The following is a 57,671-nucleotide window of genomic DNA, read 5'->3' on the forward strand; positions in this document are numbered from 1 at the left end:
TATTTAATTGTACCTTTGTCCTTAAAGTACCGTTGCCGACTTTCGTAAGTCCCGACATTAAACAGATTGTTTGACCACCTCAACAGTTGCTCGACAATGGTTTTGTCGAGTCCTGTTAAATGCCACAGGTCTCTTTGTACTGCGTACATCTTTTTTTACCCTCCTTGATTTATTTTACTAGAATTGGTAAATATTTAACTGGCAGGATAAATCCTGCAATGCCCTTTCATCCCTGGACTTTTGTCGCAGGGTTTTCAGGGTATTTCTTATAATCTCGCTCATTTATAGCATACTAAATCAAAATTGCAAGGCCTATAGATATTTTTAAACTCTGGTATCTTTCGAGCTAAAAATATTAATGATTGCACGTTTTGATGCCTGTTTTGGGTACACTTTTATCTCGCCCTATTTCGATCGCATCTAGAAGTCACACTGCGAGTCAAGCCGGAGTATCTATCCAAAGAGAGAAAAAATGAAAATCTTTGATTCATAATTTTCTTTCCTGCCTGTTGCCCAATGTCTTAAACTGACTGTTCACAAGAAACAGAGCTGTTAATTAGAGGCAGAAGCGGCCCGGTTTGCTCTTGGCCGTTGACGGCTAGTTCGCTGTGGCAAAGGTAAAGCACGGAACAACGACTTAACAAATCTACCAGAATTCGCCGCAGTCGCTGTTGGTCGGCGGCCGTTTCGTCTTCGGTTCCCCAGGGACGCCCCAATTGCGATCGCACAAATAAGGGTGCACCAAACAAAGTCGCCGCACCGCCGCTCAGCCATAGGGGCGAACCGGCATCCAGCCAAAAGTGCCATTTGTGGGCGCGGCGGCTGCTGCGGTACTGGAAGATGTTGGCGAGGGTGACGGCTTGGGCTTCTGGGCCTTGGGAACGGACTGGAAACGGGTTGGCGGTGACGGTTCCTTGGCGCAACAACTGGATGAACCTGGCGATCGTTTCTGAGTCGCCCCCGTTTGTGGGTTCTACACGCTGCATTCGCGCGTGTATTTCCCAGTAGTGGGCGGCGGTTTCCATTAACTCTCGCAGGGCTGCTAGCCGATCGAACGGCAGATATCTGTCGTTGATGAGAAATTTCTGGATCGCTCGATCGATCAGCGCAATGGGACTGGGTAACAGCCGCTCCTGTTGTTGCGATCGCTGTTGTTCGATCCACTCTACAATTTGCTCGTAGGCCAAAGCTGCTCGGTGTCCCACTCTGTCCCACCGGGGAAAGGCTGTAATTTCCAGCAGTTGAGGTCGATCGAGATCGGGACAAAAACAGTGATCGGCAATTAAACCTGCTCTCACTTGGTCGATCGATTTTAGATTTTGGATTTTAGATTTTAGATTGAAAGTGGGGTTATCTTCTGCTGTTTCCGGCAATTCCCGGTGTTTCTGGCTGCCTAAAATTACTAGCATTTCGGCTACGGCGTCTCGATCGACTAAACGGCCTAGTCCAGGATAAACCAACGCTAGCAAAGTCAGCAAAGCTCGAATCTCTGGCGTAGTCGATAGGGGACGCTGATCGTTGAGGGATTCGGCCGCGATACCATCTCGGGCGAGAATTTCCGTTAAGCTGTAACGGGCGATCGCATCCATCCCAGGAGCAACTACGGCGATTTCCTGCGCTTCCACGGCTTTTGACTTCACCGCATCCACGATAATTTCGGCGGTTTCTCGCAGCAGTTGCGCCCGAGAAGTGGTTTCGAGCGATCGAACCGAGCCTGGTAAACTCAAGCCTAAAGGATAAAAACCCTCAGAATTCACTGCCAAACTTACGGCTAAATCCCCAATCTCTGAGGATAAACCGGCTTTTGCGTCCAAATTTTCCACGCTTCCGCAGCGGCTTTCGAGTCGGGCGAGGTATTCCGTGTCAGCCCCCAAACCCAAACGCACTCCTCCATCCCGATTGTAGGAAAAGGCCCCCGCTGCGCCTGTGTCGAGCATTCGATCGAACAAATGACCGCTGATGGCCGGATAATCGTCAACATCATCGGCGATGACAGCTTGATATCTAGAAGCCAACTGCTGCTGGTAAGTGACATTTGGCAACAAATAGCGCCAGTAGAGTTCGCACACAATCCCGTAAGTCAGCAGCCCCCGCGTCAAGCACCATTCCCGCCACCTTTCGAGCAACTCTCCCATGCTAGTCCACAGGCTATTCGAGCCGTCACCAGCGGCAAATCCCTGTTGGAGAATGTGGGGAATTTCTTCTCTGGGCGTACCGCTGACAGCAGCAAGTTGTAATAAGTCTAGAGTTCGACGCACCATGCGATTTGGACTTACCCCTGTTTGTTGCAAAATCCCTTCGTCTAACTCGCGACGCCAGAGTCTGGCTGCAAGTTCCAATTCTGTTTCAGGTTGCAGCCGCAGGGGAAATTGAGCCTTCAAATCTAGCGACTGCAACAGCAGCGGCCAAAATAGCAATACTTCCTGCTCAAAAAAACCGAACGGTGTTGTGGAGTGAAAGGCATATTTTCCTTGGGTAGCTATGGCGATGCGATCGGCCAATTCCAACCGGTTGTCCCCATTAGCTGCTAAGACTAAGATTGCTGGGGCTGTTTGTCCCGCCCGCCAGCGCCCGGAACGCCCGCGGCTTGAAACGTTTGCGGGCAAAGGCTTGACTGTTTTGCTCCACAGGCAGAACTGCTCGACTAAGCGAGCGGTTTTGCCACTGCGGGCGCCTCCTACAATCCAAATAGAATCTGCGGAAACGGTTCCTAATTTATCTAAATTTGTTACCATAGTTACAGGTTTTCTAGGCAAATATTACAATTGCCTCGGGCAACCATTTTGTAAGGTGTGACCCTTACCGGACGTACTACTACGCCCTGTATTCCCTCAGCTTCATCGTTGGGAAATGCTTTTTTGACAATGTTAGCGCTGCCATTCACATCCGCATTGATCAGTCTGCCATCACCAGCACGAAACAAACCTCGCTTAATTCGCTTACCTTTGTACTCTGAATGCTTAACACAAGGTTCATTATCTAAAAAAGAACACTTTGAAGTGTAACTTTCTTCAATAACTTTCACAACTATTCCTACTAACTGCGCTTTGTAAGTTAGCATTTCAATAAACCTTGCATGAGGTATTGCTGCGAAATTCTGATTGTTCCGCTTTCCGAGATTTATTCCCTGTTTCCAATTCTCGTTTTTACCAATCACCAGTGTCCCGATTCGGTTAGCTGCCAGATGATTGATGATGAATCGACTAGCGTTGTGCAGGTAATTATCTACTTTTACATTCCGCTTGTGAGTTAATTGTTCAATTTTGATTGATGTTTGTCTCTCCCCCTTCAAGTCTGACTGCAACACAGCCTTTTTTTTGTGATAGTAGGCATTGATTGATTTGAGAGGTTTGCCATTTATTATCAGCGGAACAAACCCGTTTTGATTGGATGTAATTGTCGCTAAATTATTCAGACCAATATCAATTCCTGCTATTCCTTCAACACCTGATGATGAAACAGTTACAGCCTTGGGTTCATAAACTACCTCTATCGAGTAATGGTAAGTTTTTGGAACGATTCTGACTTGATTTACTTGGCTGACTTTAGTCGTTAGAAATATCTGAGTCAAAGACAGATTGATGATTCCTTTTTTGAGCCATTCTTGACTGATAGCTTGAGCGGTGTAAGTCAGGACATTTCTGCCTAATATTTTGTGTTTGTATCTGGGTATTTTGGGTCGGGCTTTGAATTTATCTGGATGTAACTTATATTCCTGGGTAGCTGCAAAAAAAGATTTCCAGCTTTCATGCAATCTCAATAATACTTGCTGAGATACTTTGGCTGGTAATGCTAGATAGTCAGTCTTTCCCTGACATATTTTCTGTATTTTGTAATAATCGAGGTATTCTCCCGAACTAATAAACTTTTGTCGGACTATATAGTTAGCGTAGTTGAAAATATTCTTAGAAAGAAAGCACAAATTATCTAGCTGCTTGTATAGCCAGTGGTTTTGATCGATAATGTGCTTTTCAACGAGCTGCATAGTTTTGCCGTATTTTTTGACTATACTATACTATACACGGCTATTAATGGCTATAAAGTCAATGAAGTTTTACCATACCGTGAGATTGCTAGGACTATCCCCAGCGCATACTTCCTGTAAAGCCGTCAAGCGAAGGACGGGGTTTCTACCCAAATTTTCGATGACTAATATCTGCTACTAACTAATGGACTCCAGCTATGAATACTTCTCTGTGGAACAGGTTTGTAAAATATCTCTACAGCGCTCACCAGTGGTATAGAGAAACGCCTGAAAGGGCACTAGAACAGGCCTATGATGCTGCGCTAGCAATTAAGGCGATCGAAGATGAGCATTTTGGCGGCCAAGGCATCTCCGAGCGATCGTCCGATTACGGACACAGCACCCTGTCTTACTTTAAATCCGAACTGCAAAAATACCTCAAGGTCATCCAAACGAGAATGGTTGAGTTTAATGCTAGCCGTTCTTTTTTGGAATTGCCCGATCGCGTGGGGGCAAAACCGCAGGCGGGTAACAGCGCCCCGCGCCACCAACAAGGATTGGGTTTAGAGAATAAAGATCGATCGTCCCTGGTATTCGAGAAGCTAGAGTTTATTGATGGAGTCATTGACAAGTATATTAATAATAGTAAATCAACGGCGATCGTCCCACTTGTCAGTTCAGTAAACGTGCAGGTGAAATCTACAAGCAGTTCTCAACTTGACGCCAATAAAGGATTAGCTAATCTCAATCAAACTCATGGGGAGGTTGATACTAGCTCTGAAGAGGTGAATTTATTACCCAGATCGCTTTTGGGAACTTTGAATCGAATCACTAAAGAGTTAGATCCCGAAGCAGAAAAAGACGTAGTTAGAAATTTCCGAAATTCTAAAGTAAAAACAGTTATTTCTCTAAGATTTATTTTGCTTTTGATTTTGGTTCCCCTGCTGACAAATCAAATTTCCAAAAACTTTGTAGTCGGGCCAGTAGTTGACCACTTTCGAGTCAAGCAAAATGCTCCCTTATTCATAAACGTTGACTTGGAAGAAGAAGCCTTAAAAGAACTGGAAACATTTGAGCAGCACCTCAAATTTGACACGTTAATTGGCATAGCGCCGCCACTTGCTCCAGAGGAAAAGGAAAAGAAGATTGCTGAAAAAGCATTTGAATTAGCGGAGGAATATCGCAAAGAAAGCGGTGGAGCCATTAAAAATATTTTTGCTGATTTGATTTCTGTGATTGCCTTTGCCGCGATTCTCATCACTAACAAGAAAGAGATTGAGGTTTTAAAATCTTTCATGGATGATGTGGTTTATGGACTCAGCGACAGTGCAAAGGCTTTTGTAATTATTTTGTTTACCGATGTGTTTGTGGGATTCCACTCGCCGCACGGTTGGGAAATAATTCTCGAAGGTTTATCGAGGCACTTGGGACTGCCAGAAAATAGGCAGTTTATCTTTCTGTTTATTGCCACGTTTCCGGTGATCTTGGATACGGTATTTAAGTATTGGATATTCCGTTATTTAAACCGGAGTTCGCCTTCGGCGGTTGCTACTTACAAGAATATGAACGAGTAATCTGCTCATATCTAATTTTTTTGTTAAATAACCCTTATTAGGTTCGTAGTGAGGACTTCAGTCCTCAAAAAATATCAGGACTGAAGTCCTCACTACAAACCTATTATTCCGTTTGTAGTGAGGACTTCAGTCCTCAAAAAATATAATCCGCTAATTCCAACGCTTCTTGCGTTGTCGCTGGTTCGCCACCGCCTCCACCAGTCCCAATCCGAGAAAATTACTCAGCAGCGACGCATTCCCGTAACTAAGGAAAGGTAGCGGAATTCCTGTAACCGGGGCTAAGCCGATGTTCATCCCAATATTTACGAATACCTGAAAAATTAACATTGACAGTACGCCGATCGCCAGCAAGGAACCAAAATTGTCGTTTGCAGTTTGTGCGATCGTCACCAAGCGGAAACAAATGATCCAGAACACCAACAGCACTGCAATGCAGCCAATAAAGCCCAATTCTTCGCCGATCGCAGAAAAGATAAAGTCCGTATGCTGTTCGGGAATAAAGTTAAGCTGAGTTTGGGTTCCGTGAAACAAACCTCTGCCTTTGAGTTCCCCGGCCCCGATCGCAATCCGAGATTGAATCAAGTGATATCCGCTGCCTAAAGGGTCTTTCTCGGGGTTCAAAAACCCTGTCAGGCGCATTTTTTGATAATCCTTCAGCACGCCCCAAAATACGTGTCCGACGTGTCCCGACACCACATTCACCAACACAGCACCGAAAGTCCCCAGCCAAGGCCAAGGTAGGCTTCGCCAAGCAATAATACCCGCCACGACTACCCAGGCTACCCAAATCGGTGTGGACACGTTATTGAGGAGAACTGAGAAGAGAGGAGAGAACAACAATATTAACCATCCGGGATTGACATTTCCCCAGTAAAACATCCCCATTGTGATCGCGCCAAACACCAGCGAAGTACCTAAATTTGGTTCAGCAAAGATCAATCCCCAGGGCACAGCCATAATCGCCAGCATTCTCAACATATCGCGCACCGTAGGGACAGTCTTCTCGTGCAGGAGGGCTGCTAAGGTGATAATCATCCCTACTTTGGCAAATTCTGAGGGTTGCAGGTAGAAGCCGCCGATATTGATCCACCGCTGGGCACCGAGCCCTGTAGTACCAATAAACCGCACTGCAATCAGGGACAAATTAATGAATATGTAAATCGGCCATTTCCACTCAATCAGTATTTGGTAGCGACAGCGGGAAATGATGATGGCGAGGAACAAACCGACTCCGCCAGTTACCCAGTGCCGCCACCAGTCGATCGAGCCCTGGTTGATTTCGACGCTGCGGATCATGATTCCGCCGAAGATGGTGAGGCTGATGCAAGCGGCAAACAGCCAAGGATCTGCTTCTTCCCAGGGTTTGAAGATCGATGTCCAGCGGTTTCTGACTTGTATTCTTTGGAACATGAGGATTTTAGATTTTAGATTTTAGATTTTAGATTATCGAGCCGATTTTCGGAAGTTGTGGATATATAGCAGTTGACAGTTGACAGTTGACAGTTGACAGTTGACAGCAATCAAACCGTTTATGCTGTGGGTTCTCGTCTCCATTCATGGAAGTCATTTATGCCCTCACGCCATGTGGCGGTTGCTATATTTTGGATGCTGAGCCTGCACTGTAACTTTAGAAGATTTGGTGTCAGTACGTCACTTTATTCGGCGAGTTGTACGGAGGTTCCGGGCAGTCTGCAACTGGCCGAGGTGCGCAGTGTGCACAAATCTGTAGGGTGCGCAGTGTGCACAAATCTTGTAGGGTGCGCAGTGCGCACCTTACGCGGATTTAGCTCGCTCCGCAAGTCCTAGAATCGGTCAAGTCGGCTCGTAAAGGTACTCAAAACCGTTACCGTCGGGGTCTCTGCCGTAAAAAGACGCTGTACCGTCGCGGTGTTCGTGAATCTGGGTGACGGAAACACCTTCAGTTTTGAGTTGTTCGTAGGCGGATTCCATTTCGGTGCGATCGTCAAATACAAACCCAAAATGCGGCCCTGCTTGGTCGTAAGTCGGACTCAACAGCGCCAGTCCATCATCTCCTGCTTTTAAATAAGCCCAGTCTGCATCTTTCCAAACTAACTCCATTCCCAATTTGCTGTAGAACTCAGCAGCTTTCTCTATGTCTTGCACGCAGACGGCTACGTGTCCCAATCGTTTTAGTTTCATGTCTAGAAATTTTATTGTTGTGCTTTACTTTATTGTATCTTTTTTCCTTTGTTTCTCAGTTAATTAGGGATTTTTTCGGGATTTTTGGTAGCGGCAAACTGTACTTTTTCTACTTGTTTGCTGGCGTCCATTTCGCTGAACAGTTGAATGGCGCGATCGAAGTTTTCTTGGGCTTTCTCGATGTTGCCGAGTTTTTGTTCTGTCAGTGCGAGCTGATAGCAAGCTTCGGCTCGGTCTAATTTAGCGCTGGGCAGATCGAGTATTTCTATTGCTTCTGCATGGTGCTGCATGGCTTGGTCAAATTCTCCTCGTTCTCGGTACAGGGCAGCTATACCGCTAAGAGCTTTGGCTTTGACGGTGCTGTAAAGGTTTTCGTCGGCCTGGGCGATCGCCTGACTGTACAAGCTCAAAGCTTTTTCTGGATCTCCGAGGTTTTTATAGGTGGTGGCTAGAAACACTAACTTGTATCCCGTACCCACTAACTGGCTCTCTTCGCGATCGGCATATAGTTTGTCGGCGAGTTCCTTGGCAGCTTTTTTGACTCCCACACAGGAGTTGAGAAAAGCTAACCCGACCTCGATCGAATAACTGTTAATCCCGATAATCCCGATTTCCTCCCGCGAATTTTTCATTTTGACAAATATCTCCAGAGCTGGTTCTAATTCCAGCATTTCTATTTTGCAAAACCCTATATTGATTGCAGCGTTAAGTTTCCAAAATTCTAGATTAGCTTTTTGGCCGTTTTCCGGTTCGCTATTTTTTGCTATATTTTGCAGACATTTAGTGGCTTTTCTTTCGGATATTTGGTGACATTCTATGGCTTGATTGATGTCGCCCAATATTCTGTAAGAAACGCCTAAAATACTGTAAAGACCGCTCAAATAATAGTCAGAAGTCACATTGTTGACGATGCGAGTAGTTGCTGAAATTATTGGCTGCAAGAAACCTAGTTTATAGAGCGCTCGTCCGAGTTTGTAATCTTTGGCAAACTGGATATTGATTTTTTTGAGGATGACGCTAGCGGCCTGCTCGAAACAGCTAATTGCCACGTAATGATAGTAAGCTTCAAAAGCTTTCAGCGCATCTTCTACGGTTTCAATAATCTCGACGCTATCCGTCCAAAACTCGGCTGCTTTGCGGTTGGCGGTGTCCCAGTCTGCGGGCGAAAGCCGATCGACTGCTTCTTCCCGAATTGCTGGATGCACCCAGTATTCGCCTTTTTGGGACTCGACTAGCGATCGGTGCAACAGCGATTTAATGATTTGTCTGCGTCCGGCTTCGGGCACGTCCCACAGCAGGCACAAAAGTGCATCACTAGGGACTGTCGGCACGTCTTGATAGCGGTAACAGCCCAAGCGGCAAAGGAGTTGATAGGCTTCGGGATCGAGTTCTTGCAGGCGGTTGAATTGACTGGTAACTAAATTTTTTAAGTCGGTTTCCACCAGCGGATCGTCGCTGTTTTCCAGCCAGTAGGCTGCCATATCTCCGTCAAAATCTTCTCGGATTGTCCCCCAAAGAATGCCCATGGCTTTGGCATTACCGCCGTAAACTTTGTGCATTTCCTGGAGTGCGACAGGATCTATTTTGATGTTGCGATCGCCAAAATACTGCTGCCAAGTTTCCACGTCCAATCCCGGAAGCAGGTAGTGTTCGACGGTTACGTCAGAATCGCAAAGTCGATCGCGACTGGTAATCAGCGTTACCGACTGCACCGCGGCATCAGCCAAAACTCGCAAGAGTTCGACGTACAGCCGGTGGGGTTCAATAAACTTACCTTGTCCGTCGAGGGCGGCTTCCAAATTGTCAATCAATACGCCGACTTTGAGAGTCTGAAGTTGCCGCTTCAGCCGCCCGAGGGTGACACCAAAGTCTGGCCCTGGTTCTTCTTGGAAGTCTTGCTTGAGCCATTCTTCGATCGCACTTTCTAAGGCTGTGAGGTTTTCTGTCTCTTTTGCCATCAGCAGTTCAATTACGCGATCGAACCCTTGAGATTTCAGGTACTGTCTGGCTAAAGTCGTTTTGCCCATACCGCCGGCACTTTGGATCACAATCACTTTAGCGCCTTGGGCTACCAGAGTATTCAGATCCTCGATCGCCTCAAACCTGCCCAAAAAGTTCGGATTTTCGATTTCCAAGTCCGAATCTAGCCCCAGGGACGATCGGGGCGGAACAATTTGCCCCGACTGCGGTTCTAGTTTCGAGTAGCTGCGCCAATATCGATCTATTACCGCTTGCAGGTTATCTCTTTTAACTTTTTCACCTTCTCCAAACAAAGCTGAAAGGCGCTTCCACAAATTAGAGGCAGCATCCTTAACAGTCCCTACTCCATATCCTTCACTCTCTGCAACCTGTTGGTACGTCCTGCCTTGCACCCCCATCCATGCTTCGCGAAAGATCGCGCTGTCAAGGTTGTCGAGAGTTTTCAGGTTTCGAGCCACAAGTAACGAGTTAGTAAAATCCAGTGCTTGATCCGCTTCCATTGAGTCACCAGGTTTAGCGTTACCTATTATCAAACAACTCTAACAGACTTTTTCCGACTCGCTTACGGGCTCAAACAGCCGACTTATAAGGACTTTTGCCGACTGACACAGCCATGGTTGACCTGCGAGACTGTTGAGTGTGGAGGGGAAGTTGACCGACAAGCTTCTGACATCCGCACCAATCAAGTCGAACTTACATTCAGGAGCCAGCAGCTATGTCTATTAACACTGATGAAAAGGCGATCGTCGATGAAGCAATTCGCCCTCAAGAATGCGGCCGGGTGCGCTTTCAAAGCACTTGGTGGCCTGCAAAATGCGATCGAGACATAACTTTTCACCCCGGGGATGTGGTTCGAGTTGTGGGAATTGACAACATTACCCTGATTGTCACAGCCTAGCTTTGACAGTTGACAGTTGACAGTTGACAGTTGACAGCAAGAGGGCGACCTCTACCTGGAAATTGGTAACGAGTCGAGCAATCAGTTTTTCGCATCTCAAACTTCAGCCAAACTTATAATCAGGAGCCAGCAATCATGACTTTTGACAATTCCGAAAAAGCGATCGTCGATGAAGCAATTCGCCCTCAAGAGTCCGGCCGCGTGCGCTTCCAAAACAGTTGGTGGCCTGCAAAATGCGAGCAAGAGATGACTTTTCAACCGGGTGACGTGGTTCGCGTCATCGGAATTGACAACATTACTCTGATTGTGGCAGCCTAGCTGCCGATCGAGCCAGTGAATCGAGTCCTACAAGTTTTTACCTCTCAAGAATCCGACGAATCTGCACTCAGGAGTCCTAAAGTTATGAGTCTCAACCATTTGAAAAAAGCCGTCGTAGAAGAAGAAATCCGTCCAGGCGAGTCCGGTCGCGTCCGATTCCAGAGCACTTGGTGGCCTGCGAAGTGCGACGATCTACAAATAACTTTGAAACCCGGTGCTGTGGTTCGTGTCCTGGCACTTGAGAACGTGACTCTGATCGTTGAAGCGTAGTTGGGAATTAAGGATTTACCGAGTCTGGTTATAAGTTTATCGCCTTTGAAGGTTACGAAAAATTGGAAATTGGGAGCCAAAAATATGACTGTTAGCTATTTGGAAAAAGCGATCGTAGATGAAGAAATTCGACCCAATCAGCCCGGTCGCGTCAGCTTCCAAAACAGTTGGTGGCCTGCGAAGTGCGACGATCTACAAATAACTTTGAAACCCGGTGCTGTGGTTCGAGTCCTGAGACTTGAAAACATTACTCTAATAGTTGAAGCTTAGTTCGGGAAAACTCTGAGGTGGGGAGTAGTCAGTTGATTTTAGATTTTAGATTTTAGATTTTAGATTTACACTCTCATTAAATCTGAGAGTTTGAAAGTCAGTCTAAAATCAGGGGATCTGCCAGACTCAAGTTGAGGATTTGTATCGGTTTGTAGAAGGCAGAATTTAACTTCCCGCTTGCAATTGTTGGGATAAGAAATCTGACCATTTAATCAAACTTAAAAAGCGCGAGCTTTTCGCATCCAAAAGTCAAACATAACCTATCTTCAGGAGCCATCCACCATGTCTACTAACTATGTCGAAGAAGCAAGCTTTATTGAAGAAGAAGGAATCTTAGCCTTCGCTGATGAGGAAAAAGTAGGCAGTGTTAATCAAGCAAAATCAGCCGTCTCCGGTGCGGAAAAGTCCAGCACCGATGTAGCAGAAGAGACGGCGGTCGGTGAGGAAAAACCCGCTGTCGGCGATGCAGAAACAGTCCATACTCATCTAGCGCCAAAAGATATCGCCCCAGACCAAAAAGCGATCGTCGAAGAAGAAATTCGTCCGGGAGAATCTGGTCGCGTCCGTTTCCAAAGCAGTTGGTGGCCTGCAACATCTGACCAAGAAATTACTTTTAAACCCGGAGAAGCGGTTCGAGTCATCGCCATTGACAATGTGACTCTGATTGTTGAAGGGTAATTGCAAAGCATCTTCCGATTTTAGATTTTGGATTTTAGATTTTAGATTGGAGGATTTGGGGATTGGGAGATTGATGAATGGTTTATTAATTGGTAAATACCTCGGAAACTGTTCGCCTTCAAAACAATTCCAACCAATTTTTAGGAGTAGCAATCATGTTTTTTGACTATTTTGAAGAAGCAATCGTTGCAGAAGAAATTCGACCGGGTGAATGCGGCCGCGTCCGCTTTCAATGTAGTTGGTGGCCCGCTAAGTGCGATAAAGGCATAACTTTTAAACCCGGGGAACTGGTTTATGTGGTAGGAATTGACAAGATTACTTTATTGGTGGAGGGTATAGCTTGAAATGCGGGAATTTGCGATCGCGCTGCCGCCTAGGCGGATCTCTCTTCAAATCTCTTCAAAAGCGCGATCGAAGTTCTCACCTCTGTTAATTGCAATATTCTAGAGTTTAACCTCAACAACTACTCACCGCTGACAGTCTTGTCGGCGGTTTTTTTTCAGTAGGAAGACGGTACCGTGCCTATTGGTGAAAACTTAAGCCTGAAAGCCTTGATAAATCTCGTTTTTACCTGAGTCCAGATCCCCCTCGCATCCCCCGCATCGTTGCGGGGACTTTGAGACAACTCCTGTCCCCCCCGACTATCCGGGGGGCTAGACAGGGTTAATTAAAGGTACGTAGTTGCGCTTCAGCGCTCTTTCCTAATATTATAAAGAGCGCTTTCATCGCAACTACGTACCTAATTTGTATGACGACAATAAATTTGATGTTAAGTTGACACTCCGAAAGGCTCTTGGAGTGTCCCTAATTACCCACAGCCTATGTATCATGCTGAGTGAAACGAAGCATCTCCCTCGATGCTTCGCCCAAGTGCGTTTAGGACTTTTCATAACGAACTAGAAGATGCCAGAGAAAAATATCCGGATCGTCATGCTGGATCATCTCTTTAAACATCGAAACAAAAGGCTCATAGTCCAAAATCTCCATCTGCAAACAAAGTTGTTTTAATCCCGCTTCTTTAAAGATGCGATTCAAACGCAAGGGAGTGTAATAAATCTGGGGATCTTGCCACTCAGCATCCCAAACTTTATTGCCGTAGACATCGATAAATCCTTCTGTAACGCAGTGAGCGTGTTTGCGACTAAAATAGGCAATTTCCAAGAAGCATAAGGTAGTTGGAAAATATCCGTATATCTTGCCACCGGGCTTGAGAACTTTACCAAATTCCCGAATCATCTGGCGGTTGGTTTTATCCTCACTGGAAACCACAGAATTTGCGAGGAGGACGCAATCAAATTTATCGTTCCACTCCGGTTTTTGTTCGATGATTCGCGTGGAGTCTACTTCCTCAAACACAATTTGCTGGTTGTTGAGTCGGGCATCTCCATCTGCTTTTTCCCAATCTGTGCGTGCTTTTTCAATCGCTGTTTTGGAAAAATCGGTACAGTAGATTTGTCCAATTTGGGGGCAAAATTCTAGTAAGGTTTTCTGAAGATAAATTTCCGAGCCACAACCGGGAATTAGGACTTTGATGTCAGGCGAGTTGGGAATATCATAGCCGGGAGAACGCTCTGGACGGATTAAGTTTTTGCAGATTTTGGGGTCTTGGGTGATACTGAAAGCGTTGTTGGTATAATCTTCGTGGTGTTTATCCCAGATTTCTTTCTCTTCTTCAAGTGATTTCGAGCCAAGGCCATGAGAAGAGGGGATTAGCCATTTGTAATCATTTGTATCGGTCATAATTTTCAACTCCAAAATGTTCAGTACAAGTTAAATCTGCGTGTCAATCACTCACCACCAAGCTGCCGTTTTCCATCACATACGTGACATCCGCACGCAAGGCATTAGCCATGCGGTGGGTGATGAAAATCACCGTGCGTTCTTTGGTAATGCGCTCGATGGTGGTGAGGATTTTGGCTTCCGTGGCGGGGTCGAGGGCTGATGTGGCTTCATCCAGAATCAGAATTGCTGGATTTCTTACCAACGCTCTCGCCAGGGCGATTCTTTGGCGTTGTCCCCCTGATAACTGTCCGCCCCTGTCACCAACAGGTGTGTCGTAGCCTTGGGGTAAGGACAAAATAAATTCGTGAATCTCGGTGGCTTTGGCTGCGGCTTCGACTTGTTCGTCAGTGGCTTGTAGATAGCCCATGCGGATGTTTTCTCGCACCGAGCAATTAAACAGAATTACATCCTGAGAAACCAGTGCAATTTGAGAACGGAGGGAGCGTACTGTGGCATGACGTAAATCAATGCCATCAAACAGAATGCGTCCTTTATCTGGATCGTAAAATCGCGTTAGCAAGTTGACAATTGTACTTTTGCCTGCTCCACTTTGACCGACAAATACCACAAAGTCTCCTTGGCGAATCTTCAGGGAGAGATTTTTAACTCCACCTCTATCTTGGGAATAGCTAAAGGTAACATCGTCAAAGTAAAGATCGCTGTAAAAGTGAGGTAAATCAATCGCACCCGGTGCATCCTGAATCGCCGGAGTTTCTGATAAGATATCGCTGATGCGTTGCAGCCCTGCCACTCCATCAATAAATGCCGGTATTGACGAAGTTAAGCCGAGGATATTGAGATTCAATCCTAGCATTAAAACTTGAAATGAGGTAAGAGTTCCTACAGAAATTGTATTCCTGTAGGTCATGACTGCACCAATACTTAAAACCACCAACTGCGTCATGACAAAACCAATCATGGGGACTTTCTGCACTAAGTAGGAGAGAAAGGTTGCCCGGACATAAACCTGTTTTAAGTCATTCAAATCGGTGGAAAAATCCTCAGTCATTTGGTTCTCCAGCCCGAATATCTTGACAACGGTTTGCGAGAGGATATTCTCTTCGATAACGCTGGCAATCTGTCCTTCTTTTTGCAGCAACTTATAGCCGACTTCGGTGGCAAGGCTGGCAATTTTTGCTGGAGCAATGGTACAGATAGTTAAACCGATTAAACTGAGCAGGGCTAATTGCCAGTTGAGGAGGAAGAGGAAAACCATAGAAAATAGGAAGTTAGACAGTTCTAAAACAACGACTGTCAGCCCCATTGTAATTACGCCATTTTCCACCTTTTGGACATCGGCGATCAGACAATTGACAATATCCCCGGCTGAACGTCGCCCAAAAAACTCCATTGAAAGGCTTTGGAGATGCTCGAATAGAGAGTATCGGATATTGTTAGTGATTAAAATGCCCAAACGCGCTCCGAGGAAAATTCCTAGCAAGCCGATGCAAGCATATAGAATTGCTCCGACAACTAGCAATGACAGGATTAGAACCAGAAGACTATAGTTTTGGGGAACGATGGCGGCATCGATGATAAATTTTAAGCTGGCTCGGAAGACTGAATCAAATGCTGCGTCGCATATCAGGCAGATAAAGAGTAAAATGAATTGCCATTTGTAGGAGGCAATGTATTTGTTGAGGGTTTTAAAGAACCAAATAAGTTCCATGAGTTATGGGAGTTTGTCTACAGGCAAGATTTATACTTTGACTTGTGCAATTTCAATTGGATAGCCTTCTTATTAAGCAGGGTGGGCATTGTTCACCCTACAGGGATTTTCAGTTGTAATTTCTCAGCACCATCACTAGGATTTTACTGATTAACTTTTAAGTTAAAAATAACGGAATCGCACAACTTCTCTCCTTTTTGTTGTTAGCTTACTTGTTGTCTTGATTGAGTTTTTGTCCTCAACTTTCTCAATATTAGTCGAGATTTAATAGGTTTGTCAAGCTTAAGAAACAGAGTTTACACAAACTTTATCTTACCGAAAAACACAAATAAATCAACAGGAAATAATCCGATGCTATTATTTTAAGCTCGGATTATTTCTCTTTATTCTGCTGTTTTAAATAGCAGATGTGAGGCAAGTAAATGGAAGGTGGTTAAAGAAGCAATGCTCTCTTGACTCCTGAATTAGAGTGTGTTGAGGCGCGATCGCCTTTAAGGGTTGCGTCAGACTTTTACTCCTAAAAATGCTTTACACTCTGAAGACGATTACCAGCGATAATTTCTGAATTTCTAGAGTTAACAAAAGCCTCGACTAACGATTCCTAACTGAAAAAATCATTTTGGGATAGGTGGAGTGCGATTGCACTTCCTTATCAAAGGTTAAAATATCAAACAGAAGACACTCTACGCGATCTCCCAGGAATCGATTGGCTCACAAGCCCTTAAATTAAGGCTGTTACTGTATATCCAGGTGAACATTGTGAAATATATTGCTCAGCTAAATCGTGTATTCGACCGTTAATCACGCTACAGGGAACATACCAAGGGCTATCTATACATTGAATTTGAAGTGTTTCATTCGATGGATTATAATTCCATGTGACCGTGAATCCATCCTGAGTATATGAACCACTCTTGCCCGAAATATTATATCCTTGGGATCTAGCTGCTGCCTCTAAACAATCCAGAAGGTTTTGAGTAATGTTACTGAATGTTTGTAATGCACAAGCGCTCATAAAGTATCCTTTTTTTTGTTGTTCATCCTTAAGACGAATCCAGAGATCGATTTCTGAATTTTTCGAGTTAGGCGCTGTTTTTTCCTAACTCAATGCACCCCATGAAACCACCTCAAACACAAGAACTATAATTTCCACCCATTGCACTAGATTTTGTCATTGAATTAACATCAGCAACAAAAGATGTAGGGTAGGCGCTGACGGCAGTACCCACCCTACATCTATTTTCAATTACCGAGCGATTTTCGCTCAGAACTGATTTTTACTTTTAATACGAACGAAATCTAAATAGCATTATTTTTCTCCTTTTTTAGATGAATTTGATGTGCTTTCTGTGGAGACAAAATTTTATTTTTGTCTCTACACCTATAAGACGAATCCAGAGGTCAATTTCTGAATTTTTCGAGTTAGAGGCTGTTTTTTCCTAACTTAATGCACTCTGAGAGGTTCAGATCCCCGACTTTCCGAAGAAGTCAAGGATCTACGCTTTAGAACGAGATCCCTTTCGCCTCTTACCTTTCAACCGTTTCACAGCCTCCTCAACCTCACCGCGAAAAGGGTAGAGCAACCGCCGACTCAGCGCACTTCGATAGGCCTCCACAGCCTCCCTCACATCCCCCAAGCCCAACAACGCCCTCCCTCGCCAGTAACCAGCCATAGCCGGGTCAAACTCCATCAATTCCTGAGCAAACTGACAAGCCTTTTCCAAGCATTTCCGGCTCGCCACCTCATCCCCCAACACTCCATAACTCTCCCCCAGCCACACCGCAGCAGACACAGATTGCAGATAACCCGCATCTTTTGGTAACAACTGCCATCCCTGCGCCAAAGCCTCCACCGCCTCCGGGTGTTTAAGAGCCAGCGCCAACACCCGCCCGTGACTAAACCAAGCATCAGGTAACTGCGGCTCAAGTTGCGTCCCCTTCGCAGAGACACTACACCCCCGATCGATTTCCTGAAAACTTTCCACCAACACCCGCCCCGCCGTCGTCCAAACACTCCAGCGATCGGGAAAACGATCGAGCATCTCTTCTACTATTGATGTCAGGGTTACTTCACGGTTCGATCGCCCTAAATCCCCCAGGGCTGTTTGATTTTCCGTAGGGGCCGTGCCCCCGTGCCGGCCCTCTTGGTCTGACCTGCCGATCGAATCGTCTGGGTCGGGGGTAGGCACGGGGGCACTACCCCTACAAAATTCACGTTTTTGGTGAGAATGAAACTGCGCTGTGGGCTGGGGGCGATCGAGAGAGGCTGGGGAAGAAGTCATCCTCGCAGCGGGCAAAATCTCGCACAACGCCCGATAAATTTCACAATCCAGGGGATACAGACGATAAGCTTTCAGCATCGCCGCCGCCGCCCTCTGATATTCCCCCGTGTGGAACAAGTAACGCCCGTAGGAATACCAACCCCTCGGATGATTCGGGTGTTCCTCGGTAAAACCTTCCAACACCGCAACCCCGTTAGCCGACTCCCCCCGGAAAAAGTGATAATATGCCAGCAACTCATGACCGTCCGCCGCATCAGGAGCCAGTTGCAGCACAGAAGCGATCGTCTTTTTAGTCTGCTTCCCCTCCTCACCCGATACCAATCTCATCCGGCAACGAGTATCCGCCAGTCGTTTGAGTACCCCAAAATCACCCGGAGCCACCTCTAGCGCTTTGCTCAACCGCTGCTGCGCTTGGCGCACGTTCCCCACCGCCACCAGAGCGTCATAGCTGCCGATCGACGCGACAATATCCTCTGGGTGCAGTGACAAAACGGCATCAAAGGCTCGCAAAGCTGCAACCGCATCGCCTCTCCCCACCTGCACCTGGGCCAACGCCAGCCAGTGAGCGGCATTGTGAGGTTCAAGGGAAGCCGCCGACTCAAAAGCGAGTATCCCTGCCTGAGTATCACCTCTACAGAGTGCGATCGATCCGCTGATATGCTGTCGAGTCGCCTCATTGCGCGCATTCGCCGAGGCACTTTCATAAACCGCTGCTGCCTCAACCTCTTGTCCCATAAGCTGCAAGAGTTTTGCCAATTGCAAGCGGACGCCGATCGATGGTGGTTGCTGCCGATCGATTACTTGGCGATATTCCTCAACCGCCTGCTCGATCTGACCCATTTCAGACAGCAGATTCGCCAATTCCAACCGTTTCTTCCACCCAGAGGGAAACTGCTGCACGTACTCACTTAATGTTTTCAGCTTCTGCTCTTGTCTGGTTGGCTTCGAGTCTGCAACCAGGTAAGCATTCAACTCCACCCCAGAGGACTGAGTGAGGGATACCACCCGGAGTGTAGTGTTTCTAGACATGATGCTGTTACCTGATAATTAATTGTCTCGCCAATGTTCTGAGGGATGGGGGCGATCGCGGGTGGGGCGATCGTTTCATCGGATTGTAGGGGCAATCCCCCCGCCCCAAAATCTTGACGGGGTAGGCACTCTTGCGCTACCCCTACAGTAAATTCATCTGCGATCGGGGCAACTTCCCCCTTTTGAGAAGACTCGGAGAAATCTAACAGAGCATCATCCAACCCTGACAAATACCTGCTCAAACGCTTTTGCAGAATCTCTCGCGCCTGTTGGATGCGCTTGTAAACGTTATTGAGCGAGAGAGCAAGTTTTTGGGCAATATCTTGATAGGCAATTTGGTGGCAGTAACGCAGGATAAACGGATTGCGTAATCGAGAAGGAAGAGTATCAATAGCGCGGCGAATGTAATGTCCCAACTCATGATGTAGAAGTGCCTCTTCAGGAGAGTCCAAACCAGAAATAACTGCTGAATTTCCTGTAGCAGCTAATTCTTCAATATCCTCCATCTGCATTGCTTTCCGGCGGCGTTCTCGGTGTATATCTATACATAGATTATGGGTTAAGCGAATCAGCCAAGCTCGGAGGTTGGTGATTTTTTCGGCATGGTTTGGCAATTTATCCCAAGCTTTAAGCATGGCGCGACTGAGCACCTCTTCGGCATCAGTAGGATTCCCCCCCATCCACTTGACACAGCAACGGTAAAGATAATCTCGATTCTGTTCCCATAGCTGCCAAAATGCTTTCTCCATATCTTCTGGAGAACCCCAAATGTCTTTTGCACTAACTGATTGAGAATTTGACATGATTTTAAAAGTGGTGAAAGATAGATGTGAAGGAACATTCCTCTATTCCTTTTTTCGTTGCACCCCAATCCGGCAAAAATCTAGCTCAGTGCGATCTGAGTATTTATACTAAATCCGGGTTATCCATCCCCTTTATAAATCCTCCGTTATTAGCAGAGTCTTTGCGATTGCTTCGCTGTCGCTCGCAATGACAATAACGGGGGTGGTAAACCCGGATTTGGTATTATCCGGCTAAAGATTCGATTCAGTATCGTTAGCCAATATTCAAGGTTGATTGTTGTCAGGGTGATTCATCAATCACCCCGACTCAGCAAAATCAAGCAAAAGGAACTGAGAAAACGATACCGCCCTCGGTATAAGGCGCTATCATCAAACTAATACCTGGGAAGTTGCGATCGGTCATCTCTTGATAGTTCCCCACTGCGGAAATCGCATTCAAAGCGAAATTATTCGACAAACCCAGACTTTCACCCACAGTTCCTTCCACTCCCAAAAAGCGGCGGACAACTGGATCGGAACTATTGATTTGCTGGCGCACATTTTCAGAAGTTAAACCCAGCTCTAACGCTTCATAAACAGAATAAGTAACGCCTGTTACCACATCCTTCCACTGGGATTGATTCTCGTCCACCACCATTGCTAAAGGCTCCTCTCCCAAAACATCGGGAAATGGCTGATGTTTGTCTCGCTGGTCGGGGGGTAAGGTGAGAAGACTAGAGATAATCAGATTCCCATTGCCGGTGAGCGCATCCAATTCGCCCTTGATATAACGATCGAATAGGGCCTCCAAGCTATTTAAGGCTACGACTTCCGCATTAATGCCCGCAGCTTTCAGCTTTTCTCGCAGAGTTACCTCAGAATTGGTATTTGCACTCACGCCAATTCGGCGACCGGCAAGCTGTTCAAAAGAGGTAATTCCGCTGGCGGTTGGTGTTACCACAAATTGAGCATCGTAACTATTAATGGGGGCAAAATCTACCCCCAGCAAAGCATCCCGCTTGAGGTTGTGGCTGGCATTGCGGCTAGTTACATCAACGATGCCATTGGCGACATCGCTGAAGCGCTGAGGACCAGTTTTCTGAATCACGAATTCCACTGCGTTGGGGTTGCCAAATAGGGAAGCTGCTAGTGCCCGACCAAAATCCACATCAAATCCGCTGAAGTTGCCCTTGGAGTCAGCAAAACCAACTCCTGGCGCGTCATTTCTCACCCCGACACGCACGAAACCCCGGTCTAACACTTCCTGTAAAACGTTGCGGTTGTCGTTATTTACCAAGGGCACGGTTAATTGGTCAGTCCCCGAAAAGGGTAGATAATAAAGCAGTCCCCCAGGCTTGACAAACATTAGCTCATTGAGCCCGCGCGGCAGCACTTTGGGATTGAAATTGCGATTGTAAATTTCTTCGTAATTACCAATTTGTTTGATAACTTTCAACGCAAAATCATTTTTGAGTCCCAGGGATTCTCCTAACTTTCCTTCCACGCCTAAGAAGCTCTTGGTGGCGGAATTTTTATTAAGAAATTCATTCACATTCTGGGAGTTAATACCAAAGAATTCGGCTTGGATGGGAGCGCTGACCACCCAGCGCACCACATCAGCCCATTCAGACTGATTTTCCGGCACGACGAGTGCTAAAGGCTCTTTAGAAATGGCTTCATCCAGGATGACTTGATTTCCCGGATTGGATAAGGTGGGAATGCGATTGCTCAGCACCCCGCGATTAATGGAAACAGCGCCCAATTTCCCCGCATCGTAGGCAGCAAATAAGGTATCTTGAGAAGGAAAAGTTTGGATGTTGAGGGCGATTCCGGCACGTTTGGCGACATCTATTAAATTTTGCTGAGAGCGCGTTCCTGCTAATACGCCGATGGTTGTTCCTGGTAACTGCTTAACAGAACTAATTCCACTATTACCGCGCACCAATACCGCTTGAGTGTCGAAGAAAACCGTAGGCGAAAAATCTACTCCTAAACTGCCATCGCGGAGCATAGATTGAGTGGGCAAAGTGGCGGCAATATCGACTGCGCCACTGGCTACGCTGTTAAAGTCTTTGCCCGCCTCGACGACTACGAATTCTACTGCTTTCGGGTTATCGAACAAAGCGGTGGCTAAGGCGCGACTAAAATCAATGCCAATCCCACTAAATGAACCGTCGGATTCCCGCTTGCTAAATCCGATCGCATCGTCGTTAACTGCAACCCGCACAAACCCGCGCTTTAAGATTTCTTGAAGTTTAGGGCCTGTGGGTGTGGTACTGGCAACTGGTTTTCGACCTTCAGCCGCTCCAAACCGCGCATAATGTTCAAATCCGCTTGATAAACTACCCTTGGCAACTGCTGCTGCTACCTCGGGGTTAGCATCTAGATAAAATTGCTCGTTGAATGAAATTTGTGGCTTTCTTTTTTCAGTAAAACCAAACTTTACCCAATGCTCAAACCCGTTGGGAATAAGGCCAGAAGCTACGGCTTTTGCCACTTCTGGATTTTCTTGCAGATAGGTGGTCTCGTTGTAGTTAGGAATGGTCATAATGCTGGTAATTAGATAATTTGTGTGTTCAATTGGCAGGGTTTTTGATAAAGGCTCATTACTGCTCCAACCGCAGCCGATTCCCGCAGGTTTCTGTTGTTGGATGGTTTGGAATTTTATCAGAGCTGAAAACCCTTATTTTTCCGGCGGGTTGTTCGATCGCGGTAAAAAACCCGGTTATGAAGGTCGGAGTGCGTCCAGGACTAATTTAATTAGGATGTGCTGGGAAATTTTCGTCGTACAGCTAGCAAAGTAATGTCTCTGTTTCAGGTAATAACCCACAGTTTTACTGCTATTTTGATAGATAGCTAGCTCAACAAGCAGTAGACTTTCCCTAGTTTTAAATTATGTCGGTCGCATCCTCTGGAGATCTTGTCCTAACTGTGACTTGTACGATGGACAGTAAATATATTGCGATTGCGATTTTCTAGCCACTCGTAAGCAAATTCATCTACATTTTGAATAGCTAAATAAACTCCGAGTCCTCCAATCTTTTTTTCGTGCGGGTGTTTGTCTAAGTCATCAGGTAGCGCTCGATCGAGGGGATCGTAGGTGACTGCTGTATCCTCAATCATAATTGTCAAGTTGCGATCGCTAATTTCGGCACGCAACTCCAAATCCCCTTCTCTACCAGATTCTTGATAACCGTGAATGATGATATTTGTGGCAATTTCATCGACTGCAAGGCGCAGCCCGTAAGATGCTTTTTGATCCAGATCTGCCTCTGCTTCTGCTACGAGGACATACTCAGCTATCTGACTTAAAGAATCTAATTTTCCCGGCACTATTAACCGGTGCATAAATGATACAATGCCTCCTGCAAAAGGCGATAAGGGGTATAGCCGGGATACTGGCAAAATAGAACAGTGCGATTTGTTGAATTTTTCGCAGTTCATAGTCGCTATCCAAAGCTCTGATTGCGTATCCATTTCTATACCTTAAGGACGATGACACTAATCAGTTTCTGAATTTTGACTCAAAAGAAACGAAGCCTAATCTTGATTCCTGAGAGACTCTTGACAAGGGAGTGAAAATATGAAATACATTACACAGGAGGAGAGAGGGACGATCGCACAAATTCTCCAGTAATTTGCCCCGCCTGATGCCTCCTAAACAATTCAGCCACGGGGGGAATGCTCCTACTATCTGTTTGCCGATAAAATTAAATTGGTATAATACTAAATCCGGGTTACTCACCCCCTTTTTTAGTTCGCGAGCTAATTTCTCCCCATTCCCCGATCTCGCCCTCTCCCCATCTTCAAAAATCAAGGGGTTTTTAACCCGGATTTGGTATAGCCTCCCGTCAGCAGTCGCTACAACAGAATCCGACTTCGACTGCTGCTGCGATCGCACTACCTCAATTAATTCCTCACTCACCACAGTCTCCACTTTCTGCACTGCAACTGAAACTACCGTCTCACCTGCGATCGCTTCAACTGCTGCATTCCCTTGGGACATTTCCCCAATTGCCGATTCCGTTGCTGTCGGTGGAACAGATTTATCCGTATCCGCCCTCTCCTCTCCGATAAAATATCCCCTCAATACCTCTCGCAAAATCTTCCGCGCCTGGGAAATCCGCTTGCAGACATTCTGGTAGGAAATCTCTTGCTGTTGGGCAATCTCTTGATGAGAAAGTTCCCCATAAAAGTGCAGGATAAACGTCTCGCGCAGCCTAATCGATAAGTTATCAATTGCACGGCGAATCACAATCTTTTGCTCGTGGGCCTCCAATGCCATTTCTGGCGTATGCTCAAAGGAAACCAGTCCTTGTTTCTGTGGAATCGCTTCTATATCCTCAACTCGATTCGCACCCCGACTGCGTTCTCTATAAATATCCATGCAGAGGTTATGAGTCAGTTTTGTCAACCAAGCCTTAAAATTAGCAATTTCGCCCGCTGCATACTTTTGCACCTTTTCCCAAGCTTTCAGCATCGCCCGACTAAGTGCATCTTCAGCATCAATAAAGTTCCCACCCATCCACTTGATACAGCAACGGTAAAGAGAGTTTCGATACTGTTGCCATTGCTGCCAAAAAGTTGTGATTAGATCTAACGAGCAATCGCGCTGCTTTGAAATCGTAAATGATTGAGAACAGGATGTCATTTCTAATACCTAAAGTTAGTAAAAGCTTCGCAATAATTCAACTGCCTGACAGTTTTTGCCCAGGACAATCGGAGCCTTTCTACTGAGGAAAGACAGAGCGATGAGTCACAATTATTCTGGTTGTAAGCTTCAAGTGTTCTTTGAGTATGCGGTTAGTCGTCACCACCGCGATCGTTCCATCAAAGCTGCTTAACACCAGGGTTTAGTAAAGCACCCTAAATATTCGGTAAAACTACACGCTAAATTTTCATAGGCCGGATGTAGAAGCAGTTTTACCTGCTTTACCCGATCGCAGTTTAATTCAGGCTTACCAATAATATTGGCTAGCCAGACAGTATCATTTTGCACTGCCGAGACCGATCGCACCACTCAAATTTAGCTATTTAAGATCGCAACTTAAGATTTGCGATCGGCAATTAACCAAACTCCCCCGGAGCTAGGGTTTGGCGCATTTGTAAGTTTTTCTATCTAACTGCTAAGTTGCTTAACTTGATAAAATTTTTATAATCTTGGGAAATCAATCATCATCACATGATAGTGTTACAAGCTCAACACAAAGAAAAAGATAAGCGCCAACGCGGTGTAATCCTTACCCTACAAGGATTAGAGAAATTAGAGGCAGCCAAAACAAAGGCAGAATTCGAGCAAAATAGCGGGAATCGGTATACTTTGGAACAAATAAGCGATCGCACGCGGTTAGCTGTGAATACTGTGATGAAAATATACACTCGCGAAGCTGGTGTCGATCGCAACACGCTAAAAAGGTGCTTCAGCGCTTTTAGTCTGATTCTGGAGCCCAGTGATTATGCCAGGGTGTTTCCTCAGAGTGACGGGGTTAAAGCATCCCATACCCCGCCCAAACCAGAAAAAGACATAGAGTTGGAATTACCATTAGGCCAAGTTCCCCTGGATTCGTCTTTTTATGTGGAGCGTCAGCCAATTGAATCTCAGTGTTACAAGACAATTTTGCAACCGGGAGCGCTAATCCGCATCCAAGCTCCCAGGCGGATGGGGAAAACCTCCCTCATGGCAAGGATTCTAGAGAAAGCTGCCGAGCAAGGCTATCAAACGATTGCGATAAATTTTCAGTTAGCAGATAGAGAAATCGTCCTAGATTTAGATAAATTCTTGCGGTGGTTTTGTGCCAACGTCGGTTTGGGTTTGCAACTGGAAAATCAGATGGCGGAATATTGGGATGAACTTTTTGGCAGTCAGCTTAGTTGCAAGATGTATTTTGAGGAGTATCTGCTGGCTGCAACAGATAAGCCTATAGTTTTAGCTTTAGACGATATCGATCGCTTGTTTCCCTATTCCCACCTGGCGAGCGACTTTTTCGGGCTTTTGCGAAGTTGGCACGAGGAAGCAAAGAATCGGGAAATTTGGCGAAAACTGCGGTTAGTCGTAGTGCACTCGGCTGAGATATATATTCCGCTGAGTGCGAATAGATCGCCGTTTAATGTCGGGCTACCGATCGGACTGCCACCATTCAATAGCGAGCAAGTACAGAATTTAGCCAAACGGCAAGGACTGGATTTGTCTGCTGAAAATGCTAAACAACTGGTGGCTTTGGTAAACGGAAATCCCTATTTAATACGATTAGCTCTTTATCATATTGGGCTCGGAGATGTGACTCCCGAGCAAGTGCTGCAAACCTCTGGTATTGCAGCGGGAATTTATAGCGATCGCTTACAACGAGAATTGTGGAACCTACAACAGGAGCCTGAATTGCTAGCAGCCTTTGTGCGAGTGGTGAAAAGCAGTATACCTGTAGAGTTGGGTTTAGTGGAGGCCTCTAAGTTGGAAGGTATGGGGTTGGTAAATTTACAAGGCAATCTGGCGGCGGTGAGTTGCCAGTTGTATTGGGAGTATTTTGGCTATCGATTCAGTAGCATTGGAGGAGGTTGCGTTTGAAAACGGGTTCTTTAACTGTTGTTGGTACCGGGATTCAATTGGTTGGTCATCTGACCTTAGCTGCAAAGGCGTCGATCGAGCAAGCCGACAAGGTTTTGTTCGCTGTAGCTGACCCGATTACTGGAAAATGGCTGCATACACTCAACGCCACGGCCCAAGCCCTGCCTTACAATACCGACAATCAGCGGCGCAGAGAGACATATCGGGAGATGGTCGATCGCATTTTGGCTGAAGTTCGTCAGGGATTGAATGTGTGTGCTGTTTTTTACGGTCATCCGGGCGTTTTTGCTGACCCCACCCATGCAGCGATTAAACAGGCGCGTCGTGAAGGTTTTAGGGCGCAAATGTTACCGGGAATTTCAGCGGAAGATTGCTTGTTTGCTGACTTGGGTCTTGACCCAGGGCGCAACGGATGTCAAAGTTTTGAAGCCACTGACTTTCTGATTCGGCAGCGTAAATTTGACCCAACCAGTGCTTTAATTTTGTGGCAGATTGCGACGATCGGCAATCTGGGTTTTTATCGGGAAGAAAGCCAACTGCGCGGCCTAACGGTGTTAGCTGAAGTGTTAGAAACATACTATGGTTCTGAACACGAAATAATTGTTTACGAAGCAGCAGTTTATTATCCGGTTTGCGAGCCAGTTATCCAGCATATTCCTCTGTCTAAACTGGCAGGAATTCGCGTTACTTTAGTTTCGACACTTTACGTTCCGCCTCAAGCGCCAGCACCTGTAAACAGTGAAATGATGGCACGGTTGGGGTTGACAGTTGACAGTTGACAGTTGACATTTGGTAGGGGCGAAGCGAAGCGGAGGGGGGGCCCCCGTGCCTGCCCTGATAGTTGATAGTTCTCAGCTATCAGAAAATATTGCTACAGTTAGTAGATGTGTTTGATCGATGAAGGTTTATTCGATCGCTCATATTTGTAGCAACATTTTATGAAGTTGGTAGTGCTTAATTTGCCAATAAACTAACAATAAACTAACAAAGAATACATTTTTGTGCGCTCTCTCGCTCGGGCAGGAAAAAATTTATTTTTATTAACTGTGCGCGAGAATCAAAAAAATGTGATAAGTTATTTTCATAACTTATTGTTATGAAAATATAGACAAAAAACCATGTCAAAAAACTTATGTAATGGAGAGAAATATGGCTCCCACACGCTCTAACGATCGCGAAACTTTAGATGACATCAACCCATCGCTCGAACAAAACCCTGAGGATGCTAAGGCTTGGGCTCACCGCGGTGAAAATCGCCGACTGGCAGGACATTTTGCAGCAGCGCTAGAGGATTTTAATCGATCGATCGAGTTGCAGGCTGACAGTGCTTGGGCGATCGCGCACCGAGGTGAAACTTATTATCTGATGAAACGCTATGAGGAGGCTCTAGCAGATTTCAACCGCGCCATCGAACTGAACCCAGATTATAATTGGGCGATCGCGCATCGAGGCGTAACTTACCGCTTTCTGGGAGAAGCATACTACACAAAGGCACTGACCGATCTGGATCGGGCGATCGAGCATCAATCGGATTACGTTTGGGCGCTGGCTTATCGCTGCCGCATCTATGAATTGATGAAGTGCTACAAGCAATCGCTGATTGATTTCGATCGAACAGTCGCCTTTGACAAAACCATTTTTGGTGGGAAAAATTGGCTGATTGAGAAAGGATTAATCTTTTGCTATGACGGCCAATATTCTGAGGCGATCGCCTGTTGCGAACAAAGGTTGCTAGAGGTTGCTGACGATACTACAGCTTTGTACTGTATCGCAATATCTAAGGCGCGCTGGCAGGGATTGGAGGCGGCAAAAAGCGAAATCGATCGAACGCGAACGGCTTTGCTTGCTCAATGGGAAACTGGCGATCGGGGAGATATTCTGTACCGACTCTGTGGCTTAGAAATTTTGGAAGGTAACTGCGAACCAGCATGGCAGTATTTGCAGGAAGCTATTCCGATTAATGATGAAGCCATTGAGTTAGTCGGCCACGATCCGGCTTGGTTGGAGTGGCGGGATCACCCGAAAACTCTGGCATTGCTCGCAAGTTAAGTGTTTGCAAAAACCGAAATTTTGCAGCAAAGTCGATAACCTGTAAGGGCTGGTTCGCCAAGGAATTTAAACGTAGCGAACAGGTTAAATAAACCCGCCCTCTCCCACGAATAACCCCTTATTTAGTTCAGTAAGTAACATTTCAGGAGGATTTTATGCAGATGAACGAACGAGCTCGGGCGAATGCTCAAAGAGGAGAAACTTTTCGGTTGTCAGGGGCTTATGACGAGGCGATCGAGATTTTTAAACAACTCCTAGAAAAAGCTCCAAACGATGCTTGGGTTAATGCTCATCTAGGAGCAACTTACTGCCAGTTGATGGATTATGGGAAAGCAGAAGAGTGCTTAAAGAAGGCGATCGGCAAGAGCAAGAATTATTTCTGGGCTCACGCACAGCTAGGTGAAACCTATCGTCTCTGGGCACTTGCAGAGAACAGGCGAAAGAAATACATTGACTCGGCGATCGAACATTTTCAAAAAGCGCTTGATGGTAAAGAACCAGCAGATAGCACCTACGAGTGGGCATTAGCTCACTTGGGAGCAACTTATCGGCTGAATATAACGAGCGGTATCATTCAATTACTTAATGAGTTGGTAACTCCGGCATTAAGTCAAGGAAAATTGTCAGGACTGGATGTCATACAACAAAACAAAGACACGGCCCTACAATACCTTAACAGAGCGCTCGAACTTATGCCTACATATGCTTGGGCGTGGGGGATGCGATCGACCGTTTACAGGTTGGCTCAAGAATACAAAGATTCATTCTGCGATTTGGAAGTTGAGACTGTAGTAGCTCCGAATTTTGAGATTCTGCAAAACTCTTCTTTTCCCGTTCCCTTCTTAGAAAGCAGCAGGGTAAATCTTTACGAACACGCATTTCTGTTTTTTTATTTGACCAAGCAAACAGAAGACCCACATGAGAAACAAAAATGTTACCTGAGGGCGATTGCTTTTCTCCAACAAGCTTTGATTCTGCGTCCTGGTGATTTAATAGCTAAGCTAATTCTCACCATAGTTGACACAAAACAAAAGCAGGAAAAACAGGATGGGCAGGCATTAACACCAGATGAGATTGAAAAACTTCAAAGAAAATTGGATCGATTTTTTGAAGATCTAGAGGAGGATTTTTGGCAAATCTGTAAAAAGGTGTTGCGGAATCAAATGAACGTTCCGGAACCGTCAGTTACAATCGAGAAGTTGCAATCGATATATAACCAAGCCGAGGAGGGACATAAATTAAAAAAGCTGATTTTGGAAGATGTGATAAACAACCAGAAATCAGGTGTGAGAGAAAATTCGCAATTATGGCTGTGGAAAAACGTTGCACAGATCCAGATGTGTACCTACGTTCTGTTCTTACTTAGTGAATTAAGCCACATTCTCGGAAAAGACAGTAATATCGGTACGGCAAGGCCTTATCGAGAGCTGGCATTGACTATCGCTCCTTACGTCTTTATAGAAAGGCTTTACCAAACTCCAGTGTTCTCAGATGCAGACAGAAAAAGCATAGTTAAAGAGTTGAACGATGGCATAGGATTCAACCTTAAGGAAACCGCCCTGCCCAAATGGGGGGACTAGAAGTAACTCAAAGTCCCCCAACAATCAGGGGGATTTAGGGGGATCTAGTTTGTATGTTGGGTTAAGCGTAGCAAAACCAACAAATTCACGAAAAATGTTGGGTTTCGTTCCTCAACCCAACCTACAATTTAAGTTTCGTTTTTCACTATCTAAGATTAGGAGAACATCCCATGAGTAACCTATTGGATTTATTAACTGATTTAGCGCTTGACACCAAGAAACAAAGTGCTTTCATGGATAACCCCAGTTCCTTCACGGACGGGGTGGGTTTACCTGAAGCAGAAAAAACCGCAATAATGAGCGGTGAAAACGCTAAAATCACCGCACTCTTTGCAGGGGAACGAGTTCCGCTTGCCATTACTGCTTTCGATCCCGGACCAGATCCCTTGCCAGATCCAGATCCCTTTCCTCCTTCTCCATCGCAAGACCCCGAACCCGACTCTAACTCGGACTTGAACTAAAATGCGATCTTGAGGTCAAATCGCTCATACAGCAGATTGCAGGTTGATGATGTAGGCCCGTCTATCGAACAATCCTCGCAAGGACACGGCAGTGCCGTGTCCCTACCTGCGTTCTCTGCGTGCATCACTTACATGAAAAGTGCTGTAATTTTCTACAATTGGAAAAGTGGATTGATATTTCACAAACTCAAACCGCACTTGTTGCGGTTTTTTTATCATAAAAACATACAAACACCTAACTTATGCAGAATGTTTACCAAATTACTGAAAAACTGCACGAGAGCAGTAACTCGCTAGTCTATCGGGGATACCGGCAAGCAGACAATCGGCCTGTTATCCTCAAAATGCTCAAACAAGCCTATCCTTCACCGGAACAAATTGCCGGGTTCAAGCGAGAGTATGAAGTAACCCAAAACATTAACTTACCGGGAGTAATCGATGTTTACAGCTTGCAACACCTAGACAATCAGTGGGTAATTGCGTTAGAAGATTTCGGCGGCGAATCCCTGAATAGGACGATAGCTAAGCAGCAATTTACAATTGCTGAATTTCTCCACCTGGCAATTGAGATTGTTGGCATTCTCGGTCAGGTTCACCAGCAGCATATCGTTCACAAGGATATTAACCCTTCAAATATTATTTTCGAGCGGGAAACAGGCAAGCTGAAGCTAATTGATTTTGGAATTTCAACAACCCTGTCGCGAGAAAATCCAACCTTTCGCAACCCGAACGTGTTAGAAGGAACGCTGGCTTATATCTCGCCAGAACAAACAGGTCGCATGAATCGATCGATCGATTACCGCACTGATTTTTACTCGCTGGGGATAACCTTTTATGAATTACTAACGGGACAGTTACCCTTCCCTACAAATGATGTTTTGGAATTAGTGCACTGTCATATTGCCAAACAACCTCTCCCACCACACGAACTCCAACCAGAAGTTCCACCAATTATTTCGACCATCGTGTTGAAATTAATGGCAAAAAATGCTGAGGAACGCTACTTGTCAGCATATAATATCGAGGCAGATTTACAAGAATGTCTCAGGCAGTGGCAGACTAAAGAGCAAATCGACCCTTTCCCGATCGAGCGGCACAATATTTCGGATCGATTTCAAATTTCGCAAAAACTGTACGGGCGAGAGCGGGAAATTTCTGCCCTATTAGCCGCCTTCGATCGAGTCAGCGAAGGAGCCAGGGAAATGATGCTGGTTTCGGGATATTCCGGGATTGGAAAAACAGTATTAATCCAGGAAATCTATAAGCCGCTGACTCGCCAACACGGCTATTTTATTGCTGGTAAGTTTGACCAGTTTCAACGAGATACTCCCTACGCATCCTTAATTCAAGCATTTCGTTCATTAGTACGGCAGTTACTCACAGAAAGTGACGCGCAAATTAGCCAGTGGCGGGAGAAGTTACAAGGGTCATTAGGGGAAATTGGCGGGGCAATCGTGGAAGTTATTCCTGAAGTAGAACTCATTATTGGTTCGCAACCACCCCTACCAGAATTGCCACCAGCAGAACAGAGGAAGCGCTTTAATCTGGTTTTTCAAAAATTTATTAATATATTCACTCAGCCCGAACATCCGCTAGTAATTTTCTTAGATGACTTGCAGTGGGCAGATCTAGCATCGCTGGAATTAATTCAACTGCTGATGACACTAGCAGAAAATAAATATCTATTTCTCATGGGCGCATATCGCGATAATGAAGTAACTGAGGCGCATCCACTCACTCAAATTTTGGAAAAAATTGCCAAAGCCAAAGTAACAACAGTTAATAAAATATTGCTGGCACCTTTATCCTTGACCGATATTACGCAACTTTTAATCGATACGCTGTTTGCAGACTCAAAAAATGCTAAACCGCTTGCCAAATTGCTCCTGCAAAAAACTGGTGGCAATCCGTTTTTTATCAATGAATTCTTAAAATTCCTGCATTCTGAAGCATGGTTGCATTTTAACTACCAAGCTCAGAAATGGCAGTGGGACTTAAAACAAATCAAAGCGCAATCCCTGACAGATAACGTTTTAGATCTGACTGTAAAAAATGTCCAAAAACTCCCGACAGCCACTCAAGCAGTATTAAAATTAGCAGCTTGCGTGGGGAATCAGTTTGATTTGCAAACGCTGGCAATTATCTATGAAAAATCTCTCCAAGCAACAGCAACAGATTTACGATCGGCACTGCAATCAGACCTCATCCTGCCCCTCAGCCGTGCCTATCAGTTGGCGGAATTTGAGGTAGCAGGTTTGTCCGAGGGGTTAGTTGCAGAATACAAATTTGCCCACGATCGCATTCAACAAGCAGTTTACTCTCTCATTTCCGAAGCAGACAGACAGTCAGTACACCTGCGTGCGGGCAGGTTGTTACTCCAAAATTCACCATCTGAAGCATTGGCACAGAAGCTATTTGAGATTGTCAATCAGTTGAACAAAGGCCGCGCCCTAATAGCTCGACAAACAGAGCGATACCAGTTAGCTAGATTTAATTTACAGGCAGGTAAAAAAGCCAAATCTTCAACGGCCAGCCAAGCAGCTTTCAATTACCTTCAGACAGGCTTAATTTTGTTAAATAAAAAGAGTTGGTCGCAGCAGTACAACCTTACCTTAGATTTGTATTTGGAAACAGCAGAAGTAGCTTATACAATTGCCAACTACGATGAAATGGAGCGCTTAGCTGAGGTAGTTTTGCAAAAAGCCAAAACCCTGTTAGACAAAGTAAAAGTCTATGAAGTCAAGATGCAAGCTTATTGCGCCCAAATTAAATTTTTAGAGGCGATCGACATTGGGCTAGAGGTTCTGAAATTACTTGGAGTAGAATTACCGAAACAACCGAACCAATCCGATCTGACACGAGAGATGGAGCAGATAAAATCTGACTTAGCAGGCAGGCAAATCCAGGAACTAATCGACTTACCGCAAATGACCGCTCCGTATAAAGTAGCAGCTATGCGGATTATGAACTATTTATTTGGTCCTGCGTTCATAGCAATCAATCAACTGAGCTTGCTAAATTGGTGTCGGCAGGTGAATTTATCGATTCAGCACGGTAATTCTGCTGGCTCTGCTTTTCCATATGTAGGTTACGGAATGCTCCTCTGCTGCTCGGGAGAGTTTGACGCTGGCTATCAGTTCGGTCAACTTGCTTTGCAGTTACTAGAACGATTCAAAGATAGAATATTTAAAGCAAGAATTTCTGTGGTGTATCAGGGCTATATCAGGCATTGGCGTGAACCTCTCAGAGATACATCTTCTTTTTGCATGGAAGCTTATCACAGTGGGATAGAAACTGGAGATCTTGAATATGCTGCTAGTGCTAGAAGTCTCTATGCCTATTCTTTGTACCTCAGCGGTGCAGAGTTGAGCGATGCCAAGAAAGAGATGGCGAAAGTTCTTGAAGTTACTTATCAAACTCAGCAGGAAGCGTACCTTCATTGGACTCAAATCTATATGCAGGCAATCCTGAACTTGATGGGACAAGCAGACAATCCGTGCCGTTTGATTGGTGAAGTATACGATGAAGAAAAGATGATACCATTTCATCTATCAGGTGGCGATCGAACTGCACTCATGCACGCTTATTCACATAAAGTTATCCTCTGTTATATTTTCGAGGAATTTCAGCAAGCTGTTGAGAATGCAGACAGCTTTGAAGAATACTCAGCTAATGCAGGTTCCTCGTTTATTCTCCCTGCTGTCTGTTTGTATGATATGTTAGCGCGACTGGCGCTTTATCCTAATTCCTCAGAGACGGAAAGAGAAGAAATCCTGACAAAGGTTGCTGCCAAACAAGAAAAAATGGACACATGGGCAAAGCAGGCCCCCATGAATTACCTGCACAAATTTTATCTAGTCGAAGCGGAACTCGCGCGCGTATTAGGCAACGATAAAGATGCCAGAGAATATTACGACAAAGCCATCATCCTAGCCCGCGAAAACGAATATCTCAACGAAGAAGCCCTCGCCTACGAATTGGCTGGCAGGTTTTATTTAGCCAGAAATCAAAATCATATTGCCCGTCACTACTTGCAAGATGCCCACTACGCCTATCAGCGCTGGGGGGCTATGGCTAAGGTAAAAGATTTGGAAGCGCGATACCCGCAGTTTTTAGCACTCCAGTCGATCGATTCAACTCGAACAGATGCCCGAGACAATCAGCAAGATCGGGTTACAACAGGTAACAAATCGGGCGAAGTGCTGGATTTTGCCGCCATATTGAAAGCATCCCAAGCTATCTCCGGCGAAATCGTCCTCAAACAATTGTTAAACCAGGTGATGCAAACTGCGATCGCAAATGCAGGTGCCCAAACAGGTTTTCTCATCCTGGATCGAGGCGGGAATTGGGTTATAGAAGCAGCAGCAGCAGTAGAGGGCGATCGCACAATTCTGCAATCCATTCCGGTAGATGCCGTCGAACCCGCAACCGGAATTCCCCTGCTATCAACCGCCATAGTTAACTACGTCGCTCGCAGCCGCGAAAATGTAGTATTAAATAATGCTGCCGCCGAAGGACAATTTACCCGCGATACTTACATAACCGCCACTAAACCCAAATCAATCCTCTGCATTCCCCTGCTCGATCGAGGCAAACTAACTGCCATTTTATACTTAGAAAATAATCTGGCGATCGGCGCATTTACCCCCCAACGAGTCGAAACTTTAAAAATCATTGCTTCTCAAGCCGCCATCTCCATTGAAAATGCAAATCTTTACGAACAATTAGAAGATTACAACCAAACTTTGGAGAAAAAAGTAGAAGAACGCACCCAAGAATTGTCGCACACCCTAGAAATTCTCAAAGCAACTCAAGCCGAATTAGTAATAGAAAATGCGCTGCTGAGGAGTGCGGAAGAACCGCCTAATTTCGATTACCAAGTTGGCGGCAGTTTGCCAATGGATGCACCTACATATGTAGTGCGATCGGCCGACAGACACCTATACAAAGCTTTAAAGTTGGGCCAGCTTTGTTACATCCTGAATGTCCGACAAATGGGCAAATCCAGCTTGCGAGTACAAATTATGAAAAAGCTGCAAGCAGAAGGCTTTGCTTGTACCGCGATCGATATTTCTGTAATTAGCAGTCCTCAGAGCACTTTAGATCAGTGGTACGCAGGCTTTGCCTACCTTTTAGTTAGTGGTTTGCATCTGTTAAATAAAGTCAATATCCGTACTTGGTGGCGCGAACGCGAATTATTATCGCCCGTCCAACGTTTGTCAGAATTTATCAATGAAGTATTGTTAGCCAATATTTCTGAAAGAATTATTATTTTCATAGATGAGATAGATAGCGTCCTCGATCTTCAGTTTGACAACAGTGTATTTTTTAGCCTCATCCGAACTTTCTATAACAAACGTGCTGATAGTTCTGACTATCAGCGTCTGAATTTTGTCTTGTTAGGCGTGGCTACTCCTTCTCAATTAATTCAAGATAGAAAATCTACTCCCTTTAATGTGGGTCAAGCAATTCAACTCAAAGGTTTTCAAGCGCATGAAGCTCAACCCTTACTGCAAGGATTAACGAAACGAGTGACAAATCCGCAAACGCTACTTACAGAAGTAATCGCCTGGACAGCCGGACAGCCTTTTCTCACCCAAAAAGTCTGCAAACTGATTTGCACTTCTGACTCTCCTATTCCCACTAACAATGAAGCAACTTATGTGGAGGAGTTGGTGCGATCGCACATCATAGAAAATTGGGAATCGCAAGATCAACCAGAGCATTTGAAGACAATTCGCGATCGTCTATTGCAAGATAAACAGCGTGCTGTTGAACTGCTAAAACTTTACCGAAAAATTTTACATCAAAGACAGGTTGTGGCTGTTGATAGTCCAGTAGAAACGGAATTGCTGATGTCGGGTTTAGTAGTCAAGCGAGAGGGTTATCTCCAAGTGAATAACCGTATTTATGAATTGGTATTTGACGAACGTTGGGTAGAAGGGATAGATCGGGTGCATCTGGTTTTTGAAGAGGGCGAAGCATGACCGCATATAAGTTATTAGTTATAATCCCATATTTTCTGCGGTCATGCTTCGCCCCTACACACGTATTTGCCTTGCACAGGTCGCTGCACCCGGTAGATCTAGGGCAGAAAATTCAGGAGAATTAAGCAAAAAATCTCAAATCTACCTGCAATCTCTGTTTGAACAATTATAAAATATCAGCAGACAATCCTCACTGCGAAGATAATACTTTTTTATATAATGTTAAGAATAATCTGCCCTCGATCGTGCTATAATCTGACATCAATATGACTTACGCACGGCCGCTCGGAAACCTGTTTTTTCACCCGAAGAGGCGTTACAGCCGGCAACAACGGCAAAAACCCGGTTTATGAAGGTTTTGATGCGTAAGTCCCGATCCATTCACTTTTCTTCCCAATCGAGTGCGTGCAGTTATGCGAATAGGTAAAAATTTACAAAAGTTTCTGCTTTTGACAATAGCGTTATTTTTTGCAGCATCGCTACTGATTAACGTTACTAAATTCCACAATTATTTCGGTGTCAACCGCGCCGATACTCAAGAGAAAGTGGTGGCGCTTACCTACGACGACGGCCCCTATCCTCCCTATACAAATCAACTTTTAGATATCTTAGACCGCTATCGAGTTAAAGCAACTTTTTATGAAATCGGCCGCAATATAGAGAAACATCCCGAAATCGTCAAAATGATTGTGGCGAGGGGCGATGAGTTGGCAAACCATTCCTACTCTCATAAGGATATGATGTTTAAACCCCGGGAATATTTGCTGTCTGAGATTGAAAAAACGGACAAACTTTTGCAGGAATTGGGCGTTAAGCAAAATAGTATTAGTTTTCGGCCACCTTGGGGACGGAGATTTGTAGTTTTATCTTATTTACTTGCCCAAATGCACAAAAAACTGATTATGTGGGATGTGGATTCTCAAGATTATGAGAAAACTCACACGGTAGAGGATATCGCAAATCAGGTGATTAACAATGTGCGATCGGGTTCGATTGTGGTGATGCACGACGGCGGAGGCGATCGCTCGAAAACCGTATTAGCAACTGAGATAATTGTCAAGTCTTTGCAGTCAAAAGGTTATCAATTTAAAACTGTTTCTGAGTTGTTGAAATAATTAGACCTCTTGCAAAATAATTTTATGCTATAATGAAGGGTTTGGCTTAAGTGGAGCAGATTGCAGGTTAGATCAGCACTTTACAATTATGAGTTAGCTCTCAGGTCTAAAACTCAAAACCTTTAATTGTAACTCCGTGATTTTTTTTGCAAGAGGTCTATTATCAACATTTCGGATCAATCAGGGAGACAAACATCCGGCGCACACAAACTGTGAAAATCCAAAGTTGTGACCTCCAAAGTATCCAACTCAATTCGCCGAATCACGTGATTGTTCGTATCAGCAACAAACAAATGAGACCCGATAGCGCTCAAGCCTGAAGGTTCAAAAAATCGAGCTTTGAGACCTTTAGCATCTACCAAACCAGCTTTACCATCTCCAATCATCGTCATGCAAGTACCGCCCCGGTGGTCGATTCGCTTAATTTTGTGATTGTAAGTATCAGCAACCCAGAGGTAATTTTGAGCGTATTCAACACCCAAACAGTGCTGCAACCTCACCTCCTCACCGCGACCATCTTTATCCCCAAAACCAAACAATTCACCGCTACCGCAGACAGTGCGTACCTTCGGGTCTTCATCGATACCGACGGCGCGGATCGAACTAATTTCGCTGTCAGCGACAAACAACTCCGATCGATCCGTAGACAGGCCGCTGGGCTGAGAAAAAGCAGATTCCGCCAGACTACCGTCAACACAGGATTCTCGACCAATACCTGCGTAAGTGGCGATCGTACCAGTATCTAACTGCATCTCCCAAATTTGGTGCGAACCCGCCATGGCGATAAAAAGTCGATCGCCAACTCTTTCTAAATCCCAAGGCGAATTCAATGGCGTCTCTAAAGCCTTGCCGCTGCGGGGAGCAATTTCGTGACTTTGTTCGCCAGTACCAGCAACAGTTTGCACCCTTTGAGTCGTAAAGTCGATCGTTCTGATAGCGTGATTTTCCGTATCAGCAACATAGAGAATTTGAGTTTCTGCATCAAAAGCCATACCTTGAGGTGCAAAAAACTCAGCTTCTTCAAAGTTGCCATCAGTCAAACCCGGTTTCCCAGTACCAATGACGTGCAGTATCTCACCCTCGGTACTGCTGACAACAATTCGATTGTGTCCCGAATCGGCAATAAACAAGCAAGAACCGACCAAGTTTTGGATAACTGAATTAGCAGGCCCGGGCAGTACAGTTTCATCTACAGATTGACTGTCCTCAGTCATTTCGCCCAACAGCGCCTCATGTTGGTGAAGCTGTTTTGCCTCCGTTGGCGCGATCGCAAATGCCAGCACTTTACCAGGAAAAGCCAGGGGAGTTGATACAGGTTTGCGCTGTTTTTCTAAACTGAAGCGAAGTTCTTGAAAGGCGATCGCATTTTTATCTTTGTATTCAGCAATTAACTTACCAACTAACTGATCTAGTGCTTCTCTATTGCCTTCGCCAGAAACAAAGCCGACGACATAACTTTCTGGATCGATCACCATTAAAGTCGGCCAAGCGCGAACAGCGTAGCTTTGCCAAACTTTCATGCCGCTGTCTACGATTACGGGATGTTCGATATCGTAGCGGAGGATAGCTTGGCGGATATTTTCAACTTCTTTTTCGTTTTCAAATTTAGCCGAGTGAACCCCGATGACAGTCAGGGAATCTTTATATTTTTGTTCCAGATATTTTAAGTCTGGAAGGACGTGCAAGCAGTTGATGCAGCAGTAAGTCCAGAAGTCGAGGATGACGACGCGCCCTTTTAAGGATGCAATGGATAAAGGTTTTTCGGTGTTCAACCAGGGGTACTTTACGGGGAATTCTGGTGCTCTGACGCGAGGCATGGATATCTCCTTGGTGCGGGCTGAGTAAGTTTTACACTTCTTTAATTTAGCGAGAAGTTTGGGAGGATGGGGAAAAGCTGGTTAAATCTGGGCTTTTCGGCATAGGCAAGATGGCTGTGGCATAGGAGGGGGGAGAGTTCAGTGTTCATATTGCAGCATTGAATACTTTAGTCTGTAGAACTTTGGTATTCAAAACCTTACTATCTTTCTCTATGCAACCTAGCCAACTAGACCAAACTTTAGGACTAGAAATACAACGTCGTCGCATAGAGAAACGTTGGTCACAGGAATATCTGGCAGAAGTCACAGGTCTGCACAGAACCTATATCAGCCAGCTTGAGCGAGGGCTGAAAAGTCCATCTGTGAGGGTTCTTAGTCACATTACAAATGCTCTGGACATAACAATGGGTGAATTTTTACGAGCCGTAGAGGAACTCTTGAGTGCTGACAGAAAACGAAATTGAAAGATTGAGGCAAGCCATTATTACTACCATTGCATCTCCAGTTATCGGCTCGATAGAGGATTATACTTGGGAAGCAATTTTTCATTATGTCAAGGATATTCCTTTATCAGATCCAGCATTAGGACGTAGCAAACTCCTCTATGATGCTGTTGACACCACGACTGCAACTGGTTGGTCACTCAAGTCTCTTCAACTGAATAGTCTTACGGTTGTCAATACATTTTGGTTTGTCATTCAGAGAGCAGATGTTATCAAAAAGGCTACCCAACTTGGTTTTCCTGGTTTGACTGAACAATCCTCACCTGCTGAACTAGGAGCAGCTATTGTTCAGCATTGGAACGAGAAAATTAGATCGAGTCAAGCAGCACAGAGCATTATCAATAGCTATGAAGGCATATTGCTGAAAACCATTAGAGGATATGAATATATTTACTGTGAATTCCCTCTTAATCCACTTGACCCAAATGCTTTTTCTTGGGCTTGGACAGTTGATAGAGTTACTGGAAAATCAGGAGCAGGGCTACAAGGCAGTATTGGAGGTAAGCCAGAGTTGGTTTGGTACAAGAATCAAAAGCAACTTTTCAGAGCTAGAACCATTTCTTCAGAAGCCGTTCACATCAGGGTTGAGCGAACTCGTCTTACACTTGATCGATATGTGCAGACTGTGCTCTCAGCTTTGCAAGATCAACTCAGTACACAGTCTTTTGACGGTGAACTTCGAGAATAGATGCAGCTATTACTTTGCCTAGAAGTGGGGGTACTGATTCTCCGATTTGAGAAGCCATATCAGTGTACGTTCCCAAAAAGTGAAAGTTATCTGGGTAAGAATGCAATCTTGCAGCTTCACGGATTGTAATTGTCCGATTTTGGGTTGGATGAAAAAACCTGCCAGATCCTGGATGGAAAACCCACCTTGTGATAGTTCTTGCTGGTTTATCCCAGTAAAGCCTTCCATATGCACCGCTATAGTGCTTTTTAGGGGCTAATTCAGGTGGCAAGTCTCTAGCATCTTGCCCTTCACTAAGAAGACGCGCTCTTGACATTTGAATGGGACTCAAAGCACGAGCAACGTGATTGAAAAGTTTCGTACTTCCATTACGTATCATTGCTTGGTACGCAGTTTGGGGTGGCAAAGGATAAACTTCAGCATTATATTCCTCTCCTGCATTCAATGACGGCAAATCTCCAATCGCATCTCTAACTGTGACGACTGAAGAAATGTTTGATTTTAGGAGACTCAGTTGGTAACAAGATTTCGTAGCTCTGTAATCGCTTCTAATCTCGCCAGCGTGTGTAGGTTCAGGAAATTGAAGTGGTTTATCTAAACTAGCCACGAAAAAAGCCCTTGATCTGGTCTGCGGTACTCCATAATGCGCGGAGTTTAGCGATCCATAAGTTACTTTATAACCTTGCAATTCAAGTTGTTGTATAATTTCATTCTTAACTACACCACCGTAAGCTTTCAAGATTTCAGGTACGTTCTCCATAACAACGTAAATGGGTCTAAATTCTTGTACGAATTCTAAAAATGTCCGATATAACTGATTGCGAGAGTCGCTAAGATATCGATAGTCAGCAGGAATATTTCTTGAAAATCCTTGGCATGGGGGGCCACCTATCAACACTGTTAGTTCCTCCCTCTGCAAACCCAAACATAATCGCAAATCCAAAGGATTGACCTCGCGTATATCCTGATGAACAATTTTGGTGTTTGGGTAATTGTGCTTATAGGTCGCTAGGGCTTTAGCATCCACCTCGATCGCACATAAAGATTCAAAACCAGCTAGGTGAAATCCTGTAGTCAAGCCACCCGCACCAGAAAATAAGTCAATAGTCTTATATGTCATACTCGAATACTATAGTATTAGGACTTGCTTGTCAACCAACTTCAGCAATTGGCGTCTCTTGCTTCTCCTAAATTTTATGCTTGCTTTTCCCTGCAATTATTTTCCCAAATAACCCATACACCATAAAGATTTGAAAGAGGCAGCTATAGCCTTTCTCAAAAAGATGAGGTACTCATGGGGATAGGCCTCCGTGGGTTCCGTGGCCTCCGTGGCCTCCGTGGGCATACCTCACTTTTTTGATAACCGCTATATCTCTGCGGTGAACGCTACCTCCCCATTCCGAAATAAATTTAACAGCAACCGCCGCCGTTATAATGCCAAGTCGAATCAGTAATCAACACCTTATCCGGCATCAATCCCCCCAACTTCCCAGCCGTTTTATCGCACACCGCCGCCGGAACTCCCCGCTGCAAAATGTGACCAGCCCCGTCATCAAACAGCTCTTCAGACCCCGCATAAATCGCCGTCTTGCCCGTGAAAATGCAAGCGCCATCCGGGGGAATGTCCACTTTAAAGGACACTGTATCGAGGCTTTCTAACAACAGATCCGCATCCAATTTGTAATTGTGTTTGTCCAGCAGCCGGTAAGGACGGCGCGCCCGGACTTCGACTTGCCCAAAGCCCACGTCTACAAGGTGTTGAACGTATTCTGCGTATGTCAGAGCACCCGACAAACACAAGGCCCGCAAGCGCTGATCGTCTTTCAAATGCTGCGGAATTGCGCGAGTTGCGATCGGATCGCTCATCAACAACCTGCCCCCTGGCTTCAACACCCGATAAGTCTCTTTTAATGCCTTAGCTAAATCCGCAGGTTCAAAGATATTAAACAAGCAATTTTGTGCGACAACATCTACAGAAGCATCCGGTACCGGCAACGCAAAAGCATCGCCTTCTATAATTTCCACAAAACTCTCGTCAAACCAATCATTTTCGTGGGCAGCAATTTGCAAGTTGCGTGCAGCCGCGTCTCGCATTGCTGCAACCGGATCGACGGCAATAACCGATCCATTGTGCCTAGAAAAATAAGCAAATTGCAGTGCTTCCAATCCGCCGCCGACGCCGACATAAAGCACGACTGGATTTCCGACAAGTTCGGCGGCGTGAACGGTGGTGCCGCAGCCGTAGTTCATTTCTTGCATTTGTTCGGGAATTTTTAATCCTGGGAGTTGCAAGGGACTGCTTTGGACGCAGCACAGTCCAATTTGGGGAGTTTCGGCAACGTCGCTATAAAATTTGGCTGCTGTTTCGAGATAGGTCATTTTCAATTTTCCTGTGTTTTTTGACCGCAGATGTAGGCGAATTTAGGCTGATGTAGGCGAAGCCTTCCCGAAGGGTACGCAGATGAATTCAGAAATATTTTTTAGGTTTCAAATTCGACTTTTTGTTCTGATTTTGGTGTGTTTTTTGGTTCTGAAACTGTTGTTTCGGGGACTGCTTTTTGTTCTGATTTTGGTGTGTTTTCTGGTTCTGAAACTGTTGTTTCGGGAACTGCTAATTCGGTGCTTTTGGGAGCGGCAACCGAGGGCGCTGGTGCTACCAGATTGGGAGATGCTTCTGGTATCGCAGGAGCGACTACTTTAGGTACAGGAGCTTTGTCTGTTATTTCTGGCAGGGTTGGGGGTACTGAAGGATTGGCAGGTTCGGTAACTTGATTCAAAAAGTTGCGAAACCGATTGTAGTATCCTTTGTATTCCTGTTTCTGTGTTTGGGGAGATGGTGTTGGTTTCGGCTCTATTATTTTAACGGGTACAACAACTTTGGGGGTTTCTAACTGTGGAGTTGCTATGGGTTTGGGTTCTATGACTTGAACTGGTTCCACAACTTTGGGGGTTTCTAGCTGTGGGGTTGCTGTCGGTGTCGGTGTCGGTTCTATGACTTGAACTGGTTCTACAAGTTTTGGTGCTTCGAGTTGGGGGGTTGCTGTTGGTGTCGGTTCTATTGTTTGAACGGGAGCAACTTTTGGCTCTAAGCTGGGTTCGGTAGCTGGGGTTTCTGGAACCGCTGGTGAGGGTTCGGCTACTGGTGTTTTTTCTAATGCAGGTGTCGGTGTCGGTTCGGGTGTTGGTTCGGGTGTCGGTTCGGGTGTCGGTTCGGGTGTCGGGGTTGGGGTTGGTACTTGGTAGCTGCGATCGACTATACCGCGAGTTTCTGCTACTGTGATCTCGCCCCGCACTAATTTAGAAAAAGTATCTTGCCCCTGGGGTTGGTAATCTATCAGTCTGACTGTATTATTAAAGGCGTTTTTGACGGTATTTCCCTGTTCGTCGATTAATTCTAGCTGCACCCAGTTTTTCCCGGGTTTGAATCCTTTAAGATATATAGGTTGCAACTGGTCGATCGCGAAACTTTCCCCGTTCACTGTGGCTCGAATTTTCCAATCGAGTATGTCATCTTGGGAATTTGCTTGAGCCACTTGGTGCAAAGGCGCATTTGTCAAGTAAAAATCGAGCAGGATTGGTTCTGCCCCGTAGCTGCCTTGCGGGCTGTTGTACGTTAGTAGGGGCAATGTGCGATCGGGCTTGTTGTCCTCTGTTTTGGTAAAAATGTGAAAGGTGGTTTGGGCCAAAGCACCTTCGTTTTTAAAGCTTTCTTCCCAAGGTCGAGCTGCGAACACCCGCAGGGTATGGGTTCCGGGTTCTAAGTTGGAGAGCGTTAAAGTTTGGTTGATGTCGTAAACTGCTGCATAAGGTTGGTTGTCTAATAAAACTTGCAGGTGGGGCCCCAAACCCAAGTTTGCTTCTTTGAAAATGGGGAAGTCCTTGACTTGGAACTTAACAGACACATTTATATCCTGAAGCACTTCGTCAGGTTTTGGATTCAAAATACTTATTTGAGGCTGGTAAATTTCTAGAGCCTGACGCAGTTGTTGAATGGCTTCTGGGGGAGAAACCTCTGAGATTCTGTTTACCTCGGCGGTAGCTGAGCCGCTCTTGTTTCCTGATTTGGGCATGGAGGGATGGCCCGCGCCACAACTTGCTACACCCAAAATCAATACTGCTGCTGCAAACAATGCCAGCAGCCTGCCTGCAACCGTTCTCTGCCAATTGATGCCAATCACGCAACTATACTCCTAGAAGCCTTCTCATAGGGAACTATAGCCCAAAACTGAATTTAGTATTGCCGAATTGCCGATCGGCAATTCAGGGCCCCCTGTGTCGCGGATTCAGGCTGTGCCGGCAACCAATCCGATCCCACTAATAACTGCCCCAGCCATTTTCTTAAACATCTCTCTATAAATGAGTATTCCTCAATTGCTTTATCTTTGAGTTTTGTAAACTTAATGGCAATACCCCTTGACTTTTTTGAGGGACTGTGGAAATTAAAGGGGGTAATTGCATCAAGAATTGAGGCTTTTTTAAGTATTGTTAACAAGCGATTAATACTTCTCTAGCAGGCTTATAATTCATAAAACTCCCTCAAAAGGAGCAGCCGCATCAAACCTGAATCAAGGAGGCGATCGGCAGCTCTGGCGAGAAGAGTTGGCAGTACCCAGGGACATTGTTAGCGACACTGGGGAACTGGCTTCTTTACAAAGAAGCAAAATGCTTGGGGAGACGATCGACCTGCGTGTAACTCTGGAAAGAGCGAAGTGCAAGCTGTTTCGGGGAACCGAGAATCCCCCGCCTAATTAAGCGTGGGGAGTGTCAGATACAGTATTCAGTTCTCGTTCCTTGTCTTATCGAGAGGAGAGTCTTCATGACCATTAGTCCTCCAGAGCGAGAGGTAAAAGTTAGAGTAGTAGTCGATAAAGATCCGGTTCCAACTTCCTTCGAGAAGTGGTCAAAACCAGGTCATTTCGATCGCACTCTAGCTAAGGGGCCAAAAACCACCACTTGGATTTGGAACCTCCACGCTAACGCTCACGACTTCGACAGTCATACAAGTGATTTAGAAGACGTTTCGCGCAAAATCTTTAGCGCTCACTTCGGCCACTTGGCAGTAATTTTCGTATGGTTGAGCGGCGCATATTTCCACGGCGCTAAATTCTCCAACTACGAAGCTTGGCTGACAGATCCTACAGCCATCAAGCCCAGCGCTCAAGTGGTTTGGCCGATTTTTGGTCAAGAAATTTTAAATGCAGATGTAGGCGGCGGCTTTCACGGGATTCAGATCACCTCTGGTTTGTTCCAACTGTGGCGCGCCAACGGCATCACTAACTCATACCAGCTATATTGCACTGCGATCGGCGCCTTGGTAATGGCAGCCCTGATGCTATTTGCCGGTTGGTTCCACTATCACGTCCGCGCTCCGAAACTGGAATGGTTTCAGAACGTAGAATCGATGATGAACCACCACTTGGCAGGTTTGCTAGGCTGCGGATGCTTGGGCTTTGCAGGACAACAAATTCACGTTGCTCTGCCGATCAACGCTTGCATGGACGCGATCGATGCAGGCTCACCGTTGACAGTAGGTGGCAAACTGATTAAAACAGTTGCCGATATCCCACTGCCACACGAGTGGCTTTTCAACTCAGCCTTGATGGCTGACATCTACCCCAGCTTTGCTCAAGGTTTAACGCCCTTCTTCACCCTCAACTGGGGCGCCTACAGCGACTTCCTGACTTTCAAAGGTGGTCTGAACCCCACCACAGGCGGTTTGTGGCTGAGCGATACAGCACACCATCACTTAGCGTTGGCAGTGTTGTTCATCATCGCCGGACACTTCTACCGTACTAACTGGGGCATTGGCCACAGCTTCAAAGAAGTTTTGGAAGCTCACAAAGGCCCCTTCACTGGCGAAGGCCACAAGGGGATGTACGAAATCTTCACGCAGTCTTGGCACGCCCAACTGTCGTGGAACTTGGCCTGGATGGGCTCTATCAGCATCCTCGTGGCTCACCATATGTACGCGATGCCTCCGTATCCGTACATCGCGACTGACTACCCAACTCAGCTATCCCTGTTCACCCACCACATGTGGATTGGCGGATTCCTGATTGTTGGAGCAGCAGCTCACGCAGCAATTTTCATGGTGCGGGATTACAATCCGGCTCAGCACGTTAATAACTTGCTCGACCGCGTACTCCGCCATAGAGATGCAATCATCTCTCACCTTAACTGGGTTTGCATATTCTTAGGCTTCCACAGCTTCGGTTTGTACGTTCACAACGATACAATGCGAGCTTTCGGTCGTCCTCAAGATTTGTTCTCAGATACCGGTATCCAATTGCGTCCGATATTTGCCCAATGGGTACAAAATATCCACGCTTTGGCACCAGGTAACACAGCGCCTAATGCTATGGAAATCGTCAGCCACGCTTTTGGCGGCGGTGCAGTAGCAGTCGGTGGCAAAATAGCGATGATGCCGATCGAGTTGGGTACGGCGGATTTCATGATCCACCACATCCACGCTTTCACCATTCACGTTACAGTTCTGATTCTTTTGAAAGGCGTGTTGTTCGCACGCAGTTCTCGCTTGGTTCCTGACAAAGGCAGCTTAGGCTTCCGGTTCCCTTGCGACGGCCCAGGCCGTGGCGGTACCTGCCAAGTTTCTGGTTGGGATCACGTGTTCCTCGGCTTGTTCTGGATGTACAACTGCATCTCGATCGTGATTTTCCACTTTAGCTGGAAAATGCAGTCGGACGTGTGGGGAACAGTATCGCCAGACGGCACAATTTCTCACATCACCGGCGGCAACTTCGCACAAAGTGCGATCACGATTAACGGCTGGCTGCGGGACTTCTTGTGGGCGCAAGCTTCTCAAGTAATTCAGTCCTACGGTTCGGCACTGTCGGCCTACGGTCTGATGTTCCTAGCTGGACACTTCGTGTTCGCCTTCAGCTTGATGTTCCTGTTCAGCGGCCGCGGCTACTGGCAAGAACTGATTGAGTCCATTGTTTGGGCTCACAACAAGCTCAAGGTAGCTCCTTCCATTCAGCCTCGCGCTCTGAGCATTACTCAAGGTCGGGCTGTGGGCGTAGCTCACTACCTCCTAGGAGGAATTGTCACTACGTGGGCATTTTTCCTAGCGCGAATCATCTCGGTAGGGTAAACTACCTTTAGGTTTTGGATTCAGGATTTGGGAGCAATCTCAAACCCAGAATCCAAACCTCGGAACCGAACCTCTTCAACGTTCAGGATTCAGGATTAATCAAGGCTTATGGCAACGAAATTTCCAAAATTTAGCCAAGACCTTGCCCAAGACCCGACCACACGGCGGATCTGGTACGGGATTGCCACAGCGCACGACTTTGAAAGCCACGATGGCATGACCGAAGAAAATCTTTACCAAAAGATTTTTGCTTCTCACTTCGGCCACCTAGCAATCATTTTCTTGTGGACTTCGGGCAGCCTGTTCCACGTAGCATGGCAAGGTAACTTTGAACAGTGGATTAAAGACCCTCTAAACGTCCGCCCGATCGCTCACGCGATTTGGGACCCTCAATTCGGTGCTCCAGCAGTAGAAGCTTTCACTCAAGCGGGCGCTTCTAACCCAGTGGACATCTCCTACTCTGGTGTTTACCACTGGTGGTACACCCAAGGGGTTCGGACAAATGGCGACTTGTATCAAGGAGCTATCTTCTTGCTACTGTTGGCTTCTGTCATGCTGTTCGCAGGTTGGTTGCACCTCCAGCCGAAGTACCGCCCGAGCTTGTCTTGGTTCAAGAATGCTGAATCTCGCCTCAACCACCACTTGGCTGGTTTGTTCGGTGTCAGCTCTTTGGCCTGGACTGGTCACATGGTTCACGTTGCTATCCCCGAATCTCGCGGACAGCACGTAGGTTGGGAAAACTTCTTGTCTACCCCTCCTCACCCGGCTGGTTTGGCTCCGTTCTTCACTGGTAATTGGGGCGTATACGCCGAGAACCCAGATGCAGCAAGCCACGTATTCGGTACTGCCGAAGGCGCTGGAACTGCAATTCTGACTTTCTTGGGCGGCTTCCACCCTCAAACAGAATCCCTGTGGCTCACAGACATTGCTCATCACCATTTGGCGATCGCAGTTCTGTTTATCGTTGCCGGTCATATGTACCGGACTAACTTCGGTATCGGTCACAGCATCAAAGAGATGTTGGATTCAAAAGCTGGTTTGGTAGGCGGTAAGAGTGAAGGTCAGTTCAACCTGCCTCACCAAGGCCTTTACGAAACCTACAACAACTCGCTGCACTTCCAACTGGCATTTCACCTCGCTGCTTTAGGTGTAATCACCTCCTTGGTCGCTCAGCATATGTACGCGATGCCTCCTTACGCTTTCATAGCGCAGGATCATACGACAATGGCTGCGTTGTACACGCACCACCAGTACATTGCTGGTTTCATCATGGTCGGTGCTTTCGCCCACGGAGCTATCTTCTTGGTGCGGGACTACGATCCTGAAGCTAATAAAGGCAACGTGCTCGATCGCGTGTTGCAGCACAAAGAAGCGATTATCTCTCACTTGAGCTGGGTGTCGCTGTTCTTGGGCTTCCACACTCTCGGCTTGTATGTTCACAACGACGTTGTAGTCGCTTTCGGAACTCCTGAAAAGCAAATCTTGATTGAACCAGTGTTCGCACAGTTCATCCAAGCTGCTCACGGGAAGGCTCTGTACGGCATGGACGTGCTACTTTCTAACCCAGACAGCATTGCGGCGACTGCTTGGCCAAACTACGGCAACGTATGGCTCCCAGGCTGGTTGGAAGGAATCAACAGTAGTACAAATTCTCTGTTCTTGGCGATCGGACCTGGCGATTTCTTGGTTCACCATGCGATCGCACTTGGCTTGCACACCACCACCTTGATTTTGGTCAAGGGCGCTCTGGATGCACGCGGTTCTAAGCTGATGCCGGACAAAAAAGACTTCGGTTATGCTTTCCCTTGCGACGGCCCCGGCCGTGGCGGTACCTGCGATGTCTCTGCTTGGGACGCGATGTACTTGTCTGTCTTCTGGATGTTGAACACCCTAGCTTGGGTAACGTTCTACTGGCACTGGAAGCACCTAGGCATCTGGCAAGGTAACGTCGCTCAGTTCAATGAGTCTTCTACCTACCTGATGGGCTGGTTCCGCGATTACCTCTGGCTGTATTCTTCTCAGTTGATCAACGGTTACAACCCGTATGGTACTAACAACCTGTCAGTCTGGGCCTGGATATTCTTATTCGGACACCTAGTTTGGGCAACTGGTTTCATGTTCCTGATCTCTTGGAGAGGTTACTGGCAAGAGTTGATCGAAACCTTGGTTTGGGCTCACGAGCGCACTCCTTTGGCCAACTTGGTTCGCTGGAAAGACAAGCCTGTTGCTTTGTCGATCGTCCAAGGTCGTTTGGTTGGCTTAGTTCACTTTACTGTGGGCAACGTCTTCACTTACGCAGCCTTTGTAATTGCCTCGACGGCCGGGAAATTCGGATAACTCTGAACTCTGGTTTCTAGGTAATTAAATTAAATCCCCTGCCTTCGGGCGGGGGATTTTTTGAATTTTATTGTGGAATTTTGTACAATAGAAGCAGACAAAATTGTGTTAAAAGTTATAAAATTTTTATGGAATCATTGAATTTAATCGTCATTAACCTCGTCTTATGGGCTTTCCCCTCTGATCCTAAAGTTGCTGTGGGTGAACTCACCGAAAGCCAAAACCTTACAATAAGTCGGTTGCGTCAAAGGATTACCGATAAGTTAAAAGAAAACCCAAAAGCAGGAAGTGCTATATTTGCTGCTGAACATGGTTCAAAATCTGATTTGCAGCAAGTTGCTGTGTATTTACAAGTGGCAATGTATGAAGATGCAGAATTTGCAGCCGAAATGAAAGCGATTTGTCAAGAATTAGGGACTATTTCAGATGATAAAACGGAGAACAGACAAAAACTTATTCAGACCATTGGAAATCAGATGATTGTTGGGGCATCAGGCGGTGCTTTAATCGGAAATATGGTGGTTGGAATACCTGGTGCTGTACCCGGTGCTGTAGCTGGTGCTGCCCTTGGATTGTGGTACGGGAGAAATTCTCGATCGTCCGATAGGACAGAAGATAGTAGGGATGTTAAATGAGTCAGAACCAAATTTTAGTCTCTAGCTGGGCTTGTTTAACATTTGTGACCATAGTTTTAGGTATCAGTTCGTTATATGTTCGCCGTAGACCTATTGTTTTCAAGTTGGCAGACTTTATGAATTTAGCTTTGGCTACAACAGCGATTATATCAAGTTGTAGCTTGATATACCGAGCCATTACTTTGAAAGAATTGGAAACCCTTTTAGGTTTTGATATTGTGACATTATACTTGGGAGCGATCGCTGTAATTTGGTTGTCAACACAGCAGATATGGCAAATCTTTAGATAATTTTCTTCTGCTACGCCGAATTCAGTAGGTCAAACTATTGAGCAAGCAGAAGCTGACGCCGATGCGATCGAAGCCACTATCCAGGAAGCGAAAAGAGATTTTAACCTGCCATGAGTGAAACACCCAAACTCCCCGATCCAGAGAAAGTTAAGCAAACTGTTGCTATGCTTCGGGACAGCAACCGAATGCTGGAAGCTTGGACTCAAACACTAGATGAACTAATTGCAATGGTTGAAGCTGATATTCGCAACAGTCCGATTAATGTTTATCGGCGGGAGAATGCGAAGCGGTTGGCTGAGTCTGTCAAGCAGGAATAAAAGTACGATCGCATTCTCTATCTTTAACATGAGGATTTAGGTAGTTCACATAGTCATATGCACCCTGAGACAGAGGAACTAATCAACAAGTTCAAAAACTATGCGAAAAGTTTGAACCCATTTTGGTGGGATACAGAGCGTAGAGGAAGCCTAAATGCCTGGAATCTTTTAGTCTCAGAAGGCTTTGTTCAGCTTGCAGACTTAGATCGAGCGATTACAGCGTGGAAAGGGATCGAGCGACGTGGATTGCCCATTGACCCCAAGGAATATCCTGGCTATGAATACGCACCACCTCGACGAAAACGTAAAGATAAATCCTGGAATCCATATTTACAATCACAGCATTTCCAGTATTACAATGCTTTAGCATACTTCTTAAAAAATAGTTTGCAGAATCTTAAAGTTTACAGTTTGAGGAGTATTCAAAGTAGCCTCAACTATCGTCGGGGGTCGGGCCAATTTAAGATTTATATAATTGTTGGTCAAACTCCAGATTCGGACTGGATTTGTCTTGCTCCTACCGTTCCGGATCAAGTTTGGAATCGATACGAGTTATCATATCATCCAGCTTTCGCATCACTAACTTCCTGTGACTCACCAAGCTTGGTAACACAAGATTTACATGATAAAATTTGCAAAATTATTGCCAAATTTAAACCTATTCAAGTAACTGGTTACTACAACGAATACAGCCACCATCATCAGATTTTTTGTACAGCAGCTTCTGAGGAAGCTACAGCAATTGAAAAAGCTCTGAAGGTAGGCAAGTTTTTGGATGATGACATTTACTATTTCAATATAAATTATCTTGACTTTTCTGAGGAGGAACCTACTAATCAGTTAGTGCATGAATACCTGCAAGACCAAAAACAATATATGTTTTGCTTCTGGGATGTAGGATGCGGATACAAGTTTGGCTGTACCGCACGCGGTGATTGGATTGGCTTGAAATATTTGAGCTTAATGGACTACAATCCTTGACAGCGGCACAACTATTCTGTAGGAGCGGACTGAATCGCATTCCCCTCTTTTCACCAAAAGCCCGATCGCCCTCAACCCCTCAAATCTCTCCATTTACCTGCATTTGATGCACCTTGTCCGCCAACTCTTGCAGGCGCTTTTCGTCCAACTCGTCGATCGCCAGCATCCCGACATATATAATTTCCTTCAGCGTTAGTCGGGTTGCTAGCGCCTTTTTCTGCACTATATCCTTGATGATGGGGCTGACTCCGATCGCGGTACTGGCTCTAGTCACAAAACTAACGGGAGATTAACAACTTTGACTAAATCTTAGCACCTTTAAGCTGAGTTTCTAGCTGCGTTGCAAAACGTTTAAGCGCGTCTTGACAAGACGCAGCGTGAGGTTTATAGTGGAAAGGTAGAAAGGTCGATCAACCTATTCCTCCAAAATCTCCACCAAATCCTCAATCATCACATCAAAAGTCCGAGCTAACCTGTGCAGGTAGGCAAAGTTAACGGTTGTCATGCCTTGACATTGGGCGTAGTTCCTAATGGTACTGTAACCAACGCCCGATCGATCTGAAACTTCCTTAAGTGTCCAGCCATTCTGGTCTGCAAACTCCCGAATCCGCAACCTCACTAAGCCTTTACTCATACTTACTTGACAAATGACAATCTGCTGTCGTTTAATATTAGATATCTGAAAAAGCGATCGGCTCACGTCTGGACAACTAAGAGCGATCGCCCTATTCCTCCAAAACCTCAACCAAATCCTCAATCATCACATCAAAAGTTCGAGCTAACCTCCGCAGGCAAGTAAAGTCAACCATTGCCATTTCAGGACGACGAGCATAGCTTCTGACGGTGCTATAAATTACCCCAGAACGATCGGATACTTCCTTAAGCGTCCAGCCCTTCTCAGCAGCTAGTTCCCGAATTTTTAGCCTGACTAAACCCATGCTTGACAGTTGATGCAATTGCGTCGTATAATTGTATATGTAAAGAGCGATCGCCCCCCGGCCTCGAAAACTAAAGGGCGATCGTCTTAAAAACTCAATCTAGACAGATTATTTCTTTCTATCAAAAGCGCATTTGCCATATCCAGAAGTCTACTAACCATATCCAGAGGTATACTAGCCATGATATCAGAAACTCCGGCAAAATCGCGGACGATCGCAGAATCCAAGATAATTCACAAATCTCCAATCCTGCATCCGCTGGCGAGATTCGTCACAGAAGACACAGTAGCACTGCTGTTCAACATCTCAACAGACGACATTTACCGGATCGAATGCTGCCGCTACATGGTGTATGTCCACGCCAAAGGCATCAGCCGGTTTGTCAGCTACGCCGATTTTCCCCCAATCTTACGAGTCAATCCGCCTTCCCCTCAAGATTTTGGCAGATGGTACAAACGCTGGAAAAGCAAGCTAGCACCGGGATTTTGGACTAAATTCTATACGCACAAGTTCAAAGAGGCTGTGTCAGTTGACAGCTTGCTGGAGTGGGGAATGTTGGTAGCTAAACTTAAATCGGTGATTTCTGCTTCAGGGCTGCAACAGCTACGAGATGTTTATTCCCAAGAAAAAGATTTGATGGAAAGATTTTAAAGTGCGATCGAATACTGATAATTTTGATTTGTTTGTCAATGGTGGCGGACAAGTATTGATGATTAATATACCGATTGCATAAGTCTTTGATTGGTACAGAAACCGCAGATGTCAGACGGATAAACACAGATGCGACGCAGATAATTTAAGTAATTGGAAACGAAGTAATACCAGATATATAATGTTCATAAGCTTGGCAAGATCTATCAAAAATACGTAAGGTGCGCGGCGCGCACCCTACAATCTCAAAGCTTAGGAGAAAAACCCCGCATTAGGATAAATTGAAACTTAAGCAGGTTCTAACTTGGCAATTACCTTTTCCATGTACTCGGCAACTTTGGTTTCTTTTTCCACAGAGTTGGTTTCCATGTAAACGCGCATCAAAGGTTCCGTTCCCGAAGGCCGCAGCAATACCCAACCGCCGTCTTCAAGATACAGTTTAATTCCGTCTTTGCGGCCGATTTCCTTAACGCCAATACCCGCTATTTCCGTGGGTGGATTCTTGGTAAAAGAGTCCAAAACGGCTGCTTTGTGCGCTTCTTCTAGGTGTAAGTCCAAGCGTTTGTTGTACAGGGGGCCGTCGGCTTCTTTGATGGCTTCTTCTACTAGCTGAGATAGCGGTTTGCCTTCGTAGGCGATCGCCTCAGCAACTAGCATATCAGCCAAAATCCCATCTTTTTCGGGGATGTGACCCAAAACGCTCAAACCGCCAGACTCTTCGCCACCGATGAGCACGGCTGTTTCTCGCATCTTTTCGCCGATGTATTTAAAGCCGACTGCGGTTTCGTAGATTGTTAAACCGTATTTGGCGGCCATATTATCTAGCAAATGGGTAGTTGCGACGGTACGGACGATCGCCCCAGTCAAGCCTTTATTCTTAACCAAGTGACGCGCCAACAGCAACAACACGGTATTCGGAGTCAAGACATTACCCAACTCATCAACAATACCAAAGCGATCGCTGTCGCCATCCGTAGCCAAACCTAAATCGGCTGAATCCTTCTTAACAGCTTCCACCAACTCGACTAACTGTTCGCCCTTGGGTTCAGGCATTCCGCCCCCAAACAGCACGTCGCGGTAGGTGTGAAAACTTTCCACATCGCAGCCGCAGTGTTCCAAAACACCGTCGAGATAGCCGCGAGAAGTCGAATAAAGAGCGTCGTACTTCACCTTCAACTTAGCAGAGCGAATCCGCTCCACATCGATTAAAGTATATAGAAACTTCAGATATTCGGGTTTCGGGTCAAAAGTGGAGATTTTATCGTTGTGGCTGCCTATGGCTGGGGCATCGGAAGCACCAGTAATATTTGCCACAATGGTATCCGTAATTTCCGGGGTTGCCGGCCCTGCGTAGTCGGGGATGTATTTGATGCCGCAGTAAGGTGCGGGATTGTGCGAAGCCGTGAACATCAGGGCTCCTGCGGAGTTGAGATGCTTGGCGCTGTAGGCGATAACTGGTGTCGGACAATCTCGATCGACTACCATCACCGTCCATCCCAAATCTGCCAAGACTTCCGCCGATGTGCGGGCGAACTCGTCTGCCAAAAAGCGGGTATCGTAGGATACTAGCACTGGACGGTCTTTGGTGTAAGCGGTTTCGAGGTAGCTGGCGATCGCCCGGGTGACTTTTCGCACGTTGGCAAAAGTAAAGTCATGGGCAATCAGTCCCCGCCACCCATCGGTTCCGAACTTGATTTCTTCTGTTGAATTGCTGGCGCTCATAAAAAAGCTCGGTAAGTGGGAAACTCAGAGTCTTTAGACCTGAGAGGAAAACGACCAGGCGGTTGAAACCGCCTTGAATTTTTCCATTACCGCCTTGGGATTGTTTGACTAGGTGTACTTTTGTAATGTACTTTCAATGGGACAATTACCATTTCAAGCTTCACAATCCTGTACGCATAATGGTTGCCTTTGTTGGGTCTCCCTTACGGGGTAATGTTAGCTTCGCCAATGTTATCAGGGCTTGTTGGGCTTGCAACACTGTTCCAGTGACTTTAGAACTGTTTAATTGCAAACGACAGAGCAGGGGACTAGCTTCGCATCCACAGGGTGTCGTGACCTAAATAACGTAGTCAGTTAAGACTTAGGCTGGTCAGAATAGCTGGCTTCGAGACTTGCTCGCGACCAAGCGAGCGTGTCTTTAGACCTGAGTTCCTGACTTTATCCACTTCCTCTCGTCCTACTAATCCTACCCGAAGGCATAGCCTTAAAGATGCACTGGCTATCCTGTTTGTAACGATCGATCGCCCGTGGGGCCCTTAAACCTAATCCTATCCTTGTAGGGACGGGCTACCACCTCCGGCAGACGACTCGCAGCAGCCAGATTTCGTATAATGCAGGAGCGATCGGACGAGTCGATCGAGATTCCGGTTTTGAATGGTGGTTGGGCGATCGGGAATCTAAAAAAACTGAGCGCAAGAAACCGCGCTGACAATGGCATTAACGAAAATCAAATAAATCTGATTGTTATCTCAAATTTAATAATTTATTTATAAATGCCGCTCGTTGAATGTGTTAAGGTTTCCTAACGAATGTCAGACAAATTTTTTGGGCTTCACATAAAAAAATAAATCAATCAAAGTCACCGCTCGATCGTGATGTAGCCTAGATTCTTTGAGAACATAGGGCGATCGACATAAGCGACAAAACAAAGATAAAATATCTCAAAGAGCAGTTTTTTCAAGGCAGACTAGAGTTTAATTCTGAGCTTTTAAAACAAATTGAATTTATTTTTGCCGTCTTTACAGGTAAAGAAAAAAAATCGGTTACGATCGCATAGTGACTGTGATCGAGCGCACAATAAATAGCGTTATTAACGTGCAAGTTATATAGGATGGATGCAGTGCAGCCAAATGGCTCATAGTTTTAAGCACAATGGCGGATGACTGTCAGGGTATAAATGCAGAAGATTATATTTAGTAACTTTAAAAATTAGGGGAATCGATCGGGTACGGCTTTATAAAACAACGAGGTTTCTCATGGCTGGTATTTCACAACTATCTTCAAAGTTTTTATCGGTGGGCGACGAACTGCAACAGGACGACAGTTTTGCGTCACAGGCTATTACGGAATCGGACATTCACAAGATCCCAGGGGCTAAAGGAGTTAGCATTTCTTCCTTGGCAGTTAGCTGGGCAAAAAAATATTACAGTACAGTAGCGGGACGAGAAAACCAAACACATCAGCAAATCTCCGAGAGCCGAGATTTAAGCAATTTTGATGGCAATCGAGCCAAAATAGTTGACAAATTGACAGATACTCTGAAAGTTGCCAGCCAGATAGCTTGGAATAAAGTAGAGACTGTTTTAGGGGAACAAATAGAGCGACACGCGATCGATCCTAGCTTAATTAATCAAGAAGAAATTGTCGCCGACACTCGCAGCTTATATCGGAAAGCAATAGACGCTTACGGCGATAGGGAACCTGTTTTCCGCTTGTCAGTGCTGGTGGGAAAAGATATTGTCCAAGTAAGACGGAAATACTCAGACACAGATCCGTTAGTGCTGGGATTTGTGACGTTGGAGTTTCAATACACTAGCAAAATCTTGTTAGGATGCCTTTCGGAGTCAGAGCGATCGGAATTTGCACCCTACTTAAAAGTTATAGATGACTATCTGCACATTCCCCACGGAGAGATTAACGAGGCTGCGGCGGATCATACCCCGAATTCAAAAGCTCTCTTAGCCGTTCAGCATTTGTTGCAGCAGACAACTCAGATTGCTAGTGCAGTGTACGCTCGGGCTAGTTCCCAGCATCCAGGATACCGCAGCAGCAGCGGTTATTTGACCGATCCGCAGGTCAAAATTTCTGGCATTCGGGATGTCGAGATTTTTCAAAGTTATTTGTGCTGGTGCGTTTTGGAAGAAAGCATTCGCCCGGTACAGCAAGAATTGTTTCCAATCTGCGTGATGCTGTACCCGAGACTTCATGTAAGTTGGGAATTAGTGCAGGATATGCTGCTAATTTTGTTTTGGGAAATATCCGATCGCCTCC

General features: G+C 45.7%; 44 protein-coding genes (1 of these 44 running past the window's edge). 23 read left to right on the plus strand and 21 right to left on the minus strand.

The features are described 5' to 3' along the window. Positions 1-521 precede the first annotated feature (521 nt). Together JGK16_RS07240 and JGK16_RS07245 are read right to left on the minus strand one after the other, a co-directional pair. Positions 522-2,735, minus strand: coding sequence for a recombinase family protein (locus JGK16_RS07240; RefSeq protein ID WP_293176857.1), 2,214 nt, complete (start codon positions 2,733-2,735; stop codon positions 522-524). A 2-nt stretch (positions 2,736-2,737) separates the two neighbouring features. Next, complete coding sequence (locus tag JGK16_RS07245) at positions 2,738-3,985, minus strand: transposase (protein ID WP_293176855.1); 1,248 nt, start codon at positions 3,983-3,985, stop codon at positions 2,738-2,740. 197 nt (positions 3,986-4,182) lie between these two features. Between JGK16_RS07245 and JGK16_RS07250 the strand changes: the two genes are divergently transcribed. Further along, positions 4,183-5,538: a proton extrusion protein PcxA gene (locus JGK16_RS07250; protein ID WP_293176853.1), complete on the plus strand. Its 1,356-nt coding sequence runs from the start codon at positions 4,183-4,185 to the stop codon at positions 5,536-5,538. Positions 5,539-5,688: 150 nt separating this feature from the next. On the opposite strand, the gene rodA is transcribed toward JGK16_RS07250, so the two are convergent. The 3 genes from rodA to JGK16_RS07265 form a co-directional block, all read right to left on the minus strand. Continuing rightward, positions 5,689-6,948, minus strand: coding sequence for a rod shape-determining protein RodA (gene rodA / locus JGK16_RS07255; protein ID WP_293176851.1), 1,260 nt, complete (start codon positions 6,946-6,948; stop codon positions 5,689-5,691). 402 nt (positions 6,949-7,350) lie between these two features. Next, positions 7,351-7,698, minus strand: coding sequence for a VOC family protein (locus tag JGK16_RS07260; RefSeq protein WP_293176849.1), 348 nt, complete (start codon positions 7,696-7,698; stop codon positions 7,351-7,353). Between the two features lie 59 nt (positions 7,699-7,757). Beyond that, a complete protein-coding gene (locus JGK16_RS07265) occupies positions 7,758-10,178 on the minus strand; it encodes a tetratricopeptide repeat protein (RefSeq protein WP_293176847.1) in 2,421 nt (806 codons plus the stop codon). A gap of 215 nt (positions 10,179-10,393) precedes the next feature. Between JGK16_RS07265 and JGK16_RS07270 the strand changes: the two genes are divergently transcribed. From JGK16_RS07270 to JGK16_RS07295, 6 genes are all read left to right on the plus strand, one after another. Next, positions 10,394-10,576 carry an NfeD family protein gene (locus tag JGK16_RS07270; protein WP_293176845.1) on the plus strand — a complete coding sequence of 61 codons (183 nt, stop codon included), beginning with the start codon at positions 10,394-10,396 and terminating at the stop codon, positions 10,574-10,576. A 135-nt stretch (positions 10,577-10,711) separates the two neighbouring features. After that, positions 10,712-10,894 carry an NfeD family protein gene (locus JGK16_RS07275; protein WP_293144766.1) on the plus strand — a complete coding sequence of 61 codons (183 nt, stop codon included), beginning with the start codon at positions 10,712-10,714 and terminating at the stop codon, positions 10,892-10,894. 15 nt (positions 10,895-10,909) lie between these two features. After that, entirely contained in the window at positions 10,910-11,164 is a 255-nt protein-coding gene (locus tag JGK16_RS07280; RefSeq protein WP_293190054.1) for an NfeD family protein, read from the plus strand. Between the two features lie 84 nt (positions 11,165-11,248). Continuing rightward, the gene (locus JGK16_RS07285) at positions 11,249-11,434 is read left to right on the plus strand and encodes an NfeD family protein (RefSeq protein ID WP_293176841.1); all 186 of its coding nucleotides are present in this window, start codon (positions 11,249-11,251) and stop codon (positions 11,432-11,434) included. A gap of 282 nt (positions 11,435-11,716) precedes the next feature. Further along, entirely contained in the window at positions 11,717-12,112 is a 396-nt protein-coding gene (locus JGK16_RS07290; RefSeq protein WP_293190056.1) for an NfeD family protein, read from the plus strand. A 155-nt stretch (positions 12,113-12,267) separates the two neighbouring features. Beyond that, on the plus strand, positions 12,268-12,456 hold the full coding sequence (locus tag JGK16_RS07295; RefSeq protein ID WP_293176837.1) for an NfeD family protein: 189 nt from the start codon (positions 12,268-12,270) through the stop codon (positions 12,454-12,456). 532 nt (positions 12,457-12,988) lie between these two features. Here JGK16_RS07295 and JGK16_RS07300 read toward each other — a convergent pair. From JGK16_RS07300 to JGK16_RS07330, 7 genes are all read right to left on the minus strand, one after another. After that, a complete protein-coding gene (locus tag JGK16_RS07300; protein WP_293190058.1) occupies positions 12,989-13,852 on the minus strand; it encodes a class I SAM-dependent methyltransferase in 864 nt (287 codons plus the stop codon). A 43-nt stretch (positions 13,853-13,895) separates the two neighbouring features. After that, positions 13,896-15,563, minus strand: coding sequence for an ABC transporter ATP-binding protein (locus JGK16_RS07305; protein WP_293190060.1), 1,668 nt, complete (start codon positions 15,561-15,563; stop codon positions 13,896-13,898). A 1,496-nt stretch (positions 15,564-17,059) separates the two neighbouring features. After that, entirely contained in the window at positions 17,060-18,874 is a 1,815-nt protein-coding gene (locus JGK16_RS07310; protein ID WP_293190062.1) for a tetratricopeptide repeat protein, read from the minus strand. Beyond that, a complete protein-coding gene (locus tag JGK16_RS07315) occupies positions 18,814-19,677 on the minus strand; it encodes an RNA polymerase sigma factor (RefSeq protein WP_293176829.1) in 864 nt (287 codons plus the stop codon). Before JGK16_RS07315 ends, JGK16_RS07310 begins: the two co-directional genes overlap by 61 nt. 316 nt (positions 19,678-19,993) lie before the next feature. Continuing rightward, positions 19,994-22,204: an amino acid ABC transporter substrate-binding protein gene (locus JGK16_RS07320; RefSeq protein WP_293176827.1), complete on the minus strand. Its 2,211-nt coding sequence runs from the start codon at positions 22,202-22,204 to the stop codon at positions 19,994-19,996. 377 nt (positions 22,205-22,581) lie between these two features. Continuing rightward, the gene (locus JGK16_RS07325; protein WP_293190064.1) at positions 22,582-23,004 is read right to left on the minus strand and encodes an ATP-binding protein; all 423 of its coding nucleotides are present in this window, start codon (positions 23,002-23,004) and stop codon (positions 22,582-22,584) included. Positions 23,005-23,161: 157 nt separating this feature from the next. Then, entirely contained in the window at positions 23,162-24,307 is a 1,146-nt protein-coding gene (locus JGK16_RS07330; RefSeq protein WP_293190066.1) for a sigma-70 family RNA polymerase sigma factor, read from the minus strand. Positions 24,308-24,838: 531 nt separating this feature from the next. On the opposite strand from JGK16_RS07330, the gene JGK16_RS07335 reads away from it, so the two are divergent. The 7 genes from JGK16_RS07335 (at position 24,839) to JGK16_RS07365 (ending at position 37,410) form a co-directional block, all read left to right on the plus strand. After that, positions 24,839-26,218, plus strand: a complete 1,380-nt coding sequence (locus tag JGK16_RS07335) for an AAA-like domain-containing protein (protein ID WP_293190068.1) — start codon at positions 24,839-24,841, stop codon at positions 26,216-26,218. Continuing rightward, on the plus strand, positions 26,215-26,997 hold the full coding sequence (locus JGK16_RS07340) for an SAM-dependent methyltransferase (protein ID WP_293176817.1): 783 nt from the start codon (positions 26,215-26,217) through the stop codon (positions 26,995-26,997). The genes JGK16_RS07335 and JGK16_RS07340 overlap by 4 nt, the downstream gene beginning before the upstream one ends. A 370-nt stretch (positions 26,998-27,367) precedes the next feature. Then, positions 27,368-28,267, plus strand: coding sequence for a tetratricopeptide repeat protein (locus JGK16_RS07345; RefSeq protein WP_293176815.1), 900 nt, complete (start codon positions 27,368-27,370; stop codon positions 28,265-28,267). A gap of 155 nt (positions 28,268-28,422) precedes the next feature. Then, on the plus strand, positions 28,423-29,847 hold the full coding sequence (locus JGK16_RS07350; RefSeq protein ID WP_293202916.1) for a tetratricopeptide repeat protein: 1,425 nt from the start codon (positions 28,423-28,425) through the stop codon (positions 29,845-29,847). Positions 29,848-30,017: 170 nt separating this feature from the next. After that, positions 30,018-30,308 (plus strand): hypothetical protein, encoded by a 291-nt coding sequence (locus JGK16_RS07355; RefSeq protein ID WP_293176811.1) that lies wholly within the window; start codon positions 30,018-30,020, stop codon positions 30,306-30,308. Between the two features lie 242 nt (positions 30,309-30,550). Beyond that, positions 30,551-36,295, plus strand: a complete 5,745-nt coding sequence (locus JGK16_RS07360) for an AAA family ATPase (protein ID WP_293190070.1) — start codon at positions 30,551-30,553, stop codon at positions 36,293-36,295. A 413-nt stretch (positions 36,296-36,708) separates the two neighbouring features. After that, a complete protein-coding gene (locus JGK16_RS07365; protein ID WP_293202919.1) occupies positions 36,709-37,410 on the plus strand; it encodes a polysaccharide deacetylase family protein in 702 nt (233 codons plus the stop codon). Between the two features lie 176 nt (positions 37,411-37,586). Here JGK16_RS07365 and JGK16_RS07370 read toward each other — a convergent pair whose 3' ends face one another. Next, positions 37,587-39,227 carry a thioredoxin-like domain-containing protein gene (locus JGK16_RS07370; protein WP_293190074.1) on the minus strand — a complete coding sequence of 547 codons (1,641 nt, stop codon included), beginning with the start codon at positions 39,225-39,227 and terminating at the stop codon, positions 37,587-37,589. Between the two features lie 212 nt (positions 39,228-39,439). On the opposite strand from JGK16_RS07370, the gene JGK16_RS07375 reads away from it, so the two are divergent. Together JGK16_RS07375 and JGK16_RS07380 are read left to right on the plus strand one after the other, a co-directional pair. Beyond that, the gene (locus JGK16_RS07375; protein ID WP_293176859.1) at positions 39,440-39,691 is read left to right on the plus strand and encodes a helix-turn-helix transcriptional regulator; all 252 of its coding nucleotides are present in this window, start codon (positions 39,440-39,442) and stop codon (positions 39,689-39,691) included. Beyond that, positions 39,669-40,418, plus strand: a complete 750-nt coding sequence (locus JGK16_RS07380; RefSeq protein WP_293176803.1) for a hypothetical protein — start codon at positions 39,669-39,671, stop codon at positions 40,416-40,418. The genes JGK16_RS07375 and JGK16_RS07380 overlap by 23 nt, the downstream gene beginning before the upstream one ends. Here the strand turns inward: JGK16_RS07380 and JGK16_RS07385 are convergent. The 3 genes from JGK16_RS07385 to JGK16_RS07395 form a co-directional block, all read right to left on the minus strand. Beyond that, entirely contained in the window at positions 40,381-41,538 is a 1,158-nt protein-coding gene (locus tag JGK16_RS07385) for a DNA cytosine methyltransferase (protein ID WP_293176801.1), read from the minus strand. The two genes, JGK16_RS07380 and JGK16_RS07385, sit on opposite strands and share 38 nt — an antisense overlap. Positions 41,539-41,828: 290 nt before the next feature. Next, positions 41,829-42,797, minus strand: a complete 969-nt coding sequence (gene arsM / locus JGK16_RS07390) for an arsenosugar biosynthesis arsenite methyltransferase ArsM (protein ID WP_293176799.1) — start codon at positions 42,795-42,797, stop codon at positions 41,829-41,831. 101 nt (positions 42,798-42,898) lie between these two features. Beyond that, positions 42,899-44,596, minus strand: a complete 1,698-nt coding sequence (locus JGK16_RS07395) for a hypothetical protein (RefSeq protein WP_293190076.1) — start codon at positions 44,594-44,596, stop codon at positions 42,899-42,901. Positions 44,597-45,234: 638 nt separating this feature from the next. Here JGK16_RS07395 and psaA point away from each other — a divergent pair. The 5 genes from psaA (at position 45,235) to JGK16_RS07420 (ending at position 52,089) form a co-directional block, all read left to right on the plus strand. Further along, positions 45,235-47,529: a photosystem I core protein PsaA gene (psaA, locus tag JGK16_RS07400; RefSeq protein ID WP_293176795.1), complete on the plus strand. Its 2,295-nt coding sequence runs from the start codon at positions 45,235-45,237 to the stop codon at positions 47,527-47,529. A gap of 108 nt (positions 47,530-47,637) precedes the next feature. Further along, positions 47,638-49,866 (plus strand): photosystem I core protein PsaB, encoded by a 2,229-nt coding sequence (psaB, locus tag JGK16_RS07405; RefSeq protein WP_293176793.1) that lies wholly within the window; start codon positions 47,638-47,640, stop codon positions 49,864-49,866. A 128-nt stretch (positions 49,867-49,994) separates the two neighbouring features. Continuing rightward, a complete protein-coding gene (locus JGK16_RS07410; RefSeq protein WP_293176791.1) occupies positions 49,995-50,501 on the plus strand; it encodes a hypothetical protein in 507 nt (168 codons plus the stop codon). Between the two features lie 400 nt (positions 50,502-50,901). Then, a complete protein-coding gene (locus JGK16_RS07415) occupies positions 50,902-51,108 on the plus strand; it encodes a hypothetical protein (RefSeq protein ID WP_293176789.1) in 207 nt (68 codons plus the stop codon). A 57-nt stretch (positions 51,109-51,165) separates the two neighbouring features. Continuing rightward, entirely contained in the window at positions 51,166-52,089 is a 924-nt protein-coding gene (locus tag JGK16_RS07420; protein ID WP_293202922.1) for a nuclease A inhibitor family protein, read from the plus strand. 79 nt (positions 52,090-52,168) lie between these two features. Here JGK16_RS07420 and JGK16_RS07425 read toward each other — a convergent pair whose 3' ends face one another. The 3 genes from JGK16_RS07425 to JGK16_RS07435 all read right to left on the minus strand — a co-directional run bounded on the left by JGK16_RS07425 (position 52,169) and on the right by JGK16_RS07435 (position 53,027). After that, positions 52,169-52,363 (minus strand): hypothetical protein, encoded by a 195-nt coding sequence (locus tag JGK16_RS07425; RefSeq protein WP_293190080.1) that lies wholly within the window; start codon positions 52,361-52,363, stop codon positions 52,169-52,171. Between the two features lie 141 nt (positions 52,364-52,504). Then, the gene (locus tag JGK16_RS07430; RefSeq protein WP_293190082.1) at positions 52,505-52,723 is read right to left on the minus strand and encodes a helix-turn-helix transcriptional regulator; all 219 of its coding nucleotides are present in this window, start codon (positions 52,721-52,723) and stop codon (positions 52,505-52,507) included. Between the two features lie 91 nt (positions 52,724-52,814). Further along, positions 52,815-53,027, minus strand: a complete 213-nt coding sequence (locus tag JGK16_RS07435) for a helix-turn-helix transcriptional regulator (RefSeq protein WP_193974409.1) — start codon at positions 53,025-53,027, stop codon at positions 52,815-52,817. Between the two features lie 180 nt (positions 53,028-53,207). Between JGK16_RS07435 and JGK16_RS07440 the strand changes: the two genes are divergently transcribed. Beyond that, complete coding sequence (locus JGK16_RS07440) at positions 53,208-53,678, plus strand: hypothetical protein (protein WP_293176780.1); 471 nt, start codon at positions 53,208-53,210, stop codon at positions 53,676-53,678. Positions 53,679-53,966: 288 nt separating this feature from the next. Here the strand turns inward: JGK16_RS07440 and JGK16_RS07445 are convergent, their stop codons facing one another. Both JGK16_RS07445 and JGK16_RS07450 read right to left on the minus strand, forming a co-directional pair. Beyond that, the gene (locus JGK16_RS07445; RefSeq protein WP_293176776.1) at positions 53,967-55,400 is read right to left on the minus strand and encodes a phosphoglucomutase/phosphomannomutase family protein; all 1,434 of its coding nucleotides are present in this window, start codon (positions 55,398-55,400) and stop codon (positions 53,967-53,969) included. A 499-nt stretch (positions 55,401-55,899) separates the two neighbouring features. Continuing rightward, entirely contained in the window at positions 55,900-56,118 is a 219-nt protein-coding gene (locus tag JGK16_RS07450; protein ID WP_293190084.1) for a hypothetical protein, read from the minus strand. A gap of 538 nt (positions 56,119-56,656) precedes the next feature. Here JGK16_RS07450 and JGK16_RS07455 point away from each other — a divergent pair. Next, positions 56,657-57,671, plus strand: the 5' portion of a protein-coding gene (locus JGK16_RS07455) for a hypothetical protein (RefSeq protein ID WP_293176772.1). Its footprint extends 80 nt past the window's final position; 1,015 of the gene's 1,095 nt are visible here — the first part of the coding sequence; its start codon is at positions 56,657-56,659; the stop codon falls past the right edge of the window.

It is taken from the genome of Microcoleus sp. PH2017_09_SFU_O_A (assembly GCF_020738625.1).
GTDB lineage: Bacteria > Cyanobacteriota > Cyanobacteriia > Cyanobacteriales > Microcoleaceae > Microcoleus.

Coding starts and splice junctions, on each gene's coding strand:
- JGK16_RS07310 (WP_293190062.1), bottom strand. CDS start 18,874: ATGTCTAGAAACACTACACTCCGGGTGGTATCCCTCACTCAGTCCTCT.
- JGK16_RS07285 (WP_293176841.1), top strand. CDS start 11,249: ATGACTGTTAGCTATTTGGAAAAAGCGATCGTAGATGAAGAAATTCGA.
- JGK16_RS07355 (WP_293176811.1), top strand. CDS start 30,018: ATGAGTAACCTATTGGATTTATTAACTGATTTAGCGCTTGACACCAAG.
- JGK16_RS07270 (WP_293176845.1), top strand. CDS start 10,394: ATGTCTATTAACACTGATGAAAAGGCGATCGTCGATGAAGCAATTCGC.
- JGK16_RS07350 (WP_293202916.1), top strand. CDS start 28,423: ATGCAGATGAACGAACGAGCTCGGGCGAATGCTCAAAGAGGAGAAACT.
- JGK16_RS07260 (WP_293176849.1), bottom strand. CDS start 7,698: ATGAAACTAAAACGATTGGGACACGTAGCCGTCTGCGTGCAAGACATA.
- JGK16_RS07385 (WP_293176801.1), bottom strand. CDS start 41,538: ATGACATATAAGACTATTGACTTATTTTCTGGTGCGGGTGGCTTGACT.
- JGK16_RS07335 (WP_293190068.1), top strand. CDS start 24,839: ATGATAGTGTTACAAGCTCAACACAAAGAAAAAGATAAGCGCCAACGC.
- JGK16_RS07300 (WP_293190058.1), bottom strand. CDS start 13,852: ATGACCGATACAAATGATTACAAATGGCTAATCCCCTCTTCTCATGGC.
- JGK16_RS07435 (WP_193974409.1), bottom strand. CDS start 53,027: ATGGGTTTAGTCAGGCTAAAAATTCGGGAACTAGCTGCTGAGAAGGGC.
- psaA (WP_293176795.1), top strand. CDS start 45,235: ATGACCATTAGTCCTCCAGAGCGAGAGGTAAAAGTTAGAGTAGTAGTC.
- JGK16_RS07420 (WP_293202922.1), top strand. CDS start 51,166: ATGCACCCTGAGACAGAGGAACTAATCAACAAGTTCAAAAACTATGCG.
- JGK16_RS07370 (WP_293190074.1), bottom strand. CDS start 39,227: ATGCCTCGCGTCAGAGCACCAGAATTCCCCGTAAAGTACCCCTGGTTG.
- JGK16_RS07295 (WP_293176837.1), top strand. CDS start 12,268: ATGTTTTTTGACTATTTTGAAGAAGCAATCGTTGCAGAAGAAATTCGA.
- JGK16_RS07430 (WP_293190082.1), bottom strand. CDS start 52,723: ATGAGTAAAGGCTTAGTGAGGTTGCGGATTCGGGAGTTTGCAGACCAG.
- JGK16_RS07440 (WP_293176780.1), top strand. CDS start 53,208: ATGATATCAGAAACTCCGGCAAAATCGCGGACGATCGCAGAATCCAAG.
- JGK16_RS07445 (WP_293176776.1), bottom strand. CDS start 55,400: ATGAGCGCCAGCAATTCAACAGAAGAAATCAAGTTCGGAACCGATGGG.
- JGK16_RS07375 (WP_293176859.1), top strand. CDS start 39,440: ATGCAACCTAGCCAACTAGACCAAACTTTAGGACTAGAAATACAACGT.
- JGK16_RS07360 (WP_293190070.1), top strand. CDS start 30,551: ATGCAGAATGTTTACCAAATTACTGAAAAACTGCACGAGAGCAGTAAC.
- JGK16_RS07410 (WP_293176791.1), top strand. CDS start 49,995: ATGGAATCATTGAATTTAATCGTCATTAACCTCGTCTTATGGGCTTTC.
- JGK16_RS07450 (WP_293190084.1), bottom strand. CDS start 56,118: ATGCCATTGTCAGCGCGGTTTCTTGCGCTCAGTTTTTTTAGATTCCCG.
- JGK16_RS07305 (WP_293190060.1), bottom strand. CDS start 15,563: ATGGAACTTATTTGGTTCTTTAAAACCCTCAACAAATACATTGCCTCC.
- JGK16_RS07330 (WP_293190066.1), bottom strand. CDS start 24,307: ATGACATCCTGTTCTCAATCATTTACGATTTCAAAGCAGCGCGATTGC.
- JGK16_RS07275 (WP_293144766.1), top strand. CDS start 10,712: ATGACTTTTGACAATTCCGAAAAAGCGATCGTCGATGAAGCAATTCGC.
- JGK16_RS07265 (WP_293176847.1), bottom strand. CDS start 10,178: ATGGAAGCGGATCAAGCACTGGATTTTACTAACTCGTTACTTGTGGCT.
- JGK16_RS07240 (WP_293176857.1), bottom strand. CDS start 2,735: ATGGTAACAAATTTAGATAAATTAGGAACCGTTTCCGCAGATTCTATT.
- JGK16_RS07365 (WP_293202919.1), top strand. CDS start 36,709: ATGCGAATAGGTAAAAATTTACAAAAGTTTCTGCTTTTGACAATAGCG.
- arsM (WP_293176799.1), bottom strand. CDS start 42,797: ATGACCTATCTCGAAACAGCAGCCAAATTTTATAGCGACGTTGCCGAA.
- JGK16_RS07315 (WP_293176829.1), bottom strand. CDS start 19,677: ATGTCAAATTCTCAATCAGTTAGTGCAAAAGACATTTGGGGTTCTCCA.
- JGK16_RS07245 (WP_293176855.1), bottom strand. CDS start 3,985: ATGCAGCTCGTTGAAAAGCACATTATCGATCAAAACCACTGGCTATAC.
- JGK16_RS07325 (WP_293190064.1), bottom strand. CDS start 23,004: ATGCACCGGTTAATAGTGCCGGGAAAATTAGATTCTTTAAGTCAGATA.
- JGK16_RS07250 (WP_293176853.1), top strand. CDS start 4,183: ATGAATACTTCTCTGTGGAACAGGTTTGTAAAATATCTCTACAGCGCT.
- JGK16_RS07290 (WP_293190056.1), top strand. CDS start 11,717: ATGTCTACTAACTATGTCGAAGAAGCAAGCTTTATTGAAGAAGAAGGA.
- JGK16_RS07415 (WP_293176789.1), top strand. CDS start 50,902: ATGAGTGAAACACCCAAACTCCCCGATCCAGAGAAAGTTAAGCAAACT.
- rodA (WP_293176851.1), bottom strand. CDS start 6,948: ATGTTCCAAAGAATACAAGTCAGAAACCGCTGGACATCGATCTTCAAA.
- JGK16_RS07320 (WP_293176827.1), bottom strand. CDS start 22,204: ATGACCATTCCTAACTACAACGAGACCACCTATCTGCAAGAAAATCCA.
- JGK16_RS07345 (WP_293176815.1), top strand. CDS start 27,368: ATGGCTCCCACACGCTCTAACGATCGCGAAACTTTAGATGACATCAAC.
- psaB (WP_293176793.1), top strand. CDS start 47,638: ATGGCAACGAAATTTCCAAAATTTAGCCAAGACCTTGCCCAAGACCCG.